This window comes from Streptomyces sp. S.PNR 29, from assembly GCF_030386795.1.
GTDB lineage: Bacteria > Actinomycetota > Actinomycetes > Streptomycetales > Streptomycetaceae > Streptomyces.
In genome coordinates this window covers 57,672-114,797 of sequence record NZ_JANUQM010000013.1, presented here as the reverse complement: position 1 = coordinate 114,797, position 57,126 = coordinate 57,672, and the positions used below count along the sequence as shown (strand labels likewise).

Annotated in this window: 51 protein-coding genes, 1 tRNA gene and 1 riboswitch (1 of these 53 cut by a window edge); of the genes, 24 read left to right on the top strand and 28 right to left on the bottom strand. The window is 69.3% G+C overall.

Going from position 1 to position 57,126, the window contains the following annotated elements; all coding sequences use genetic code 11:
* Positions 1-442: 442 nt before the first annotated feature.
* Together serS and NW895_RS30780 are read left to right on the top strand one after the other, a co-directional pair.
* Positions 443-1,720, top strand: a complete 1,278-nt coding sequence (gene serS, locus NW895_RS30785) for a serine--tRNA ligase (RefSeq protein ID WP_289939699.1) — start codon at positions 443-445, stop codon at positions 1,718-1,720.
* A complete protein-coding gene (locus NW895_RS30780) occupies positions 1,717-2,532 on the top strand; it encodes an HAD family hydrolase (RefSeq protein ID WP_289939698.1) in 816 nt (271 codons plus the stop codon). Before serS ends, NW895_RS30780 begins: the two co-directional genes overlap by 4 nt.
* 113 nt (positions 2,533-2,645) lie before the next feature.
* Here NW895_RS30780 and NW895_RS30775 read toward each other — a convergent pair.
* The 6 genes from NW895_RS30775 to NW895_RS30750 form a co-directional block, all read right to left on the bottom strand.
* Positions 2,646-2,733, bottom strand: a tRNA-Ser gene (locus NW895_RS30775).
* Between the two features lie 271 nt (positions 2,734-3,004).
* Positions 3,005-3,259 carry a hypothetical protein gene (locus NW895_RS30770; RefSeq protein ID WP_289939697.1) on the bottom strand — a complete coding sequence of 85 codons (255 nt, stop codon included), beginning with the start codon at positions 3,257-3,259 and terminating at the stop codon, positions 3,005-3,007.
* Positions 3,260-3,338: 79 nt separating this feature from the next.
* The gene (locus NW895_RS30765) at positions 3,339-4,058 is read right to left on the bottom strand and encodes an ABC transporter permease (RefSeq protein WP_289939696.1); all 720 of its coding nucleotides are present in this window, start codon (positions 4,056-4,058) and stop codon (positions 3,339-3,341) included.
* A 10-nt stretch (positions 4,059-4,068) separates the two neighbouring features.
* A complete protein-coding gene (locus NW895_RS30760; protein WP_289939693.1) occupies positions 4,069-4,980 on the bottom strand; it encodes an ABC transporter ATP-binding protein in 912 nt (303 codons plus the stop codon).
* Complete coding sequence (locus NW895_RS30755; RefSeq protein WP_289939691.1) at positions 4,977-5,885, bottom strand: ABC transporter permease; 909 nt, start codon at positions 5,883-5,885, stop codon at positions 4,977-4,979. Before NW895_RS30755 ends, NW895_RS30760 begins: the two co-directional genes overlap by 4 nt.
* On the bottom strand, positions 5,875-6,837 hold the full coding sequence (locus NW895_RS30750; protein ID WP_289939909.1) for an ABC transporter ATP-binding protein: 963 nt from the start codon (positions 6,835-6,837) through the stop codon (positions 5,875-5,877). Before NW895_RS30750 ends, NW895_RS30755 begins: the two co-directional genes overlap by 11 nt.
* Before the next feature lie 255 nt (positions 6,838-7,092).
* On the opposite strand from NW895_RS30750, the gene NW895_RS30745 reads away from it, so the two are divergent.
* From NW895_RS30745 to NW895_RS30735, 3 genes are all read left to right on the top strand, one after another.
* Positions 7,093-8,850: an SDR family oxidoreductase gene (locus NW895_RS30745; RefSeq protein ID WP_289939688.1), complete on the top strand. Its 1,758-nt coding sequence runs from the start codon at positions 7,093-7,095 to the stop codon at positions 8,848-8,850.
* Positions 8,851-9,139: 289 nt separating this feature from the next.
* Positions 9,140-10,042, top strand: coding sequence for an LLM class flavin-dependent oxidoreductase (locus tag NW895_RS30740; RefSeq protein ID WP_289939686.1), 903 nt, complete (start codon positions 9,140-9,142; stop codon positions 10,040-10,042).
* 78 nt (positions 10,043-10,120) lie between these two features.
* Positions 10,121-11,047 carry a Cof-type HAD-IIB family hydrolase gene (locus NW895_RS30735; protein ID WP_289939684.1) on the top strand — a complete coding sequence of 309 codons (927 nt, stop codon included), beginning with the start codon at positions 10,121-10,123 and terminating at the stop codon, positions 11,045-11,047.
* 34 nt (positions 11,048-11,081) lie between these two features.
* On the opposite strand, the gene NW895_RS30730 is transcribed toward NW895_RS30735, so the two are convergent.
* From NW895_RS30730 to hisC, 5 genes are all read right to left on the bottom strand, one after another.
* Positions 11,082-12,134, bottom strand: a complete 1,053-nt coding sequence (locus NW895_RS30730; RefSeq protein ID WP_289939682.1) for a M23 family metallopeptidase — start codon at positions 12,132-12,134, stop codon at positions 11,082-11,084.
* Positions 12,135-12,256: 122 nt separating this feature from the next.
* The gene (gene cydD / locus NW895_RS30725) at positions 12,257-15,751 is read right to left on the bottom strand and encodes a thiol reductant ABC exporter subunit CydD (RefSeq protein ID WP_289939681.1); all 3,495 of its coding nucleotides are present in this window, start codon (positions 15,749-15,751) and stop codon (positions 12,257-12,259) included.
* 12 nt (positions 15,752-15,763) lie between these two features.
* Positions 15,764-16,768, bottom strand: a complete 1,005-nt coding sequence (gene cydB, locus NW895_RS30720; RefSeq protein ID WP_289939680.1) for a cytochrome d ubiquinol oxidase subunit II — start codon at positions 16,766-16,768, stop codon at positions 15,764-15,766.
* Positions 16,769-16,788: 20 nt separating this feature from the next.
* Complete coding sequence (locus NW895_RS30715; RefSeq protein ID WP_289939679.1) at positions 16,789-18,297, bottom strand: cytochrome ubiquinol oxidase subunit I; 1,509 nt, start codon at positions 18,295-18,297, stop codon at positions 16,789-16,791.
* A gap of 160 nt (positions 18,298-18,457) precedes the next feature.
* Positions 18,458-19,537 carry a histidinol-phosphate transaminase gene (gene hisC / locus NW895_RS30710; protein WP_289939677.1) on the bottom strand — a complete coding sequence of 360 codons (1,080 nt, stop codon included), beginning with the start codon at positions 19,535-19,537 and terminating at the stop codon, positions 18,458-18,460.
* 411 nt (positions 19,538-19,948) lie between these two features.
* Here hisC and NW895_RS30705 point away from each other — a divergent pair, with 411 nt between their 5' ends.
* The 3 genes from NW895_RS30705 to NW895_RS30695 all read left to right on the top strand — a co-directional run bounded on the left by NW895_RS30705 (position 19,949) and on the right by NW895_RS30695 (position 23,438).
* Positions 19,949-21,061 carry a LacI family DNA-binding transcriptional regulator gene (locus NW895_RS30705; protein ID WP_289939675.1) on the top strand — a complete coding sequence of 371 codons (1,113 nt, stop codon included), beginning with the start codon at positions 19,949-19,951 and terminating at the stop codon, positions 21,059-21,061.
* Between the two features lie 225 nt (positions 21,062-21,286).
* Positions 21,287-22,378, top strand: a complete 1,092-nt coding sequence (locus NW895_RS30700) for a metallophosphoesterase (RefSeq protein WP_289939674.1) — start codon at positions 21,287-21,289, stop codon at positions 22,376-22,378.
* Positions 22,379-22,571: 193 nt separating this feature from the next.
* Entirely contained in the window at positions 22,572-23,438 is an 867-nt protein-coding gene (locus NW895_RS30695; protein WP_289939673.1) for a hypothetical protein, read from the top strand.
* Positions 23,439-23,528: 90 nt separating this feature from the next.
* On the opposite strand, the gene thiC is transcribed toward NW895_RS30695, so the two are convergent.
* Positions 23,529-25,331: a phosphomethylpyrimidine synthase ThiC gene (gene thiC / locus NW895_RS30690; RefSeq protein WP_289939672.1), complete on the bottom strand. Its 1,803-nt coding sequence runs from the start codon at positions 25,329-25,331 to the stop codon at positions 23,529-23,531.
* Positions 25,324-25,513, bottom strand: a riboswitch (TPP riboswitch). Its footprint overlaps the gene before it by 8 nt.
* 71 nt (positions 25,514-25,584) lie before the next feature.
* Between thiC and NW895_RS30685 the strand changes: the two genes are divergently transcribed.
* Positions 25,585-27,276, top strand: coding sequence for a YibE/F family protein (locus NW895_RS30685; protein WP_289939671.1), 1,692 nt, complete (start codon positions 25,585-25,587; stop codon positions 27,274-27,276).
* A gap of 232 nt (positions 27,277-27,508) precedes the next feature.
* On the opposite strand, the gene NW895_RS30680 is transcribed toward NW895_RS30685, so the two are convergent.
* From NW895_RS30680 to NW895_RS30665, 4 genes are all read right to left on the bottom strand, one after another.
* Positions 27,509-27,946: an SsgA family sporulation/cell division regulator gene (locus NW895_RS30680; RefSeq protein ID WP_289939670.1), complete on the bottom strand. Its 438-nt coding sequence runs from the start codon at positions 27,944-27,946 to the stop codon at positions 27,509-27,511.
* Positions 27,947-28,045: 99 nt separating this feature from the next.
* Positions 28,046-28,771 (bottom strand): IclR family transcriptional regulator C-terminal domain-containing protein, encoded by a 726-nt coding sequence (locus NW895_RS30675; RefSeq protein WP_354670132.1) that lies wholly within the window; start codon positions 28,769-28,771, stop codon positions 28,046-28,048.
* Positions 28,772-29,171: 400 nt separating this feature from the next.
* Positions 29,172-29,384, bottom strand: a complete 213-nt coding sequence (locus tag NW895_RS30670) for a DUF5326 family protein (protein WP_030048440.1) — start codon at positions 29,382-29,384, stop codon at positions 29,172-29,174.
* Between the two features lie 129 nt (positions 29,385-29,513).
* Positions 29,514-29,831, bottom strand: coding sequence for a cupin domain-containing protein (locus NW895_RS30665; protein ID WP_289939908.1), 318 nt, complete (start codon positions 29,829-29,831; stop codon positions 29,514-29,516).
* Between the two features lie 59 nt (positions 29,832-29,890).
* Here NW895_RS30665 and NW895_RS30660 point away from each other — a divergent pair, with 59 nt between their 5' ends.
* From NW895_RS30660 to NW895_RS30640, 5 genes are all read left to right on the top strand, one after another.
* The gene (locus NW895_RS30660) at positions 29,891-30,268 is read left to right on the top strand and encodes a phage holin family protein (protein ID WP_289939665.1); all 378 of its coding nucleotides are present in this window, start codon (positions 29,891-29,893) and stop codon (positions 30,266-30,268) included.
* Positions 30,269-30,274: 6 nt separating this feature from the next.
* Positions 30,275-30,766, top strand: coding sequence for a low molecular weight protein-tyrosine-phosphatase (locus NW895_RS30655; protein WP_289939664.1), 492 nt, complete (start codon positions 30,275-30,277; stop codon positions 30,764-30,766).
* On the top strand, positions 30,763-31,926 hold the full coding sequence (locus NW895_RS30650; RefSeq protein ID WP_289939663.1) for a cystathionine gamma-lyase: 1,164 nt from the start codon (positions 30,763-30,765) through the stop codon (positions 31,924-31,926). The genes NW895_RS30655 and NW895_RS30650 overlap by 4 nt, the downstream gene beginning before the upstream one ends.
* 232 nt (positions 31,927-32,158) lie before the next feature.
* On the top strand, positions 32,159-33,064 hold the full coding sequence (locus NW895_RS30645) for a LysR family transcriptional regulator (RefSeq protein WP_289939662.1): 906 nt from the start codon (positions 32,159-32,161) through the stop codon (positions 33,062-33,064).
* Positions 33,065-33,219: 155 nt separating this feature from the next.
* Positions 33,220-33,702: an NUDIX hydrolase gene (locus NW895_RS30640; RefSeq protein WP_289939661.1), complete on the top strand. Its 483-nt coding sequence runs from the start codon at positions 33,220-33,222 to the stop codon at positions 33,700-33,702.
* 14 nt (positions 33,703-33,716) lie between these two features.
* On the opposite strand, the gene NW895_RS30635 is transcribed toward NW895_RS30640, so the two are convergent.
* Both NW895_RS30635 and NW895_RS30630 read right to left on the bottom strand, forming a co-directional pair.
* Positions 33,717-35,240 carry a globin domain-containing protein gene (locus NW895_RS30635; RefSeq protein WP_289939659.1) on the bottom strand — a complete coding sequence of 508 codons (1,524 nt, stop codon included), beginning with the start codon at positions 35,238-35,240 and terminating at the stop codon, positions 33,717-33,719.
* A 414-nt stretch (positions 35,241-35,654) separates the two neighbouring features.
* The gene (locus NW895_RS30630) at positions 35,655-36,287 is read right to left on the bottom strand and encodes an HAD-IB family phosphatase (RefSeq protein ID WP_289939658.1); all 633 of its coding nucleotides are present in this window, start codon (positions 36,285-36,287) and stop codon (positions 35,655-35,657) included.
* A 220-nt stretch (positions 36,288-36,507) separates the two neighbouring features.
* On the opposite strand from NW895_RS30630, the gene NW895_RS30625 reads away from it, so the two are divergent.
* Complete coding sequence (locus NW895_RS30625) at positions 36,508-37,374, top strand: GNAT family N-acetyltransferase (protein ID WP_289939656.1); 867 nt, start codon at positions 36,508-36,510, stop codon at positions 37,372-37,374.
* Positions 37,375-37,465: 91 nt separating this feature from the next.
* On the opposite strand, the gene NW895_RS30620 is transcribed toward NW895_RS30625, so the two are convergent.
* Both NW895_RS30620 and NW895_RS30615 read right to left on the bottom strand, forming a co-directional pair.
* A complete protein-coding gene (locus tag NW895_RS30620) occupies positions 37,466-37,885 on the bottom strand; it encodes a heme-binding protein (RefSeq protein WP_289939654.1) in 420 nt (139 codons plus the stop codon).
* A 132-nt stretch (positions 37,886-38,017) separates the two neighbouring features.
* Complete coding sequence (locus NW895_RS30615) at positions 38,018-39,226, bottom strand: MFS transporter (RefSeq protein WP_289939653.1); 1,209 nt, start codon at positions 39,224-39,226, stop codon at positions 38,018-38,020.
* A 142-nt stretch (positions 39,227-39,368) separates the two neighbouring features.
* Here NW895_RS30615 and NW895_RS30610 point away from each other — a divergent pair, with 142 nt between their 5' ends.
* Together NW895_RS30610 and NW895_RS30605 are read left to right on the top strand one after the other, a co-directional pair.
* A complete protein-coding gene (locus NW895_RS30610; RefSeq protein ID WP_289939651.1) occupies positions 39,369-39,827 on the top strand; it encodes a MarR family transcriptional regulator in 459 nt (152 codons plus the stop codon).
* Positions 39,828-39,836: 9 nt separating this feature from the next.
* Entirely contained in the window at positions 39,837-40,289 is a 453-nt protein-coding gene (locus tag NW895_RS30605; protein ID WP_289939650.1) for a GNAT family N-acetyltransferase, read from the top strand.
* A 56-nt stretch (positions 40,290-40,345) separates the two neighbouring features.
* On the opposite strand, the gene NW895_RS30600 is transcribed toward NW895_RS30605, so the two are convergent.
* Positions 40,346-41,731: a serine hydrolase domain-containing protein gene (locus NW895_RS30600; RefSeq protein ID WP_289939648.1), complete on the bottom strand. Its 1,386-nt coding sequence runs from the start codon at positions 41,729-41,731 to the stop codon at positions 40,346-40,348.
* A gap of 69 nt (positions 41,732-41,800) precedes the next feature.
* Positions 41,801-43,279, bottom strand: coding sequence for a replicative DNA helicase (gene dnaB, locus NW895_RS30595; RefSeq protein ID WP_289939647.1), 1,479 nt, complete (start codon positions 43,277-43,279; stop codon positions 41,801-41,803).
* 459 nt (positions 43,280-43,738) lie between these two features.
* Here dnaB and NW895_RS30590 point away from each other — a divergent pair, with 459 nt between their 5' ends.
* Complete coding sequence (locus NW895_RS30590; RefSeq protein WP_289939646.1) at positions 43,739-45,076, top strand: MATE family efflux transporter; 1,338 nt, start codon at positions 43,739-43,741, stop codon at positions 45,074-45,076.
* 107 nt (positions 45,077-45,183) lie between these two features.
* On the opposite strand, the gene rplI is transcribed toward NW895_RS30590, so the two are convergent.
* The 4 genes from rplI to rpsF all read right to left on the bottom strand — a co-directional run bounded on the left by rplI (position 45,184) and on the right by rpsF (position 46,868).
* Entirely contained in the window at positions 45,184-45,630 is a 447-nt protein-coding gene (gene rplI, locus NW895_RS30585; protein WP_289939644.1) for a 50S ribosomal protein L9, read from the bottom strand.
* Between the two features lie 18 nt (positions 45,631-45,648).
* The gene (gene rpsR / locus NW895_RS30580) at positions 45,649-45,885 is read right to left on the bottom strand and encodes a 30S ribosomal protein S18 (RefSeq protein WP_003949403.1); all 237 of its coding nucleotides are present in this window, start codon (positions 45,883-45,885) and stop codon (positions 45,649-45,651) included.
* Between the two features lie 45 nt (positions 45,886-45,930).
* The gene (locus tag NW895_RS30575; RefSeq protein WP_289939643.1) at positions 45,931-46,500 is read right to left on the bottom strand and encodes a single-stranded DNA-binding protein; all 570 of its coding nucleotides are present in this window, start codon (positions 46,498-46,500) and stop codon (positions 45,931-45,933) included.
* Positions 46,501-46,577: 77 nt separating this feature from the next.
* Positions 46,578-46,868 (bottom strand): 30S ribosomal protein S6, encoded by a 291-nt coding sequence (gene rpsF, locus NW895_RS30570; RefSeq protein WP_289939642.1) that lies wholly within the window; start codon positions 46,866-46,868, stop codon positions 46,578-46,580.
* Positions 46,869-47,175: 307 nt separating this feature from the next.
* Between rpsF and NW895_RS30565 the strand changes: the two genes are divergently transcribed.
* The 3 genes from NW895_RS30565 (at position 47,176) to NW895_RS30555 (ending at position 49,891) form a co-directional block, all read left to right on the top strand.
* The gene (locus NW895_RS30565) at positions 47,176-47,493 is read left to right on the top strand and encodes a hypothetical protein (RefSeq protein ID WP_289939640.1); all 318 of its coding nucleotides are present in this window, start codon (positions 47,176-47,178) and stop codon (positions 47,491-47,493) included.
* 177 nt (positions 47,494-47,670) lie between these two features.
* Entirely contained in the window at positions 47,671-48,792 is a 1,122-nt protein-coding gene (gene femX / locus NW895_RS30560) for a peptidoglycan bridge formation glycyltransferase FemX (RefSeq protein ID WP_289939638.1), read from the top strand.
* Between the two features lie 67 nt (positions 48,793-48,859).
* Entirely contained in the window at positions 48,860-49,891 is a 1,032-nt protein-coding gene (locus NW895_RS30555) for an alanine racemase (RefSeq protein WP_289939636.1), read from the top strand.
* A gap of 70 nt (positions 49,892-49,961) precedes the next feature.
* Here the strand turns inward: NW895_RS30555 and NW895_RS30550 are convergent, their stop codons facing one another.
* Both NW895_RS30550 and NW895_RS30545 read right to left on the bottom strand, forming a co-directional pair.
* Complete coding sequence (locus tag NW895_RS30550) at positions 49,962-51,470, bottom strand: glycosyltransferase 87 family protein (RefSeq protein WP_289939634.1); 1,509 nt, start codon at positions 51,468-51,470, stop codon at positions 49,962-49,964.
* 120 nt (positions 51,471-51,590) lie between these two features.
* Positions 51,591-54,272: a transglycosylase domain-containing protein gene (locus NW895_RS30545; protein ID WP_289939633.1), complete on the bottom strand. Its 2,682-nt coding sequence runs from the start codon at positions 54,270-54,272 to the stop codon at positions 51,591-51,593.
* Between the two features lie 387 nt (positions 54,273-54,659).
* Here NW895_RS30545 and NW895_RS30540 point away from each other — a divergent pair, with 387 nt between their 5' ends.
* The 3 genes from NW895_RS30540 to NW895_RS30530 form a co-directional block, all read left to right on the top strand.
* A complete protein-coding gene (locus NW895_RS30540) occupies positions 54,660-55,334 on the top strand; it encodes a helix-turn-helix transcriptional regulator (RefSeq protein WP_289939632.1) in 675 nt (224 codons plus the stop codon).
* Positions 55,335-55,378: 44 nt separating this feature from the next.
* Positions 55,379-56,461, top strand: a complete 1,083-nt coding sequence (locus NW895_RS30535) for an inositol-3-phosphate synthase (RefSeq protein ID WP_289939630.1) — start codon at positions 55,379-55,381, stop codon at positions 56,459-56,461.
* A 79-nt stretch (positions 56,462-56,540) separates the two neighbouring features.
* Positions 56,541-57,126, top strand: the 5' portion of a protein-coding gene (locus NW895_RS30530) for an MFS transporter (RefSeq protein WP_289939629.1). The gene runs 677 nt beyond the window's last position; only the first 586 of its 1,263 coding nucleotides appear in the window; the start codon lies at positions 56,541-56,543; the stop codon falls past the right edge of the window.

Genomic DNA, 57,126 nt, shown 5'->3' with positions numbered 1-57,126 from the left:
ACTCAGTCGACAAATCGCCCTACGGGGCGCAAGGCCGTTCACCGCCGCGCACACCACCCTTCGTCCACTCTTTTCCTTTGGTCACCCCTTTGGAGCGAACACTTTCCACTCAAAAGTGCGGGTAAGAGTGGTTCGCACCGGGAATCCCCGAGTCCACCCGCGCCTTTCGGAGTGATCAATAGCGAAGTCCACAGATCTTCCACACACCCTGTGGATAACTCTCCGGGGGGTGTGGACACCTGTGGACAACGAAGCCCCAAGTCCCGCTCCCCACAAGGAAATCGAGTCAACAGGCCGCCTTCTCCCTTACCCGTTCCAGGGAATGAGACGCCTTTTATTGACACACGTGAGCACATGGGGCAATTAGCTCATAACGGAACGTAAGCCATGGCTCGGAATAGTGAGTCGTGGGGCGTCACCCCGCACCGGTAGCCTTGACCACGTGATTGACCTTCGCCTGCTCCGTGAGGACCCCGACCGTGTGCGTGCGTCGCAGCGCGCCCGTGGAGAGGACGTCGCGCTCGTCGACGCCCTCCTGTCTGCCGACGAGCGGCGCAGGTCGTCCGGCGTCCGCTTCGACGAGCTGCGCGCCGAGCAGAAGGCGCTCGGCAAGCTGATCCCGAAGGCCTCCGGGGAAGAGAAGGCCGAGCTGCTGAAGAAGGCCGGCCAGCTCGCCACCGACGTCAAGGCCGCCGACGCCGAGCGCGACGCGGCCGCCGCCGAGACCCATGAGCTGCTGCTCCAGCTCGGCAACCTCGTCCACCCGGACGTGCCCGTGGGCGGCGAGGAGGACTTCGTCACGCTGGAGACGCACGGCACGATCCGCGACTTCGCGGCCGAGGGCTTCGAGCCGAAGGACCACCTGGAGCTCGGCACCCTCCTCGGCGCGATCGACGTCGAGCGTGGCGCGAAGGTCTCCGGCTCGCGCTTCTACTTCCTCACCGGCGTGGGCGCCCTGCTGGAGCTGGCCCTGGTGAACGCGGCGATGGCCCAGGCCACGGCGGCCGGTTTCACGCCGATGCTGACCCCGGCACTGGTCCGCCCCCAGTCGATGGCCGGCACCGGCTTCCTCGGCCAGGCCGCCCAGGACGTCTACCACCTCGGCAACGACGACCTCTACCTGGTCGGCACGTCCGAGGTGCCGCTGGCGGCGTACCACATGGACGAGATCTTCGACGCCGACCGGCTCCCGCTGCGCTACGCGGGCTTCTCGCCCTGCTTCCGCCGCGAGGCCGGCTCGCACGGCAAGGACACGCGGGGCATCTTCCGCGTGCACCAGTTCGACAAGGTGGAGATGTTCTCGTACGTCGCCCCCGAGGACTCGCAGGCCGAGCACCAGCGCCTGCTGGAGTGGGAGAAGCAGTGGCTGACCTCGCTGGAGCTGCCGTTCCGGGTCATCGACGTCGCCTCGGCTGACCTCGGCGCCTCGGCCTCGCGCAAGTTCGACTGCGAGGCGTGGATCCCGACCCAGGGCAAGTACCGCGAGCTGACGTCGACCTCGGACTGCACCGAGTTCCAGTCCCGCCGCCTGTCGATCCGCGTCCGCGAGGGCAAGCAGGTGCGGCCGCTGGCCACGCTCAACGGCACGCTGTGCGCCGTGCCCCGCACGATCGTGGCCATCCTGGAGAACCACCAGCAGGCCGACGGCTCCGTGCGCGTTCCGGAGGTGCTGCGTCCGTACCTGGGCGGCCGGGAGATCCTGGAGCCGGTGGCCAAGTGAGTGAGGCCGCTGACCAGGGCTTCCCGTACAAACTGATCGCGACCGACCTCGACGGAACGCTGCTGCGCTCCGACGACTCGGTATCGCAGCGGACCCGTGAGGCACTCGCCGCGGCCACCGCGGCGGGCGCCGCGCACATCGTCGTCACCGGCCGTGCGGTCCCGTGGACCCGGCACGTCCTCGACGACCTGGGCTACGACGGTCTCGCCGTCTGCGGCCAGGGCGCGCAGGTGTACCACGCCGGCGAGCACCGCCTGCTCACCTCGGTGACGCTGGACCGTCAGCTGGCGGGCGTTGCCCTGGCCAAGATCGAGGCGGAGGTCGGCCCGCTGTTCCTGGCGGCGAGTCGTGACGGTCTGGACGGCGAGGTGCTGGTCGGCCCCGGCTACGAGGCGCACGGCTCGCTGCCCGCGACGCCGTTCGCGGACGCGTCGGATCTGTGGAGCGCGCCCCTCAACAAGATCTACATACAGCACCCGACCCTCTCGGACGACGAACTCGCCGAGGCGGCCACGCAGGCCGCGGGCGGCTTCGTCACGGTCACCATCGCCGGCGCGGGCATCGTCGAACTCCTCCCCCTCGGCCTCTCCAAGGCGACGGGCCTGTCACTGGCGGCACGCCGCCTGAAACTGAAGGCCACCGACACGATCGCCTTCGGCGACATGCCCAACGACATCCCCATGTTCGCCTGGGCATCCCGAGGCATCGCCATGGCCAACGCCCACCCGGAGCTGAGGGCGGTCGCGGACGAGGTGACGTCGTCGAACGACGAGGACGGGATCGCGGTGCTGTTGGAGCGGTTGCTGGGCTAGAACGCCGGCAGGTGCCTCCCCGTGACCTGAACGGCCTGGAGGGCCTGGACGGCCTGGGAGGCACTCGGCCTCCTGCACTCGGCCAGGTCCCAGGTCCCAGTGACAACGTCTCGCGGAGGATGCACGAATCGAACGTGCGCGGGCTGCTCAGGCCCGACCACGGTTCAGCAAACCGGTGCCTTACCACTCGGCCAATCCTCCGGGTGGGCGGCCCACGCGAGCGCAGGGCTCACGTGCTCGAAGCGGCCGCCCCGGGCAGTTCCCCGTGCGGGGCGGGCTCGACGGAGGGGTAGCGACTACTCCGGAACCCGCCTCGGGCTGCCCTGCAGGGAGCTCGGCGGACTGCCGTGCATGGACATCGCCGAACTCCTCCCCCGTACGTGGCGCCGGCTCGATCCGGCGTCGTGAGCACAACCACTGTGCCCCTACGACGGGTCGGACGCCACCGAATAACCGGGCACCGCATCCCCGGCTAACGCCGCCGCCACCTGCGCCGACGCCCCTTGCTGAAGAACCACCCCGCGGGCGGCTCGTCGGAGCGCCACGGCTGCGGCTCGGGCGCCTCGGTGCGCCAGCGTGCGGCGAGCGTCCGGGCCCGCGCGGACGGCTCGGAGGTCTCGGCGGCCCGGATGAAGTCCTCGTCCAGGACGAGGTCGTCCCAGACGTCGTCCCCCGCCCGGGACTCGGACTGTCCGCGACCGTCGTACTGCGGCGTCTCGCCTGCCATCCCCGTTCCTCCCAGCCGTCCGTCCGCTGTGCCCAGTGTGACCGGACACGGGTGAAGCCCCCGTCAAGATCCGTAACGCCTACTCCTCCCCGGCCAGCGTCAGCGACCGCAGCTTCTGCCCGGCGTACCAGGTCGCGAGCACGGTGACCGCGGCCAGCAGCACCGTCGCGGTGGTCAGCCCGACGTCCGAGGTGACCAGGCCCCCGTCCGCGACCTTCTGAGCCACCGCCAGCGACCACTGCTGGACGCTCAGCGTGCGCGCCCCGGGCACCAGGCTGCCGAACAGGGCCTCCCAGACCAGGGCGTAGACCAGCCCGAACACCACCGCGTGCCGGGACACCGTGCCCAGCAGCAGGAAGAGCGCGGCGTACGCGATGGAGGCGACCAGCGCGGCCACCGTGTAGGCGACGGCGATCTGCTGGCCGTTGCCGTTGAGTATCAGGCCCGCGATCAGCGTCGGCACGGCGGAGAAGACCATCGTCACGGCGATCGCGACGATCAGCTTGGTGTAGATGATCGTGGGTCGTTTGATCGGCTTGGACAGCAGATACACCACGGAGCCGTCGTCGATCTCCGGGCCGATCGCTCCGGTACCGGCGATGACGCCGATGATCGGCACCATGGTGGCGAGCGCGAACCCGCCCAGCACATTGGCCGCTGTCTGGTCGTCGGCTCCGGTGAGGGCGCGCACGATCACGGCGATCACGAGCAGCAGCATCGGGAGCGCGCCGAGGATGAGGGCCCGGCGGCGGCCGAGCAGGGCCCGGTAGGTGAGCCGGGCGACGGTGGGGTCGTACATCTTCGGCCTCCTACGCCGCGACCAGGTAAGAGAAGACGGACTCAAGGGACTCGTCGGACGGCGAGACCGTGAGCAGCCGGATGCCGTGGTCCCTGGCCACCCGGGGAAGCAGGGTCGTGAACCGGCCGAAGTCGACGGCCTGGATGCGCAGCGCACCCTCGGCGACATCGACTTCGATGCCGGACGTCGACGGGTCGGCGATCAGCGCGGCCGCGAGGGCGCGGTCGTCGCTGGAGCGCACCAGGTAGCGGTGCGGCCGGTCGGTCATCAGGCGGCGGATCCTGCGGAAGTCACCGCTGGCCGCGTGCCGTCCGGCGACGACGACCTCGATGTGCCAGGCGAGCTGCTCGACCTCTTCGAGGATGTGGGACGAGAACAGCACCGTGCGTCCCTCGTCGCCCATGCGCCTGAGCAGGTCCATCAACTGCATGCGCTGGCGCGGGTCCATGCCGTTGAAGGGCTCGTCCAGCAGGAGCAGGGACGGCTCGTGGACGAGCGCGGACGCCATCTTCACGCGCTGCCGCATGCCCTTGGAGTATGTGGCGATCTTCCGGTCCTGCGCGTACTCCATCTCGACGGTGGCGAGCGCCTTCTGCGCCGCTTTGGCGCCCAGGCCGTGCAACTCGGCGTTGGCCAGGACGAATTCGCGTCCGGTGAGGAAGTCGTACATCGCCTCCCGCTCGGGGACGATGCCGATGTGCCGGTAGATCTGCTCGTTGCGCCACACCGGCTGTCCGTCGAGGGTGACCGTGCCGGTGGAGGGGGCCAGGAAGCCGCCCATCATGTTGATGAGGGTGGACTTTCCGGCGCCGTTGGGGCCGAGGAGGCCGGTGACGCCGGGACCGATGGTCATGGTGATGTCATTGACGGCGACCACGTTGCCGAACCAGCGGGAGACGTGGTCGATGGAGAGCGTGGTCACAGTCCCACCTTCCGGTAGCGGCGCATCAGGAGGCCGTAGCAGGCGGCGATCAGGCCCAGGGTGACGAGGACGTAGACCGCGCCCTCCGCGGTCGTGGGGCCGACCCCTCCGGGGAACGCGGAGTTCGCGCCGAGGAAGGCGGACTGCACGCCGTCGATGAGGGTGATGGGTGAGAACAGGCCGATCCAGGCGATGGCTCCGGAGCTGTTCTGCACGTCCGCTATGGCCTGGAGCGTGGATACCGCGCCGTAGGAGATGGTCAGGACGGCGATGACGGCGGCGATGCCGAAGCCGCGGCGCGGGGTGACCGAGGCGATGACCAGGCCGATGCCGGCGAAGAGCAGTGAGAGCAGTGCCACGGAGAGGAGCCCTTGTGCGAATCCCTCGGTCTGGTCGGCGAAGTCGAGCTTGGCCAGCAGCGCGCCCGCGTAGAGCACCAGCAGCGGCGCGGCGGTGAGGATGAACACCGCCGAGGCCAGTGCCGCGTATTTCGCGCGCACGTAGTCGGCGGTCTCGATGGGCCGGGAGAAGTACAGCGGTACGGTCTTGAAGCGCAGGTCACGCGAGACGGACTGGGGTGCCTGGGAGGCGACGTACAGGCTGATGAGGGCCTGCATCATGATCGCGTAGCGTGTGTAGCCGACGGGCAGGTCGTTCGCCTTGGTGGCGACGGCGACCGCGACCATGATGGCGGCGGGCACGCACATCACCGCGAACAGCAGCATCGGCAGCACCTTGGACTTGGCCGAGCGGCCGAGGCCGTAGGCGCCGCGCAGGGACTGCGAGTACAGCGAGCGGCGGGCGTAGGCGCGGCCGAGGCGCGGGCCGTCGTAGGTGCGGTAGCCGATGTCGTGGATGCGGGTCTGGTCACCCGAGGGCGGTGCTGGGGAGTGCTCAACTGCCATGGCCGACCGTCTCCTTTCGCTCTGCGTCGCTGTTGGTGAAGACCTCCGAGATGTGGTGGCGGCGCTGTTCCATGCGCACCAGGCCGAGGCCGAGGTCCGCGATCACGTCCCGGACCAGGTCGTATGTCTCCTCGCCCTGAGCGGTGAGCAGCAGGACGTGGCCGGCGCCGGGCAGGCCGCTGCCGTCCTCGACGGTCACACCGCGCGCGTGCAGCGCGTCGCGCACCGCGCGGGTGCCGTCCGGGTGCTCGTCGGTGTCGGTGACCTCGATCGCGAGGGTCGTGGTGGTCTGTGTGAAGTCGGTGGTGGAGCTGGAGCGCAGCAGCTTGCCGCCGTCGATCACGACGACGTGGTCGCAGGTGCGTTCCAGTTCGCCCAGCAGGTGGGAGGTGACCAGGACCGAGATGCCGAAGTCGGTGTGGATGCGGCGGATCAGGGCGAGCATCTCGTCGCGTCCGACCGGGTCGAGGCCGTTGGTCGGCTCGTCCAGGAAGACCAGCTGCGGGTCGTGGACGAGGGCCTGGGCGAGCTTCACGCGCTGCTTCATGCCGGTCGAGTAGCCGCCGATGGGGCGGTAGCGCTCCTCGTACAGGCCGACGTGGCGCAGCGTGTCCGCGGTGCGCTCGCGCGCCGCGGCGGGCGGGAGGCCGGACATGCGTGCCATGTGGACGACGAACTCGGTGGCCGAGACGTCGGGCGGCAAGCAGTCGTGTTCCGGCATGTAGCCGACGCGTTCCCGGATGGCGGCGCCCTTGGTGGCGACGTCGAGTCCGAGCACCTCGGCGCGGCCCTCGGTGGCGGGGGACAGACCCAGCAGGATCTTGATCAGTGTGGACTTGCCGGCTCCGTTGGCTCCGACGAGTCCGGTCACACCGGGCCCGACGTCCACGGAGAGCCGGTCAAGCGCGGTCACCCGGGGGAACCGCTTGCTCAGGCTTTCGGTCGCGATCACAGTCACGCCTTCGACGGTAGTGACACGGACCACGCCGGTCGTCAGACCGCAGAGCCGTCTTGTTGTCAGCCTGCGGTATTACGGGGCCCTAAGGGTCACCCTGAGGTCGAACAGCGCAGCGCGTCTTTTCCGCGTCCGGGCGGTTGTCCACAGGCCCTCGGCGGCCTATTGACGCGACCTCTAACAACTGCCACATTCACCGGGGTCACCTTGCGAGCACGTACCGCAGTCGACGGGGAGCCGGGCGGAGGGGAAGTGACGGTGCTGGAGGGCGCGCGGGAGCGCTGGGTACGCACGGACGGGGTGGAGCTGTGCGTGGCCGAACTGGGGGATCCGGGCCGGCCGACGGTGGTTCTCCTGCACGGCTACCCGGACAGCAAGGAGGTGTGGTCGAAGGTGGCCGTCCGCCTCGCCGACCGCTTCCATGTCGTCCTGTACGACGTCCGCGGCCACGGCCGGTCCACCGCTCCTCAGTCGCTGCGCGGCGGGTTCACGCTGGAGAAGCTGACGGACGACTTCCTGGCGGTCGCCGACGCGGTCAGCCCCAACCGGCCCGTGCACCTGGTGGGGCACGACTGGGGGTCGGTGCAGGCCTGGGAGTTCGTGACGGTCAAGCGCACCGAGGGGCGGATCGCCTCCTTCACCTCCCTGTCCGGGCCTTCCCTGGACCACATGGGTCACTGGATCGAGAAGCGGGCGCGGCGGCCCACCCCGCGCCGGGTCGCCCAGCTCCTGGGCCAGGGCGCGAGGTCCTGGTACGTGTACGTACTGCACGCCCCCGTGCTGCCCGAACTGGCCTGGCGCGGCCCCTTGGGCAAGCACTGGCCGAGCATGCTGGAGCGCGGCGAGAAGGTCCCCGGTGAGGGCTACCCGACCTCATCGCTGCCGCGTGACGCGGTACACGGGGCCTGGCTGTACCGGGACAACGTACGGCCCCGGCTGCGCAGGCCGCGCACGGACGCGTACGCACACGTGCCCGTGCAGCTCATCACGCCCTTGGGGGACACGTTCCTGTCGGAGAGGCTCTACGACGACCTGGAGCGGTGGGTTCCGCAGTTGACCCGGCGGACGCTCTCCGCCCGGCACTGGGCACCCCGCTCCCGGCCCGACCAACTGGCCGCCTGGATCGCCGGGTTCGTGACGGCCGTGGACGACGGCCGACCGAACGTGTCGGCGAAGGGGAAGTACGCCGACCGCTTCGGCGGACAGCTCGTCCTGGTCACCGGTGCGGGCAGTGGTATCGGGCGGGCCACGGCGTTCGCGTTCGCCGAGGCCGGCGCGCGCGTGGTGGCCGTCGACCGGGACGCCGAGGCCGCGGCCCGCACCGCGGAGCGGTCCCGCCTGATCGGCGCCCCCGCGGCCTGGGCGGAGCCGGTCGACGTCTCCGACGAGCAGGCCATGGAGAAGCTCGCCGAGAAGGTCGCCGCCGAGTACGGCGTGGTGGACGTCCTGGTGAACAACGCCGGGATCGGCCTGTCGGGCCCCTTCTTCGACACCACCCCCGAGGACTGGAAGAAGGTCCTCGACGTCAACCTGTGGGGGGTCGTCCACGGCTGCCGGCTCTTCGGGAGGCAGATGGCCGAGCGGGGGCAGGGCGGCCACATCGTCAACATCGCGTCGGCGGCCGCGTACCTGCCGTCCAGGGCCCTGCCCGCCTACAGCACGTCCAAGGCGGCCGTGCTGATGCTCAGCGAGTGCCTGCGCGCGGAGCTGGCCGCCCAGGGCATCGGCGTGACGGCGATATGCCCGGGCCTGGTCAACACCGACATCACCTCCGCCGCGCACTTCGCCGGGGTGGACGCCGACGAGGAGGACCGGCGCCGGAAGCGCACCGCGCGGGTGTACGGGCTGCGGAACTATCCGCCGGAGAAGGTCGCCGACGCGATCCTGCGCGCCGTCGTACGCAATGACGCCGTCGTCCCGGTCACACCCGAGGCACGCGTCGCCCGCCTTCTGTCCCGCTTCGCGCCGGGGGCGCTGCGGGCCCTCGCGCGGGTGAAGCCGCCCCTGTGAGCAGGTTGACGAAACTCCAGAACGGGCGGCTCGTTGTCCACAGAACTGCCAATTCCCCTGTGGATAACCGCACTTGGTTGTGGATCAAACATCCGGAGTGGAATCAATCGCGTGATTCACGTCTCTCCCGGCCTGCTGCGGCATGAACGAAAGCACGAGAGACGAAAGCGAGATGGACGGCCGACGCACGGTCCGGCACCAGCCGACGGGGGCCCCGCCACGTCTACCGAACGGTGACACTGGGTGACTGTTTCACGTGGAACACCGTCGGCCCCATAGGGTCGCACCCATGAGTCTGCGTCTGAGCACTGTGATCCTTCCGTACCGTCGCTGGCACGAGGGCGGCCGTTCGGCATGGCAGCGCGCGGAACAGCTCGGCTTCCACACCGCCTACACCTACGACCACCTGTCCTGGCGCAGCTTCCGGGACGGCCCGTGGTTCGGTGCCGTGCCGACGCTGACCGCAGCCGCGTCCGTCACCGACCGACTGCGCCTGGGCACCCTGGTGACCTCGCCGAACTTCCGGCATCCGGTGACCCTCGCCAAGGAGCTGATCTCCCTCGACGACATCTCCGGCGGCCGGGTCACGCTCGGTATCGGCGCGGGCGGCACCGGCTTCGACGCCACGGCGCTCGGCCAGGACGCGTGGACCCCGCGCGAGCGTGCCGACCGGTTCGCCGAGTTCGTGCCGCTGCTCGACCGGCTGCTGACGCAGGACACGGTGTCGTACGACGGAGACTTCTACTCCGCGCACGAGGCGCGCAACATACCGGGCTGTGTACAGCGGCCCCGGCTGCCGTTCGCGGTGGCCGCCACCGGCCCGCGCGGGCTGAAGCTCGCCGCGCGGCACGGGCAGGCCTGGGTGACCACCGGTGACCCGAAGGTGAACGAGAACGGCACTCCCGAGCAGTCGGTCCAGGCCCTTCGCGGACAGGCCGAGAAGCTGGCCGACGCGTGCACCACCATCGGCCGGGACGTGACCACGCTCGACAAGATCCTGCTCACCGGCTTCACCCCCGACCGTGGCCGTCCGCTTGAGTCCCTGGACGCGTTCGTGGACTTCGCGGGGAAGCATCAGGAGCTCGGCTTCACGGAGATCGTGATCCACTGGCCGATCGCCGACTCGGACTTCGCGGCGGACGAGAAGATCTTCGAGCGGATCGCCATGGAGGCAGCGGCCCAGCTGCGCTGAGCCGACGGATCGAAGTTTGCCCTGGTGACGGGCCCTGTCCCCTCAAATGTGCGAGCTCTCGCACGGCCGTGCGGTCCGGTGCGGGACAATGGGCCGGTGACCTCAGCGACTCGACAGCCCGAGACCCCGGCATCCCCCAAGCTCTCGACTGCGTTCGAGCAGGGAGGTACCCCCATCGTCGCCCCGCGCCTGATCGCCACCGACCTCGACGGCACGCTGCTGCGTGACGACAAGTCGGTGTCACCGCGGACCGTCGCAGCGCTGGCCGCCGCCGAGGAGGCGGGCATCGAGGTCTTCTTCGTCACCGGCCGCCCGGCCCGCTGGATGGACGTCGTCAGTGACCACGTCCACGGTCACGGCCTGGCCATCTGCGGCAACGGCGCCGCCGTCGTCGACCTGCACGGCGGCCCCGGCGCCCACCGGTTCGTGAAGGTGCGGGAACTGGCACGGGACAACGCGCTGGACGCCGTACGGCTGCTGCGGGAGGCGGCGCCCGGCACGGTGTACGCGGTCGAGCAGACCTACGGCTTCCACCAGGAGCCGGCGTACCCGAAGCTGCACATGGAGATCCCCGACACCCTCGCGCCCGCCGAGGAGCTCCTGGCGCCGGACGGTCCCGGCTCCGACGAGCCCGTGCTCAAGATCCTGGCCTTCCACCCCGACCTCGACCCCGACGCCTTCCTCACGCTGGCCCGCCTCGCCATCGACGACCGCGCCAACGTCACCCGCTCCAGCCCCAGCGCCCTGCTGGAGATCAGCGGCCCCGGCGTCTCCAAGGCCAGCACGCTCGCCCTGTGCTGTGCCGAGCGCGGCATCTCGCACGAGGAGGTCGTCGCGTTCGGGGACATGCCCAACGACGTCGAGATGCTGACCTGGGCCGGCCAGTCGTACGCGATGGGCAACGCGCATCCGGACGTCATCGCCGCCGCCTCGGGGTGCACGGTCGCCAACAACGATGACGGGGTGGCGGTCGTGATCGAGCGGATGCTGGCCGAGCGGAGGTAGCCCGCCCCGGCCGTCCGGAGCCAGGCACCCACGGCTATCCGAGGTGTGCTCCGCGCGCCGCCAGCCAGGGCACCGGATCGATCGCCGATCCCATCTGCGGGGTGACCCGTACCTCGAAGTGCAGGTGCGGGCCCGTGGAGTTGCCGGTGGTGCCGGACTGCCCGATCCACTGCCCGGGACGCACGCGGTCCCCCTCGTCGACCGCGATGGCGGCGAGATGCGCGTACTGCGTGTAGTAGCCGCCCGGGTGCCCGATCACGACCTGCATACCGAAGGCTCCCCCGCACGACACCGCCGCCACCCTGCCCTCGCCGACCGCCCGCACCGGCGTGCCGATCGGCACCGCGAAGTCCTGCCCGGTGTGCCGGTTCGCCCACCGCGCACCGCCACTGCCGAAGCCCGCGGACAGCTCGTACGTCTCCACCGGCGCGACCCACCCACTGGCGAAGCTCACCTCCGGCTGGTCGAGCCGGACGGCATCGGGACAGCTTCCGGCCGCGACCGAGGCCTCCGCCCGTCCCTGCAACTGCCACCGCGCCTGCTCAAGCTTCTGCTCGATATCTCTCTTCAATACGGCGAGTGCGGCGTTCCGCTGCTCCAGCTCCTGCCACTTGGCCGCGGCCCTCGCCTCGTCGGCCGCGAGCCGCGCCTCGGCGCGGCGGCTCTTCTCGATGGCGTTGTTGACGGCGATATTCGTCTGCGCCAGCGCATGCTGACCGCGCATCAGCTCGTCCGGGCTGTCCGCGAGCATCATCCGGGCGGTCAGCGGCAGCCCGCCACCGTGGCGGTACTGGGCACGTGCCATCCGGCCCAGGTCCTCTTGCATGACGTCGATGCGCCGCCGTTGCCGGTCGAGAAGCTTCTCCAGCCGCTGGGCCTGAGCCCGGTGCGCCTCGGCCTCGCGCCGACCGGCCTCGTACCGCTGCGTCGCCACGGCCGCGTCCTCGTACAGCCGCGCCACCTGCGCGCTGATGCCGGAACCGGTACCGCCGGCCCCGTCCGGGACGTCGTCGGGCCGGGCCGCGAGCACGGCGAGCGCGCACAGCAGCGTCGTGAGCAGCAGCGGACGTCGGCGAAATGAGCGCATGTCAGCGATCGTGGCGCGCGCTGCGGGTCGCGGTCCTGTTCAACTCGTACGCACGGGGTACCAGTCGCACGGATGGCTCAGTGCGACGACCGCCCGGTCCGGTTCGGTCGCGCGGTCAGTCGCTACCGGGTACCCGCCAGCACGTCCGCCTCCGCCTCCCGCTCGGCCATCGCCCGGAGCGGCCCCTGCACAGCGGCCAGTTCCGCGAACGTCCCCCGCTGCACCACACGCCCCTCGTCCAGTACGACCACCTCGTCCACGGCCCCCAGGCCGGCCAGCCGGTGAGTGATGAGCAAGGTCGTACGGCCCTCGGTGGCGGCCAGCAGGTCGGCGGTGAGCGCGTCGGCGGTCGGCAGGTCCAGATGCTCGGCCGGCTCGTCGAGCACGAGGACGGGGAAGTCGGCGAGCAGCGCGCGGGCGAGCGCCAGCCGCTGCCGCTGGCCGCCGGACAGCCACGCACCGTGCTCCCCGACCAGCGTGTCGAGCCCGTCGGGCAGCCCGTCCGCCCAGTCGAGCAGCCGGGCCCGCGCGAGCGCCTCACGCAGCTCGGCTTCGGTGGCGTCCCGCTTGGCCAGGAGCAGGTTCTCGCGCACCGAGCTGTCGAAGAGGTGCGCGTCCTGGGCGCACAGCCCGACGAGCCGCCGTACGTCGTCGCTGTCGAGCGCGTACGCGTCGACGCCGGCCAGCGTGTACGAGCCGGCGTCCGCGTCCAGGAAGCGGAGCAGCACCTGGGCCAGCGTCGTCTTGCCGGACCCGGACGGCCCGACCACGGCGATCCGGCGGCCCTTCTCCAAGGTCAGGTCGAGCCCGGCGAGCGCGTCCCGGCCCTGCCCGGCATGCCGGGCGGCCAGGCCCCTGACCACGACCGGGAACGGTGTCGCGGGCGCCTGCCTGGGCCGCACCGGCTCCCGTACGGGCTCAGGCGCGTCGAGCACCTCGTACACGCGCTCGCCACTCCTGCGGACCCGCTGCCGGTACTGCACGGCGAGCGGCAGCCCGAGAACGGCCTCGAAGGCGGCCAGCGGGGTGAGGACGACGACGGCCATCGCGACGCCACTGAGCCGCCCGGCGGCGACGGCCTGCGCTCCGACGAGGGCGGAGCCCGCCACGGTCAGCCCGGAGACCAGGGCGGTGAGCCCGTCGCCGAGGGCGGTGGCGGTGGCGGCGCGCGAGGCGATCCGGGTCAGCACGGCATCGGCGCGCCGCGCCTCGGCGGCACGGGCCGGCAGGGCGCCGGCGACCGCCAGCTCGGCGGTGCCGGTGAGCAGGTCGGTCACCCGCGTCGCGAGCACGCCTCGGGCGGGGGCCAGCCTGCGCTCGGCCCGTCGCGCCACGGCACCGGTGATCAGCGGGACACCCGCCCCGGCCACCAGCAGCCCGACCGCCAGGACCGCACCGGCCTCGGGCAGCAGCCACGCCGTGAAGCCGACGGACCCGGCGCACACGGCCACGGCGGCGCCGGCCGGCAGCAGCCAGCGCAGCCAGTAGTCCTGCAGCGCGTCCACGTCGGCGACCAGACGGGTGAGCAGGTCACCGCGGCGGCTGCGGCGCAGCCCGGCGGGCGCCAGCCGCTCCAGCCGCCGGTAGACGGCGACCCGGGTGTCGGCCAGCATCCGCAGTACGGCGTCGTGCGACACGAGCCGCTCGGCGTACCGGAACACGGCCCGCCCGATCCCGAAGGCCCGCGTCGCCGTCACGGCCACCATCAGATACAGCACGGGTGGCTGCTGCGAGGCCCGCGAGATGAGCCATCCAGAAGTGGCCATGAGCCCGACGGCACTGCCGAGGGCAAGGCTGCCGAGCAACAGCGCGAGACCGAGCCGCCCGCGCCGGGCGCCGGACAGCCCACGGACCCGGGCCAGGACGCCACCCGGGCGGCTGGTGAGCTCCGTCTCCTGTGCCACGGGAACGGACCTGTCGCCGGGCACCGCGGCCACCGGACGCGCCTGCGCGCTCGTGGCCCCCGCTTGCCCGCCCACGGGACCCTCGGCCTCCGCCAGCCGCACCACCCGGTCCGCCACCGCCAGCAACGCGGGCCGGTGCACCACGAGCAGCACCGTCCGCCCCGCAGCCAGCCGCCGCACCGCCTCCACGACCTCGGCCTCGGTGGCACCGTCGAGAGCGGCCGTCGGCTCGTCCAGCAGCAGCACGGGCCGGTCCGCGAGAAACGCCCGGGCCAGCGCGAGCCGCTGCCGCTGCCCGGCGGACAGCCCGGCGCCGTCCTCACCGAGCACGGTGGCGGCACCCTCGGGCAGCGCGTCCACGAACTCCAGCGCCCCGGCGTCCCGCAGCGCCCGCCGGACGGCGTCGTCGTCCGCGTCGGGCCGGGCCAGCCGCACATTCTCGGCGATCGTCCCGGCGTACAGGTGCGGCCGCTGCGGCACCCAGGCCACACGCGCGTGCCACTGCTCCCGGTCGACGTCGGCGAGATCGGCTCCCCCGACGCGCACCCGCCCCTCGGTCGGCCGCACGAATCCCAGCAGTACGTTGAGCAGCGTCGACTTGCCCGCACCGCTGGGCCCCACGAGCGCGACCGTCTCCCCGGGCTCCACGGCAAGGGTCACATCGGACACGGCGTCCACGGACCGCCCGGGGTAGCGGACCGTCACGCCCTCGAAGGAGAGGGCGCCCGCCGGCACCGTGCCGGCCCCCCGTGCCGGCACGGGCGTCTCCAGGACCGCGAAGATCTCCTCGGCCGCGGCGAGCCCCTCGGCCGCCGCGTGGTACTGCGCCCCGACCTGCCGCAGCGGCAGATACGCCTCCGGTGCGAGCACGAGGATGACCAGCCCGACGTACAGGTCCATCTCGCCGTGGACGAGCCGCATGCCGATCGTCACGGCCACCAGTGCCACCGAGATCGTGGCGAGCAGTTCCAGCGCGAACGACGAGAGGAAAGCGATCCGCAGCGTCCGCATGGTGGCCTGCCGGTACGCGCCGGTGATCCGCCGGATGGACTCGGCCTGCGCCTTGGCCCGCCCGAACACCTTCAGCGTCGGCAGCCCCGCGACCACGTCCAGAAAGTGCCCGGACAGCCGGGACAGCAGCCGCCACTGACGGTCCATCCGGGACTGCGTGGCCCAGCCGATCAGCATCATGAAGACCGGGATGAGCGGAAGGGTACCGACGATGATGGCGGCCGACACCCAGTCCTCGGTGACGATCCGCGCCAGCACTGCCACCGGCACGACCACCGCGAGCCCCAACTGCGGCAGATAGCGCGAGAAGTAGTCGTCGAGTGCGTCGACTCCCCGCGTGGCCAGGGCGACCAGGGATCCGGTCCGCTGTGCGCTCAGCCAGCCTGGACCGAGCGCCGTCGCCCGCTCCAGCAACCGGCCCCGCAGCTCCGACTTCACCGCCGCGCTCGCCCGGTGGGCCGCCAGCTCGGTGAGCCAGCCGACCAGGGCACGGCCGCAGGCGACGGTCACCAGCAGCAGCAGGGGGGTACGGAGTCCGGAGACCGACAGTCCCTGCTGGAACGCCCCGACCACCACCTCGGCGAGGAGCATCGCCTGGGCGATGACCAGCCCGGCTCCGACGGCCCCCAGGCCGACGACCGCCATCAGGAAGAGCCGGGTGGCGCGGGCGTGTCGCAGCAGACGCGGATCGATTGGTTTCACGTGAAACACACCTCAGTGCACGGGCTCGGCGATGTGCTGGGTACCGATCCGCTTGCGGAACACCCAGTAGGTCCAGCCCTGGTAGAGCAGCACCACCGGCGTGGCGATCGCCGCGAGCCAGGTCATGATCTTCAGGGTGTACGCGCCGGACGAGGCGTTGGTGACGGTCAGGCTCCACTCCGGGTTGAGCGTGGACGGCATGACGTTCGGGAAGAGCGTCAGGAAGAGCATCGCCACGACGGCCACGATGGTGACGCCGGACAGCGCGAAGGACCACCCCTCACGTCCCGCCTGGTTCGCCCCCAGCGCGGCTACCAGCGCGCCGACGGCCACGACCAGGGCGACCAGGCTCTTGCCGTCACCGCTGTCGACCTGGGTCCACAGCAGGAAGACCACCGCCAGCGCGGCCGTGACCAGTCCCACGCGCAGCGCCAGCTTCCGCGCCCGCTCCCGGATGTCCCCGACGGTCTTGAGTGCCGTGAAGACCGCCCCGTGGAAGGTGAACAGGGTGAGCGTCACCAGGCCGCCGAGGAGCGCGTACGGGTTGAGCAGGTCGCCGACGCTGCCGACGTACTCCAGGTGCTGGTCGATCTTCACGCCCCGCACGATGTTGCCGAAGGCCACGCCCCACAGGAACGCCGGAATCAGCGAGGTCCAGAAGATCGCGGTCTCCCAGTTGCGCTGCCAGCTCTCCTCCGGCCTCTTGGCCCGGTACTCGAAGGCGACGCCCCGGACGATCAGGCAGATCAGGATGGCCAGCAGGGGCAGGTAGAAGCCGGAGAAGAGCGTGGCGTACCACTCCGGGAAGGCGGCGAAGGTCGCACCGCCGGCCGAGAGCAGCCACACCTCGTTACCGTCCCAGACGGGGCCGATGGTGTTGATCAGCACCCGCTTCTCGGGCCGGTTCCGGGCGAGCAGCCGGGTGAGGACACCGACCCCGAAGTCGAAGCCCTCCAGGAAGAAGTAGCCGGTCCACAGGACGGCGATGAGGACGAACCAGACGTCGTGCAGTTCCATGACTGTGCAGCTCCCTCGGCCTAGTACGAGAAGGCCATCGGCTTGTCGGCGTCACGGGAGTCGCCGCCGATCTTCGTGGGCGGGTTGAGGTCGGCCTCGGTGAGCTCGGGCGGGCCCGCCTTGACGTACTTGACGAGCAGCTTGACCTCGATCACGGCAAGCGCGGCATAGAGCGCCGTGAAGACGACCATCGAGGTGAGGACCTCGGCCTGGGAGACACCGGGGGAGACCGCGTCGCGGGTCTGGAAGAGGCCGTAGACGACCCACGGCTGGCGGCCCATCTCGGTGAAGATCCAGCCCCAGGAGTTGGCGATGAGCGGGAAGCCGAGCGTGAGGACGGCGATCCGCCAGTACCACTTCGTCAGCGTCGGGCCGAGCGCCTTCGTGGGGAGCAGCACGAGGTGCGGCACCTCGTCGTCGCCCACCCTCAGGTGCCGCGGCAGGAGGAACTTCTTCCGGGTCAGCCACAGTCCGGCCAGCCCGAGGGCGAAGGACGTCATGCCGAACCCGATCATCCAGCGGAAGCCCCAGTAGGCGACCGGGATGTTGGGCCGGTAGTCGCCGGGCCCGTACTTCTCCTGCTCCGCCTTGTTGACGTCGTTGATGCCGGGGACGTACGAGCTGAAGTCGTCCTTGGCGAGGAAGGACAGCAGACCCGGGATCTCGATGGCGACCTTGTTGTGGCCCTTGTCGACGTCACCGACGGCGAAGACCGAGAAGGGCGCGGGCGCCTCGCCGTCCCACAGCGCCTCGGCCGCGGCCATCTTCATCGGCTGCTGCTCGTACATGACCTTGCCGAGAGTGTCGCCGCTGATCGCGGTGAGCAGGCCCCCGATGACCACGGTGACCAGCCCGAGTCGCAGCGAGGTCTTCATCTCACGGATGTGCTTCTTGCGGGAGAGGTGGTAGGCGGCGATACCCACCATGAACGCGCCGCCGGTGAGGAAGGCCGCGGAGAGGGTGTGGAAGGCCTGGCTGAGCGCGGTGTTCTGGGTCAGAACCAGCCAGAAGTCGGTGAGCTCCGCCCGGCCCTTCGCCTCGTTGATCTTGTAACCGACCGGGTGCTGCATCCACGAGTTGGCCGCGAGGATGAAGTACGCCGAGAGGATCGTGCCGATCGAGACCATCCATATGCAGGCCAGGTGGAGCTTCTTCGGCAGCTTGTCCCAGCCGAAGATCCACAGGCCGATGAAGGTCGACTCGAAGAAGAAGGCGATCAGGGCCTCGAAGGCGAGCGGCGCACCGAAGACGTCACCGACGAACCGGGAGTAGTCGGACCAGTTCATGCCGAACTGGAACTCCTGCACGATGCCGGTGACCACACCCATCGCGATGTTGATCAGAAAAAGCTTGCCCCAGAACTTGGTCGCCCTGAGGTACTTCTCCTTCTCCGTCCGCACCCAGGCGGTCTGCAGTCCGGCCGTGAGGGCGGCCAGCGAGATCGTCAGGGGCACGAACAGGAAGTGGTAGACGGTGGTGATGCCGAACTGCCATCGCGCCAGGGTCTCTGGCGCCAGAGCCAGGTCCACGTCGCCGCTCCTTACCTACGCTTGTGAAAGCGTTCACATTCACAAGCAATTATGACCCACCGAGTTTTCAGGCAGGAAGGGGGGTCCCTGTTACGCAGGTGTGCCCCGTTTCACGTGAAACGGGGCACACGGCAGGTCGTACGCGAGCTGGTTCGGGGGACTAGAGCTCCTTGCGGAACGCCTCCGTCACCTTCAGGAAGATGTCGTTGGCCTCGTCCTCCCCGACCGTCACCCGCACACCCTCACCCGGGAAGGGACGGATCACCACGCCGGCCTGCTCGCACGCCTCCGCGAACGCGACCGTGCGCTCCCCCAGCCGCAGCCACACGAAGTTGGCCTGGGTCTCCGGCACCGTCCAGCCCTGGGCGCGCAGTGCGCCGACCACGCGATTGCGCTCGCACACCAGTGAGCCGACCCGGCCGAGCAGCTCGTCCTCGGCGCGCAACGAGGCGATCGCCGCCTCCTGCGCGATATGGCTCACTCCGAAGGGCACCGCCGTCTTGCGCAGCGCCGCCGCCACCGGCTCGTGGGCGATCGCGAAGCCGACCCGCAGCCCGGCGAGGCCGTACGCCTTGGAGAACGTACGCAGCACGCAGACATTGGGCCGTTCCCGGTAGATCTCGACACCGTCCGGCACCTCGGGATCACGGATGAACTCGCGGTAGGCCTCGTCCAGTACCACCAGCACATCGTCAGGCACCCGGTCGAGGAACCGTTCCAGCTCGGCCCGCTTCACCACCGTGCCGGTCGGGTTGTTGGGGTTGCACACGAAGATCAGCCGGGTCCGGTCGGTGACGGCGTCCGCCATCGCGTCCAGGTCGTGCACGTCACCCGGTGTGAGCGGCACCTGCACCGACGTCGCGCCGCTGATCTGCGTGATGATCGGGTACGCCTCGAAGGATCGCCATGCGTAGATCACCTCGTCGCCGGGGCCGGAGGTCGCCTGGAGCAGTTGCTGGGCGACGCCGACCGAGCCGGTGCCGGTGGACAGGTGGGAGACGGGAACGCCGAACCGGTCGGACAGCTCGTTCATCAGGGCCGTGCAGGCCATGTCCGGGTACCGGTTGAAGGACGAGGCCGCGGCCGTGACCGTCTCCATCACGCCGGGCAGCGGCGGATACGGGTTCTCGTTGGAGGACAGCTTGTAGGCCACGGGACCGCCGGCCGCGGCAGGCTTGCCCGGCTTGTAGGTGGGGATACCCTCCAGCTCGGCACGCAGCTTGGGGCTCGTCTCGCTCACCACAGTCCTCCTCGTGACCACCACCGCCATGAATACTCCTCACCCTATGAGGATTCCGCGCCGCTGCGTATAGGCGAGGAGTGACCTCCTCCTGCCGCTGTACACCGCTCCGGCATCACGGGCATCACCACTCGAAGGCGCACGAACAGAGGGGCGCGCTGCACATATATCTATGCGCCGGTAGCTCACGCCGTGGCGCGCATCCCCCGTGAAGGTGAGTTGAGACCTCATCGCAACATCGACCAGTTGGCAGGCCTATGCGCGCCGACAAGTCGCCTACTGGCATGGGATCCCACAACGTCCTTTGTTTCCAAGGGTGTTGCCTGCTAATGATCATGCAGAAACGTGCCTGTCAACGAGTGCATATGCGTCCGCCCTACCCCATCCGATGAGCCCTACTATCGGCTCGCCATGACAGCAGCAGGGAAGCACCAGGTGAGCCGCGCGGAAACCTCACGCCGAGGCAGCCGACCGGGCAGAGCGGGCATCAGGGACGTGGCCGCCGCGGCCGGAGTCTCCATCACGACCGTCTCCGACGCTCTCAACGGCAAGGGCCGGCTCCCGGACGCCACCCGACGCCATGTCCGTGAAGTGGCCGACCGGCTGGGCTACCGCCCCTCGGCCGCCGCCCGTACGCTCCGCACCGGCAAGTCGGGACTCATCGGCCTGACCGTGACGACGTACGGGGATGAACCTTTCACCTTCACCGAGTTCGCGTACTTCGCCGAGATGGCCCGCGCCGCCACCTCCGCCGCGCTCGCCCGCGGCTACGCCCTCGTCATCCTGCCCGCGACCTCCCGCCACGACGTGTGGTCGAACGTCGCCCTGGACGGCACGGTCGTCATCGACCCCTCCGACCAGGACCCGGTCGTCAGCGAGCTGGTGCGGCAGGGATTACCGGTGGTGTCCGACGGCCGCCCGGCCGGCTCGCTGCCGGTGACCGCCTGGGTCGACAACGATCACGAGGCAGCCGTCCTCGGCATCCTCGACCATCTGGCCGACGCCGGTGCCCGCCGCATCGGCCTGCTCACCGGCACGACCACGGACACGTACACCCACCTGTCGACGACGGCATACCTGCGCTGGTGCGAGCGTGTCGGCCAGGATCCGGTGTACGAGGCCTACCCGGCGCACGATCCGTGCGCGGGCGCCGTCGCCGCCGACCGGTTGCTGGCCCGCCCCGACCGGCCCGACGCGGTCTACGGCCTGTTCGACCCGAACGGCACCGACCTGCTCGCCGCCGCCCGCCGCTACGGACTGCGCGTCCCGGACGACCTGCTGCTGGTCTGCTGCAGCGAGTCCACCGTGTACGCCAACACCGAGCCGCCCCTCACCACGCTCTCCCTCAAACCGCGCCGCATCGGCACGGCGGTCGTGCAACTCCTCATCGACGCCATCGAGGGCGTCGAGTCGGAGCAGCCGGTCGAGCGGGTGATACCGACCGAGCTGATCGTGCGCACGTCCTCCCAGCGCCGTTCGCCGCGCACGACCGTCAGCCCGCCCCGGTCGCCCGAGGAGGAGTGAGGCGAGGGCGCGAGGGAAGAGCGGGGGAAGAAACGGGGCGGCCGTATGCGGTCGCGGGATGGTCAAAGCCCTGCCCAATCGGGGCGAAAGCCACGGTGAACTGGACTCTTGCTCCGATTCACCACCCCTGGGTCATCACATGGCGCGATCCGCATTCCTATGATGGGCCCACGACACCGCGGGCCGCTGCGACCAGGCAGTCCGAAGCGGTGCAGATGCGGCGCGATGGTGGAGGGGTCGATGACTCAGGGGGCCGGTCAGGGACCCGAGGTGGAGCGGACGGCGACGTTGCGCGACTTCCGGGTGCCCGCGTACGTCCACGAGACCGGTCCGTACGTCCACAGCACGCACCCCGGCGAGGTCGTCCCGCCCCACGAGGAGACGTATCCGGAGGGGTACACGCCGACACAGCGGGACCTCCCCGTCATCAATCGGGGTGACACTGTTCAGGTGACCGTCGACCCCGCGTCCGTCCCCGCCCCGCAGCCCGCCACCGGCCCGGGCCCGCTGTACGTCGTCGGCGACGTCCACGGCTACCTCGACCAGCTCGTGGCCGCTCTCCAGGAGAAGGGCCTGATCGACGCCGCGGGCCACTGGTGCGCCGGCACCACCCGGCTGTGGTTCCTCGGCGACTTCACCGACCGCGGCCCCGACGGCATCGGCGTCATCGACCTGGTGATGCGGCTGTCCGCCGAAGCCGCCGCGGCCGGCGGCTACTGCAAGGCGCTGATGGGCAACCACGAGTTGCTGCTGCTCGGCGCCAAACGCTTCGGCGACACCCCCGTCAACTCCGGCGCGGGCACCGCCACCTTCCAGGCGGCCTGGCTGCTCAACGGCGGCCAGAAGACCGACATGGACCGCCTCCAGGACCACCACCTTCAGTGGATGGCCCGTCTCGACGCCCTCGAAGAGGTCGACGGGCATCTGCTCGTCCACTCCGACACCACCGCCTACCTCGACTACGGCCGCTCCATCGAAGAGGTCAACGACACCGTCCGCGAGACGCTCACACGCAACGACGCGGACGAAGTGTGGGATCTCTTCCGCAAGTTCACCAAGCGGTTCTCCTTCCGCGACGAGGGCGGTGCCGACGCCGTGCGCTCGCTGCTGGATACGTACGGCGGCACCCGCATCGTTCACGGCCACAGCCCGATCCCGTACCTGCTGGGCGAAGTCGGCTCCGAGGACGGCGAGGACGACACCGGCCCCGTGGTCGCCGGACCGCACGTGTACGCCGACGGACTCGCCATCGCGATGGACGGCGGCGTGACCATGGCCGGAAAGCTGCTGGTCCAGCAACTTCCCCTGGATGTCTGAGCGTTCAGCGGGCAGGCGCTTCCCCATGGCGGACGGAGAAGTGACGGCACTGGCCAGAGGGCATTTTCGGTAAACCCCCTGTCACCGCGAGCCGTCATCGCTCTACCATCGGCTTATCCGTAGCAGGCTCCCCTCCGTTTCTGCCCGACGGCTCGTTGGCATGCGAGCCCCAAGCCCTACGGAGCATCGGGGGATGCACATGAACAGCGTTCCGCAGCACCTGCTGAGCGAGGACCGCCAGGAATACGAGCGGGTCCTCGATGAGGCGCTGCGCTCCGCACCACACCGCCTGGAACTGGCCGCTGTGGGACAGCGGCTCAACTCCGAACAACTGCGCACCATGGCACTCAACGCCTCCGCACTCATCACGGCGGCCGCGGCGACCGAGTACCAGCACTACGTGAAGGTCCGCGAGGAACTGCGCCAGCCGGCGCCGTCCACCCCGTCGTCCGTTCGCGAACCCGCCTCCGCGGAGTCGGACGCGAGCGCGATGGGGCTCGCCGCCACCATGGGCGAGGTCACCGAGACCGCCGGCGCGGGCGTGATCGCCGTCGTCGCGGTCCTGGCACCCGTCCTCGCCGGCACCGCCGCGGCGATCTTCCTGCTCGTCGGTTACATCCTCAAGATGCTCAACCCCGCGCCGGCGTTCGCCCAGACGATGCTCACCACCGGATGGGTCTTCGGCGCGCTGACCGCGGTCGCGATCCTCGTCGCCGCCGTAGGGCTGCTGCTCACCGCACTGCGCAACCGCCCCTCCGCCGAGTCCGGTGCGTACGCCGAACTCAGCGAGGAGGTGACCCTGGCCAGGGAGGCCTGGCGCGAGGCCCTGCTGGAGCGCGGCATCCTGCCGTTTCTGCGGGAGGCGCTCTCCGACCCGGGCACGGCGGCCTCGCCGCACCGTACGCCGCCGCCCACGCCGACCAGCCGCATCCCGCACCTCGGCTACAACCGACCGGGGTTCACGAGCCCCGGCGACGGCGCCTCGGGGCCGCGCCCGAGCTTCTCGAGCCCCGACTACACGAGCCCGGACTTCGGAGGGCCGGAGCACCAGCCGGAGTAGCGGCCGGCTTGCCCTCCCCACTGCGGGGAGGGCGCCTCCACGGGGCCCCGCCGTGGGAGGCCCCGTGTCCAGGAGGCCGGGCTCGCCGCCTCAGTCCGCGATCGGCAGGTACACGCGGTTGCCCGCGGCCGCGAACTCCTTCGACTTCTGAGCCATGCCCTCCTCGATCTCGGCCTGGTTGCTCCCGTGTTCGCGGCGGATGTCCTGCGAGATCTTCATCGAGCAGAACTTCGGGCCGCACATCGAGCAGAAGTGGGCCGTCTTGGCGGGCTCGGCAGGCAGGGTCTCGTCGTGGAACTCCCGTGCCGTGTCCGGGTCCAGGGCGAGGTTGAACTGGTCCTCCCACCGGAACTCGAAGCGGGCGTCGGAGAGCGCGTCGTCCCACTCCTGCGCACCCGGGTGCCCCTTGGCGAGGTCGGCTGCGTGGGCGGCGATCTTGTAGGTGATGACGCCGGTCTTGACGTCGTCACGGTTGGGCAGGCCCAAGTGCTCCTTGGGCGTGACATAGCAGAGCATCGCCGTGCCCCACCAGGCGATCATCGCGGCACCGATGCCGGAGGTGATGTGGTCGTACGCCGGCGCGACGTCCGTCGTCAGCGGGCCGAGCGTATAGAACGGAGCTTCATCACAGATCTCCTGCTGAAGGTCGATGTTCTCCTTGATCTTGTGCATCGGGACGTGGCCCGGACCCTCGATCATGGTCTGTACGTCGAAACGCTTCGCGATCCGGTTGAGTTCCCCGAGCGTACGGAGTTCCGCGAACTGCGCCTCGTCGTTGGCGTCCGCGATCGAGCCCGGCCTGAGGCCGTCGCCGAGGGAGTACGTGACGTCGTAGGCGGCGAGGATCTCGCAGAGCTCCTCGAAGTTCTCGTACAGGAACGATTCCTTGTGGTGGGCCAGGCACCACGCGGCCATGATCGAGCCGCCGCGCGAGACGATGCCGGTCTTGCGGTTCGCCGTGAGCGGCACGTACGCCAGGCGCACGCCCGCGTGGACCGTCATGTAGTCCACGCCCTGCTCGGCCTGTTCGATGACTGTGTCCTTGTAGATCTCCCAGGTCAGCTCCTCCGCCTTGCCGTCGACCTTCTCCAGGGCCTGGTAGAGGGGCACGGTGCCGATGGGGACGGGGGAGTTGCGCAGCACCCACTCGCGGGTGGTGTGGATGTTGCGGCCGGTGGACAGATCCATGACCGTGTCGGCGCCCCAGCGGGTCGCCCAGGTCATCTTCTCGACCTCCTCCTCGATGGAGGACGTCACGGCCGAGTTGCCGATGTTGGCGTTGACCTTCACCAGGAACCGCTTGCCGATGATCATCGGCTCGATCTCCGGGTGGTTGACGTTCGCGGGCAGAACCGCCCGGCCCGCCGCGATCTCCTCTCGCACGACCTCCGGCGAAACGTTCTCCCGGAGGGCCACGAACTCCATTTCCGGGGTGATCTCGCCGCGGCGCGCGTACGCGAGCTGCGTCACCGCCTTGCCGTCACGGCCCCGGCGCGGCTGGCGCGGCCGTCCGGGGAAGACCGCGTCGAGATTGCGCAGACCACCGCGCGGTGAGGTGTGCTTGATCCCGTCGTCCTCGGGGCGGACGGGACGGCCCGCGTACTCCTCGGTGTCGCCGCGGGCGACGATCCAGTTCTCCCGCAGCGGCGGCAGGCCCCTGCGGACATCGGTGTCGACATGGGGATCGGTGTACGGGCCCGAGGTGTCGTACAGCGTGACCGACCGCCCGTTGGTGAGGTGCACCTGACGGACCGGCACCCGCAGGTCGGGGCGTGAGCCCTCGACGTATGCCTTGTGCCAGCCGATGGACTTCCCGGCCTCCCCGTGGGTCTCGGCGGAGACCTCTGCGGAGTTCTGCGTGGAGGCAGGCGTGCGTGTGTCCTTGTTGGTCATGAGACCTACTCCCTACGCCGGCATTACCCGGTAACAGGTTCGGCGGTCGACGCAGCCGTTTCCGTCTGCCGACGTTTCGTGTGAAACATCACTCGCATCGAGTCATGTTTCATGTGAAACGTCGCTGGGACGGAGGTCAGCGCCCTCTCAGCCCGGTGCTCCGAGCTCCCGCGTGTGCAAAGGTGCCTCCACGCTAGCGGCAATTCCGGCGCTGTGAACAGAGGGCCCCCCTCCTTCTTGCGATGATCGGTCGGTGACCACGATGCAGCCTCCCTCCTACCCACCGTCCGAGCCACCCCGCGGATTCGGCGCCGGAAACGGCAACGGGCGGGGAGACCGCCAGGGTCCTGGAAACGGGCACGACCACGGGCGCGGCCCGGGTGGCGGGCACGACCATGCGTTCGACACTGGCGGGCGCGATCACAGCTTCGCCGCTGACGGCCGGGACCGCGGGCCCGGATTCGGCGGTGGACTCGGCCCGGGCTCCGGTGGCAGGCCCGGACCGGGGCAGCGCCCGGACGCCGGTGACGAGCACGGTCACGGCCCCGACGGGCATGGACAGGGCCATGGCCCTGGTTCGGGGGGTGGACATGGCCCCGGTTCCGGTGGCGGGCACGGCCCGGGTTCCGGTGGCGGGCACGGGCACTCGCACGGTCACAGCCACAGCCACGGGCCGGCGGCGCCCGTGTCCCAGCACCTGCGCAAGGTCATCGCGGCGATCCTCATCCCGTTCGCCGTGGCGGTGGTGGTCGGGCTCGCGGTGCTGTGGCCCGGCGGTGCGCCGCCGCACGAGCGCACCGGGGTCGGCTTCGACCGGCAGACGCAGGAGGCCACGGTCACCCAAGTGATCGAGGTGAGCTGCAAGGACGTCAACGCCTCGGGTGGGACCCCGAACGGCGACACCTCCACCGCGGAGGGCTCCTCCGCGGTGGCGCAGGCGACCGGCACCTGCAAGAAGGCGACGGTCCGCGTCGACACCGGCAAGGACAAGGGCCGTACCTTCACCGAGATCGTGCAGCCGGACCAGTCACGGCAACTGCACGAGGGCCAGAAGGTCGTGGTCGCCTACGAGCCCTCCGCGCCGAAGGACCTGCAGTACTCGGTCACCGACGTCAACCGCCGGCTGCCGATGGCGCTGCTCGCCGGCATCTTCGCGCTCGCCGTCGTGGTCGTCGGGCGACTGCGGGGCGTCATGGCGCTGGTCGCGCTGGCCATCAGCTTCCTGGTGCTCAACTTCTTCATCCTGCCCGCGATTCTGCAGGGCTCGAACCCGCTGCTCGTGGCGGTGATCGGGTCGAGCGCCATCATGCTGATCGCGCTGTATCTGTGTCACGGTCTGTCGGCCCGTACGTCCGTGGCGGTGCTCGGCACTCTGATCTCGCTGCTGCTGATCGGCATTCTGGGTTCGGTCTTCATCGACTGGGCCGCGCTGACGGGCAACACGGACGACAACACCGGCCTGATCCACGGTCTGTATCCCGAGATCGACATGAGCGGTCTGCTGCTCGCCGGCGTCATCATCGGTTCGCTCGGTGTGCTCGACGATGTGACGGTCACGCAGACGTCGGCGGTGTGGGAGCTGCACGAGGCCAACCCGTCGATGGGCTGGCGCGGGCTGTACCGGGCGGGCATCCGCATCGGCCGTGACCACATCGCGTCCGTCGTCAACACGCTCGTCCTCGCGTATGCGGGTGCCGCGCTGCCGTTGCTGCTGCTGTTCTCGATCGCGCAGAGCAGTGTGGGCACGGTCGCCAACAGCGAGCTGGTCGCGGAGGAGATCGTGCGTACGCTGGTCGGCTCGATCGGCCTGGTGGCGTCCGTGCCGGTCACCACGGCCCTGGCGGCCCTGGTGGTCTCGGCCGACCGGCCGGGGCCGGAGGAGGCGACGACAGGGGCCGCGACGGCCCCGGCACGCGCCGGGAGAGGGCGGCGCCGTAAGCGCTGACGCCTGCGGAGGCGCATGAGCGGCACGTGGGGAGCACTCACGCAGGCTGTCGGACCGTCCGTGGCTCACCGGGGAGTGCCCGGGGCAGCGGCCGCCCGCAGACCTCCACAGGACCGGAGAAGCGTTCCCGCAATACCCCGTGTGCCTCTCGGTGATGTTCCCCGCGCCCCCGGATCCCTTGCCAACACCTGACGAAGCGTTACTCCACTGCGACAGCGACTGCCGTAACGCTTCAGCCGGCGCTCTGTTCCTCCGCCAGGATGCGGTCCAGGGCCTCGTCGAGGTGGGCGTCGAAGTCGGCGAGCGCACCCTCCTGGCCCAGCGGCACCAACTTGTCGGTGCGGTCGAGGAAGGCCACGAGCGGTGCCGCCGACGAGCGGAACAGAGCCTGGTCGCTGCCGACCTGGAGCCGGATCAGCACCTCGCTCAGCGGCTCGGGCTCCACGGGCGCGATGCGGACATCGCCGTCCCCGCACGGTCGGCCCACCCCGTCGATCAACAGCTCCCGGCCGAAGGCCCAGGTCACCGGTGCGTCACCCGGCAGGTGGAAGGTAAGCCGCACGGCATAGGGATCACAGGTCTCGTAGCGCAGCTCCACCGGGATGCGGAAGGAGAGCTCCTCGGAGACGAGAAAGCTCATCATGACCTCTGCCTGAACGGACTCGCGCATCGAATACCCCGTCATTCGCCGTCGACTGGCCGGGAATCAAACCTCTGACACTGGTGGCATCTTGCTGAACGTACACAACAGATCACAAGGAGTGAGTTTTCAGATACTGATAGAGAGAGCGAGCGACCCCAGGAGTCGCCCCATCTTGTCCTGCAGCTGCTGCGCTGCGGGCACCAGCCGGTCGGCCTGATGAGCGGGCAGCGAAATGGCCATGGTCGCGGCCGTGGTGCCGATCGTGATCGGGATCGCCGCGCACACCGTACCGAGTGCGTACTCCTGACGCTCGAACACCGTCTCCATGCGCCGCAGCCGTTCCAGACGTTTGAGCAGACTGCGGTCGTCACGCACCGTGAACGGTGTGAGGGGCTGCACGGGATAACGGTCGAGGTGGTCGCGGCGCGCGTCCTCGTCGAGCTGTGACAGCAGGCACTGCCCGATGGCGTGCGCGTGCCCGGTCTCGCGGAAGTCGGCCCACTCCTCGACCGCCGGGGCGCCCGGGGTGTCGGAGACGCACACGACCTCGATCTCGCCGTCCCGGTACATGGCGTAGTACACGGGTACGCCGATCGCGTCACGGCACTGTGCGAGCGCGTGGACGACCGTGCTGCGACGTTTCTGCCGGGCGCCGCTGCTGCCCAGCCGTTCGGCCGCCTCACCGAGGAAGAACAGTCCCTTCTCACGGCGCAGATAGCCCTCGTGCACAAGGGTGCGCAGCAGGTGGTACGCCGTCGGGAGAGCCAGCCCCGTCTCACGCGCCAGTTGTTTGGCGGGGGCTCCGTGCGCGTGCCCGGCGGCGCATTCCAGGAGACGCATCGCGCGCTGCACCGAACCGATGAGCGTCCCGGACGAGGGTGGCGGCGCGGGAGCGGCCGCGGCGTGGGGCTGCACGGGCACCGCGGGCTGCTGCGGGTGCCGGACGCGGCTTCCCTGGGCGGGTACGACCGTCCGGGCGGGTGGGGGGACAGCGGGGAGAGCGGGGGGTCGGTGGAGTTCTGCTGGTGCGGGCTCAGCCGTGGCCAAGGGGTACTCCCGTAGCGCGAGGGGGCAGCCCGTACGGAGTGCACGGGCGGGGGCGTACGCCGCTCGCGGGGCCGTCCCCGCGTCGGGCTTCCGGACTCTAACGCTCCGCAACCGCTCACTGACGACCCGTGCACAGAACTTCCCCCGGCCGAGGGAACGCGAGGGAACCGGTGATTCCTTTTACCTCACCGGTTTCCCACCATGCTCACCAGTCGCTGCGCGACGAGGAGCTCGACGTGAACTTGCGCACGACATAGATCAGTCCGCCGACCAGGGCGACGAACACCAGCACCTTGAACAGCAGTCCGATCACGAAGCCCACCACGCTGGCTATCAGCCCGCCGAACACGACCAGGGCGATGACCGGCACCGCGATCCACTTCACCCACCACGGCAGTCCCGCGAAGATCTCTCGCATCGCCCTGTCCCTACCTCTCGATCACTTGATGTCCTGCACTCGATGCTAGGACCGGGAGACGGCCGGACGGGGCTCTCGCACCCCTTGTCCTCCCCTGACTGATCCCCTAGGGAACCCTGAGGAGGCGCCTCACTTCTCAGGCGGAGAGAAGACCACCAGCACCCGCAGATCCTCACTGATGTGGTGGAACTTGTGGGCGACTCCGGCCGGCACGTAGACCACGCTGCCGCGCGCCACCTGGGTGGTCTCCAAGCCGACGGTGAGCGAGGCACGGCCGCTCACGACGAAGTAGACCTCGTCCTGGTGGTGAGGATTCTGTGGGTCGTGCTGGCCCGCGTCGAGGGCGTACAGGCCGACCGACATGTTCCGCTCCCGCAGGAACTGGATGTACGCACCCTCGTTGGCGGCGCGTTCCGCCTCCAGTTCGTCCAGCCGGAATGCCTTCATCGCCTCTTCCGCCCCTGCCTGCCTGCTCATGTCCGATCGCGTCTGCCACGATCAGACACATGAAGAATTTCGTAGTCAAGACGATCGCCAACGCGGGCGCCCTGGCGGTCGCCGTGTGGCTGCTCGACAAAATCACCCTTACCGGGGACAGCACCGGCAAGAAGGCCGGCACGCTGATCCTCGTGGCGCTGATCTTCGGCCTCGTGAACTTCCTGGTCAAGCCGATAGTCAAGCTGCTGAGCCTCCCGCTGCTCATCCTGACGCTCGGCCTGTTCACCCTGGTCGTCAACGCGCTGATGCTGCTGCTCACCTCGTGGCTGGCCGACCAGCTCGATCTGAGCTTCCATGTCGAGGGCTTCTGGACCGCCGTCCTGGGCGGCCTGATCATCTCGGTGGTCTCCTGGGCCCTCCACGTCGTCCTGCCCGACGAGGACTGAGCGGCGATGACCTATCGCGTGTGTTTCGTGTGCACCGGCAACATCTGCCGCTCCCCGATGGCCGAGGCCGTCTTCCGCGCGCGCGTGGCGGAGGCCGGGCTCGACGACCTGGTGGAGGTCGACAGCGCCGGCACCGGCGGCTGGCACGAGGGCGAAGGCGCGGACCCGCGCACGGTGGCCGTCCTGGAGGAGAACGGCTACGCCATCGACCACACGGCCCGGCAGTTCCAGGCGTCCTGGTTCTCCCGGCTGGACCTCGTCATCGCCCTCGACGTCGGCCACCTCAAGGCCCTGCGCCGCCTCGCGCCCACGGCGCAGGACGCGGAGAAGGTGCGGCTGCTGCGGTCGTACGACCTCACCGCGGCCGGCGACCCCGACGTACCGGACCCCTACTACGGGGGCATGGACGGCTTCGAGGAGTGCCTTGAGATGGTGGAGGCGGCGAGTACCGGGCTGCTCGCCGCGGTCCGCGAGCAACTGGAGGGACGGGCGGCATGAGCGGTTCCGCCACGGGCGACGGAGGCCGCGGGTTCACGGATGCCGGTGACGGCACGCGCGCGGTACGGGCCGGGCTGCCCGAGCCCGTCAGGCACGAGCCGGCCCTGCCCGGTCCCGTCTTCGCCGCGCACTACCATCTGCCGGGCGATCCCACCGGTCCGTACACGTACGGACGCGATGAGAACCCGACGTGGACGCTGCTGGAGCGTGCCATCGGCGAGCTGGAGGCTCCCGGGCAGGACGACGTCGAGACGCTCGTGTTCGCGTCCGGCATGGCGGCGATCTCGTCGGTGCTGTTCTCCCAGCTGCGCACGGGGGACATGGTCGTACTGCCCGGCGACGGCTACCAGGTGCTGCCGCTGGTGCGCGCCCAGCTGGAGGCGTACGGAATCGAGGTGCGCACGGCGCCGACCGGCGGCGACGCCCAGCTGGACGTCCTCGACGGCGCGAGGCTGCTGTGGATCGAGACCCCGTCGAACCCCGGGCTCGACGTGTGCGACGTGCGGCGGCTCGCGGAGGCGGCACACGCGCGTGGCGCCTTGGTAGCCGTCGACAACACGCTCGCGACGCCGCTGGGGCAGCGCCCGCTGGAGCTCGGCGCGGACTTCTCCGTGGCCAGCGGCACCAAGCAGCTCACCGGGCACGGCGACATCCTGCTGGGGTACGTCACCGGCCGTAACGCCGAGGCCATGGCCGCCGTACGGCGCTGGCGAAAGATCGTCGGGGCGATTCCGGGGCCCATGGAGGCCTGGCTCGCGCACCGCTCGCTCGCCACCCTCCAGCTGCGCGCCGACCGCCAGCACGCGAACGCCCTGGCCGTCGCCGAGGCTCTGCGGGAGCGGCCCGAGGTGGCCGGGCTGCGCTATCCGGGACTGCCCGGCGATCCCTCGCACAAGGTCGCCTCGCAGCAGATGCGGCGCTATGGGTGCGTGGTTTCCTTCACGCTGCCCACGCGCGCGCGTGCCGACCGTTTTCTCGGCGCGTTGCGGCTCGTGGACGACGCGACGAGCTTCGGCGGCGTGCGGTCGACGGCGGAGCGGCGCGGGCGCTGGGGCGGCGACGCGGTGCCCGAGGGCTTCATCCGCCTCTCGGTCGGCGCGGAGGATGCCGAGGACCTGGTGGCGGACGTGCTGCGTGCGCTGGACGCGGCAGCGCAGTGACGGCTTCACACACGACCCGTCGGTGTTCGATCACGTACAACGGACGGTCCGAGCCTCCCCCCTCGTGGCTCGGACCGTCCCCGGTTCCGCGCGCGAAGAACCGCGCGACCAAGGCTAGTTGACTCTGTGTCAGTGTCCAATCACGGTAGCGACAGAGACCTATCGACATATTTATAGTTGGGCGCGAGTCGCGGGGGCCGGGGAAAAGGGCACAAGAAGGGAAGGTTGTTCCGTGGATCTGGCCTTGCTGCGCACCTTTGTGACCGTGCACCGGGCCGGTTCCTTCACGCGCGCCGCCGCTCTGCTCGGCCTCTCCCAGCCGGCCGTGACCTCGCAGATCCGCACGCTGGAACGGCAGCTGGGCCGGCCCCTTTTCCTGCGGCAGGCCCGCGGCGTGACGCCGACGACCGTCGGCGACGAACTCGCCCACAAGGCGGCGCCGCATCTCGACGCCCTTGTGGAGATCGCGGAGACCGGCCTCGACGACGACTCCTCCTTACGGACCCTGCATCTCGCCGGGCCTCCCGAGTTCACCGCCGAGCGTGCGCTGCCCGCGCTCACCGAGCTGACCGGCGAGGACGGACAGGGGTTCGCCCTGCGTGCCTCCTTCGGGAACGCCGAGGAGACCCTGGAGGGGCTGGCAGCCGGGCATCACGACCTGGCCATCAGCACGGCACGCCCGCGCGGCGCCCTGCTCTCGGCGACCCCGCTCTGCGACGAGGAACACGTCCTGGTCGCCGCCCCGCGCTGGACCGACCAGAGGGTCATCGGAAAGCCCCGCTGCCTGGGAGCGCACGCCCTTGAGCACATCCCGGTGATCGAGGTCCACGAGTCGCTGCCCTTCGTCTCCCGGTACTGGGCTTCCGTCTTCGATGCCCGGCCGGCCACCCACGGCACCGTGATCGTCCCCGACCTGCGCGCGGTCCTCGCCTGCGCGGCCGCGGGCGCCGGGCTCGCGGTACTGCCCCGGTATCTGTGCGCGGCCGCCCTGGAGCGCGGTGACGTCGTCGCCCTGCACGACCCGGCGGTACCGCCCCTGCGGACGTACTTCCTGGTCGTCCGCACCGGCACGCTGGCGATGCCGCAGATCGCACGGGCTTACGAGTGGCTGCAGCGCGCGGCGGCCGACTGGTGCTGAGCGAGGGCCAGGGGCGGGACGGAACCGTGCGCCAAGGGGCTTCACGCATCGGGCCGCCGGACGTCAAGGGCCTGGTCTCGGCGCATCACGCGCTGGGCTCGACCAGTGACATTTCGCGATGTTTCACGTGGAACCAGCCGGGCCACATTTCTCCCATGACCGTCCGACCCGTGGTCAAGCGCACCGCCCGTGCCGTTCTTCTGGACGGTGACGACCTGATCCTGATCAAGCGCACCAAGCCCGGTGTTGATCCCTACTGGGTCACCCCCGGTGGCGGGGTCGAGCCGGGGGACGCGACCGTCGTCCATGCCCTGCACCGTGAGGTGTACGAGGAACTCGGCGCCAAGATCACCGACGTCGTGCCCTGCTTCGTGGACACCGTGGAGCACATCGGCGAGGACGGTGGCGCGACCGGTGTGAAGGTGCAGCACTTCTTCGTCTGCCGCCTGGAGTCCATCGACCCGTCCCTGCGGCACGGCCCGGAGGTCGACGAGCCATCCGGTGAGTACGAGATCGTACGGGTGCCGTTCACCCGTGTCGGGATCGCCTCCGTCCATCTCGTACCGCTGTCGCTGCGGCACTACCTGGACGGCAACATCGAGGGTGTGCGGGCCATGCACGCCCCTGACCTGGGCTGACCACCGACCGCTGGTCAGCCCCCGATGGCCACGAGCTCTTCCACCGAGTCGTGCCGTATGCGCTCCGACGGGATGCCGACGCCCCTCAGGGCGTTCACGCCGCTGCGGATCATTCCGGGCGGGCCCGACAGATAGGCGTCGTATTCGTTCCAGGGACCGTACTCGCGTATGGCGTCGGGAAGCTGCAGGTGGGCCTGTGCGTCGATGATCGCGCGGACCGAGAGCCATGGGTGGCTCTGCTGGAGGCGGAGCATCGTGTCGATGTCGTACAGGTCATGGTCGGTGCGGGCGCCGTAGAAGACCTCTACCGGTCGCCGTTCGCCGTGCTCGGCGACGTCTTCGACCAGCGCCTTGATGGGCGCGATGCCGGTACCGCCCCCCAGACAGAGCAGCCCGTTGTCGGTGGTGTGGTCCACGGTCATCGAACCGGTCGGCGGCCCCAGTCGGATGATGTCGCCGGGCCGGGCGCGGTGCACCAGCGCGTTGGAGACCCAGCCTGCCGGGACGGCCTTCACGTGGAAGGACAGCAGGCCGTCGGATCGGGGCGCCGAGGCGAAGGAGTAGTGCCGCCATATCCGCGGCCACCAGGGCGTCTCCACACTCGTGTACTGCCCGGCGAGGAAGGGGTAGGGCTGGTCGGGGCGGACGGTGACGACCGCGACGTCCGGGGTTCTCAGGTCGTGCGTGACGACCTCGGCGTACCACCAGGCCGGGGCGCGCAGCTCGTCCGCGGCCGCCGCGTCGATCATGACCTGCGAGATCGTCGTGTAGGTCCGGACCCAGGCTGCTTCCATCTCCGCGTCCCATATGTCGGCCGCGTATTTGCTCAGCGCACCGATGAGGCATTCGCCGACGGCCGGGTAGTGCTCGGCCCGGGTGCCGTACTTGCGGTGGCCGCGGCCGAGGTTCTGCAGGTACTCGACGAGGACTTCGGTGTTGTCGATGTGCTCGGCGGCCGTCAGCAGCGCCTTGAGCAGTCGGTCCCGCTGGGTGTCCATCGCGGCGGGGAAGAGCGGGCGCAGATCGGGGTGCCGTACGAAGAGCAGGGCGTAGAAGTAGGAGGTGACCTTGTCGGCGACGGGCGTGACCTCCGCCATGGTCCGGCGGATGAGGAGGGCGTCCGGGGAGGCATCCCTGGTGGGAGCTGCCGGCTGGGGGGTGGGGGGTGCTTCGGCGGGGGCGGATGTCTGTGTCGCGGCCGCTGTCCGCGCGGGGTCGGACAGCGCGGTCGGGGAGGCGGGAGACCGGAACGGGGGCCGCGTTGCGGCCGGGGGTGTGTCGCTCGGCGCTTGGTCCGAGGCCGCTGTGCCGCTCGGCGTCGCGTCGCCGTGGTCCGGTGCGTCGGAGTTCGCGGCGCGGCGTGCGGGCTCGTGCGTCGACGGGTCCGCGGAGGGCTCGGCCCCGCTCGCCGCAGGGCCACCGTCGGATGCGCCACGCTCACCGCCCGATGCCGTGGCCGGATTCTTGCGGGGCGTGAACCAGCCGTCCCCGCCGCCGGAAGTGCCGTTGTCGGCCGACGTGGTGGTCGGAGCGTCCATGGTGAGCCTCGCCTCGAGCATCTCTCGGTCGGTCTGCGCACTCCCTCAGTGGGAAGGTGCCTGCTTTCCCCCCGCGGACGGGTAGCCACTCCCGTCCGGTGTCTCGGCCAATGCGGCCACATTCAACCCGCATTCCCGCTCCGTACGGACAAGTAAGGCGAGAGTGTGACATTGGCCGCAGTACTCTCGCAGAGCATCGCACTCCGCATGGAGGCCCTGACCGCATAACCGGAAACGTGGGTCTTCGATCTCTCCGTCCCGCTAGGCTGCATTGTCCTGTTCTCGGCCCGCGCAGGATGCACGCCTCATCCGGGGCGCGAACCGGAGTCGACCATACCGGCCACCGCCGAGCACACAAGTCCCCCCTTCCTCGGTCACGAATGCGAACACGGGGCGAACCAGCGATTTCGTCAATTACCGGACGGACCGCACCAATTCATAAACTTCCCGCAGATCCAGCCCCGTGTAGGAGTGGGTCGCGAGACCGGACAGATGGCGGTCCCCGTTGACCGCGACGGAGGTCGCGACCGCACCGAACAGGTCCTTGTCCGACATCGAGTCGCCATAGGCGATGCAGTCCGCCCGCGTCACTCCGTATTCCGCGCACAGGCGGTCGGCGATCAGCACCTTCGCCGCTGCACTGAGAGCTCCGGCGGGATCCACCGGCTCGGTGAACGGTACAGCGGGAAAGCGGGATCCATACGCCGCGTGCGCGCCCCATCCGATGAGCCGTTCCACGAAGAAGGAAGGGGACAGGGAGATGACGACGCAGTAGTCGCCCTCCTGCCTGATATCCGCCCAGACCTCGCGGATACCGGCGAGCCAAGGGGCCCCCTCGAAGGCGGCCTTCACATGCGCCTCGGTCAACTCGGCCCAGAGCGTGCAGACCCGCGTCGCATACTCCGGCGGTTCTATCAACCCCGACGAGATCGCCTGATCGAGGGCGACCGTTTCGGCTTCCAATCCGAGCTGCCGGGAGATCTCCACAGGCGCGGAAGTACCGTGCAACAAGGTGCCGTCGAGGTCGAAGAGATGAAGTCTCGGCATGGGCCCCGAGGCTAGTGGGTGGTGCTGTGCGCTCACGGGCGAGACCCCGGGCTCACCTCGCCCATCGCCCCCGGGACACTCGCTGTTTCCCGATGTTTCACGTGAAACACCCAGCGACTGCCCCCCACACTGTGCGCTTGGCTACGACATGGCCAAAAGCTCGTACGTCTCCCTGGAAATAGGTGGACGCCAAGGGCTCCCTTCGGACAGCCTGACCCGCGTGCCGACTCCTTCCCTCGCCGAACTGCCCATCCGCCGTCTGACGCTTCGCGACCTCACCGCCTGCGCCGACTTGTCAGAGAACCGGGGGTGGCCACGCGAGGAGCACAAATGGAGCTTCCTCCTCACAGCCGGAAGGGGTTATGGCATCGACGACCCTCAAGGCGGCCTCGTGGCCGCCTGTGTCGTCACCGAGTACGGCCCACAAGGGCGTCCCGCCCTCGCAGCCATCGGCATGGTGCTGGTAGCCGAACAGCATGCCCGGCAGGGCATCGGACGCCGACTGATGCGCCACGTCATCTCGTCGATGGGCATCACACCCCTCACCCTGCACGCGACGCCGTACGGACGGCCGCTGTACGAAGAGCTCGGCTTCAAGGTCACCGGCCAGGCGGAGATGCTGCTTGGGCACTTCACGGCCGGTGGGCCGGAGTCCCGGGTCGCCACGCGTGCGGCCACCGCCGAGGACCTCCCCACGATCCTCCGGCTCGACGAGGAGGTGTTCGGCGCGGATCGCACGCACATCATCACGCGTCTGCCCGCCTTCGCCGACCAGTTGTGCGTCGCCGAGGAGGACGGACGGCTCATCGGGTACGCGGCCGCCTGGCCCAACATGCACACCCATGTCGTGGGCCCGCTGATCGCCCGAGACACGGAGACGGCGCAGGCCCTCATCACCACCCTCGCCGCCCACACCGACCGGCCGCTGCGCACCGACATCGACGTACGGCACACAGAGCTACTGGCGTGGGCGAAGGAGCGCGGGCTGGCATCCGTCGTCTTCAACTCGGTCATGACGTACGGGATCACGGAGTTGCCCGGGGACGGGAGCCGGCGGTTCGCCCCGGTGACGGTCGCGGCCGGCTGACACGCTGGCGGGACGGGTGACCCGCGGCGCTACGAAGACGCCGGTTGCCGGAGACTGCGGGGAACCGGCGTCGGTGCGGAGGAGGGCACCGTCAAGCGAGGGCCTCCACGGCGGCCGTGGCGAAGGCATGGTCCTGCTCCGGAGCGCCGCCACCGACCCCGATCGCGCCGATCAGCCGGCCGTCGCGGTGGACCGGCACGCCGCCCGCGATGAACAGCAGCGGCCGGTCGAGCGCCGTGGGCAGGGTGTGGAAGAGGCCTCCGGGCTGCACGGCCTCGACGAGATCGGCGGTGGGCGCGTTGAGCTGGAGCGCGGTGTAGGCCTTGCGGGTGCTGGTCTCTCCGGAGATCAGCACAGCCCGGTCGTCCCGCCGGAAGGCGAGCAGATGACCGCCCGCGTCCAGGACGGTCACGCTGACCGTGACCCCGGCGGCCTCGGCGGCACGGCAAGCCACGGTGACGAGGTCTTCGGCGTCCTGGATGGTCAGCGGGGCGACGACGGTGGTGCTCATGAGGGTTCTCCTTGTGCTGGAGCGAGGGGACGCTGCGCCTCCGCTGATGCTGAGGCGTAGCTGGATCGACGGACGCGCGAGGCCATCCCTGGAAACCGCGCTCATGCGTCCCGGTGGTTCGGCAGTGGACGCTCAGTGGTGGACGGCGGTCCGCTGCTCGGTGGGTACGGAGCCCGCGACGACGGCGCTGGATGCGTTCTCCCGGCGTTCAAGGGCGGCCGAGAGGACAGCGAGGGCCAGAGCGGCTGCGGCGAGGACGGCGCCGACCCAGTTCGGGGCGGTGTAGCCGAAGCCGGCGGCGATGACGAGGCCGCCGAGCCAGGCGGACAACGCGTTGCCGAGGTTGAAGGCGCCGATGTTCACCGCCGAGGCCAGTGTCGGGGCTCCGTGTGCCTGGTCCAGGACGCGCTTCTGCAGCGGCGGGACGCTGGCGAAGCCCAGGGCGCCGATCAGCGCGATGGTCACGGCTGCCGCGGTCTTGTCGTGCGCGGTGAGGGTGAACAGCGCGAGCACGACGGCGAGGGCGCCCAGGGAGACGTACAGCATGGGCATCAGGGCGCGGTCGGCGAACTTCCCGCCGACCAGGTTGCCGCCGACCATGCCGAGGCCGAACAGGACCAGTAGCCAGGTGACGGAGCCGTCGGCGAAGCCGGCGACATGGGTCATCATCGGCGCGATGTAGGTGATGGCCGCGAAGACGCCGCCGAAGCCGAGCACGGTCATCGCCATGGCGAGCAGGACCTGGACGTTCTTGAAGGCGGCCACCTCGTGCCGCAGGTGCACGCCTTCCGGCTTGGGCATGTCGGGTACCAGCCTGGAGATGCCGGCCAGTCCGACGACGCCGAGGGCGGTGACGATGCCGAAGGTGACGCGCCAGCCGACGGACTGGCCGATGAGCGTGCCCAGCGGGACGCCGACGACGTTGGCGACGGTCAGGCCGGTGAACATCATGGCGATCGCGCCGGCCTTCCTGTCCGGGGCGACCAGGTCGGCCGCGACGACCGAGCCGATGCCGAAGAAGGCGCCGTGCGCGAGTGAGGCGACCACGCGGCCGATCAGCATGACCGCGAACACGGGGGCGACGGCGGAGAGCAGGTTGCCGACGATGAACAGACCCATCAGCAGCATCAGCATCCGCTTGCGGGAGACCTTGGTGCCGAGCACGGTCATCAGCGGGGCGCCGAACATGACGCCGAGCGCGTAGCCGGTCACCAGGAAGCCGGCGGTGGGGATGGAGACCCCGAAGTCGCTCGCGACCTCGGGCAGCAAGCCCATGATCACGAACTCGGTCGTTCCGATTCCGAAGGCCCCGATCGCGAGGGCCAGGAGCGCGAGAGGCATGAAGGGGGTTCACCTTCCAGACGATTGCAGAAGCGCGTTTCAGGCTTGGACAATAGTTGCAGACGCGGGCTTTATGCAAACGCCGTCTATCGCGGAGCTGCTCTATCCTGATGTCAGCCGCTCCGGGACGGAGGAAACGCCAATGACAGCGACGGACCCCGCGCTCACCGCCCTCGCCCAGGGCTGGTGCGCCCTGTCCCTGCTCCACGGGAGGATCGAGGCTCACATCGAGCGCGCCCTGCAGGCCCGGCACGACCTGAGCGTGCGCGAGTACTCGCTGCTCGATGTGCTCAGCCGGCAGCACGACGGCGACGGGGGCCATCTGCAGATGAAGCAGGTCGCTGACGCGGTCGTCCTCAGCCAGAGCGCCACCACCCGCCTGGTCACACGCCTGGAAGACCGTGGCCTGTTGGAGCGCTATCTGTGCCCCACCGACCGCCGCGGCATCTACACCAACGTCACCGAGGCGGGCCTCGAACTCCTGCGGGAGGCGCGGCCCACGAACGACGCCGCCCTGCGCGAGGCACTCGACGAAGCGGCCAAGAACCCCGAACTGGCCCCGCTGGTCCGTGTCGTGGAGTCACTGCGCGTGCCCGCATAGGGTGCGGGCATGGGAGATCTTGATATTCGCGCCGCGGTCCCGGACGACCTCTCGGCGATCGTCGGCATGCTCGCGGACGACCCTCTCGGCGCTCAGCGCGAGTCACCAGACGACCTGACCCCGTACCTGTCCGCCTTCGAGCGACTCAGCGCCGATCCGAACCAGCGGCTGGTCGTCGCCGCTCGCGAGGGCCGAGTGGTCGGCACACTCCAGCTGACGATCATTCCCGGGCTGTCCAGACGCGGTGCCACCAGGTCGATCATCGAAGGGGTGCGCATTCACGCCGACGAGCGGGGCAGTGGCCTGGGCACGCGGCTCATCGAGTGGGCGATCGAGGAGTCCCGTCACCAGGGCTGTCAGCTGGTACAGCTGACCTCCGACAACACTCGTACCGACGCCCACCGCTTCTATGAGCGGCTCGGCTTTTCGGCGTCCCACGTGGGCTTCAAGCTCCAGCTCTGAAGACGACGTGCTCTGTTTCACGTGAAACAGAGCACGTGCGTATCGGTGGGCGGCGCCTAACCAATCCCCCGCCATCCCTCCGGGTCCACTCCACCCGGCACAGGAGCCCCTTCGTCGTACGGCTGACGCGTGAACACGAACGAGCCGAGGTCGAGATGGCTCACCGTCCCGTCCGGGCGCCTTACGGCCCGCGGAACCTCTCCGGCGTAGTAGCCCTCCAGGCCGGTCCAGGTGCCGTCGCTGTTCGCCCGGAACCGCGAGCGGCGGCCGTTGCCGGACAGCGGCCCCAGCGAGACACCCCCGTCGGCCGTCAGGCGCAACGCGAACGCATGTGTCCCCCAGTACCACTGACCGGCCAACTCCAGCACGGACGGGTCCACTTCGGGCAGCGGTCGCCAGGGCTCGGGAATGCGCGGTTCGGCCTCGGCGACGATGCGGACCAGATCGGCGGCCACCGCGGACGTCAGCAGGCCGGAGGTGCAGTTGGTCAGCACCACCGCCGCCACGTCGTCCGCCACGCTGATCGTGAGGTTCGCCAGGAAGCCCGGCAGCGAACCGGAATGGCCCACGAGCAGCCGTCCGTCCCGGTGCTGAATCTGCAGTCCGAGTCCGTACGTCGCCCCGTCCACGACATCCGCGGCCTCGGCCGGCGCCGCGGGCACCCGCATCTCCCGCACGGTCTCCGCGCTCAGTACCCGGTCGTCCCCCTGCATCAGGAAGACGGCGAACTTCGCCAGGTCACCGCTGGTGGACCAGAGTTGACCGGCCGGAGCCATCAGCCCGAGGTCCTCGGAGGGTTCGGGCAGCATCACATCGGCCCACGGATGCACCGCCCAGCCGCCCGCATGGGGCGCCCGCGGCCGCGCACTCGTACGATCCAGGCTCAGAGGTTCGAGCACTTCACGCCGCAGTACCTCCTCCCACGGAGCACCCCGCAGCTTCTCTACCAGCGCGCCCAGGAGGGTGTAGCCGGGATTCGAGTAGTGGTGCCGGCGGCCGACCGGGTGGAGCAGAGGCTGTTCGCCCAGTACGTCGGCGAGTTCGGGACGCAGGGACCCCGGAGTCCGCTCCCACCACGGCGCGGGTGACTCGGCCGCCAGACCACCGGTGTGCGCGAGGAGACCGGCGATGGTGGCCTCCCCCGCGCCCGTGCCCGGCAGGTGCTTCTCCAACGGGTCGCCGAGGTCGAGCAGACCCTCGTCCCGCAACCGCAGGACGAGAACCGCGGTGAAGGTCTTGGTGATCGAACCGATCCGGTACTGCACGTTCTCGTCCGGGGCATGTCCGTCCACCGAGGTCCGCCCTCCATGCCACACGGTCCGACCGTCCCGAACGACCGCCGCGACCAGCGACGGTGTGCGGCCTTCGGCTTGGGCCACGGCGATCCGGTGCAGTAGCGCACGGCGGGTGCTGGGAAGCAGCTCTTCCTGAGGTGTCGTCATGACCCCAGTCCACCCGGCCGGACATCCCGCGTCGAGCCGATTTCCCCTGCAGACGGCGGATCAGGCGGCTCAGGTCTGCGCCATGTCCACGAAGCGCGAGTAGTGGCCCTGGAAGGCGACCGTGATCGTCGCCGTCGGACCGTTTCGGTGCTTGGCCACGATGAGGTCGGCCTCGCCCGCGCGCGGCGACTCCTTCTCGTAGGCGTCCTCGCGGTGCAGCAGGATGACCATGTCGGCGTCCTGCTCGATGGAGCCGGACTCACGCAGATCGGAGACCATCGGCTTCTTGTCGGTGCGCTGCTCGGGGCCACGGTTCAGCTGCGAGAGCGCGATGACCGGGATCTCCAGCTCCTTGGCCAGCAGCTTGAGGTTACGCGACATGTCCGAGACCTCCTGCTGACGGCTCTCGGCGCGCTTGGAGCCGCCGGACTGCATCAGCTGGAGGTAGTCGATGACCACCAGCTTGAGGTCGTTGCGCTGCTTCAGACGGCGGCACTTGGCGCGGATCTCCATCATCGACAGGTTCGGGGAGTCGTCGATGTAGAGCGGAGCGGCGGAGACGTCCGGCATCCGGCGGGCCAGACGCGTCCAGTCCTCGTCGGTCATCGTGCCGGATCTCATGTGGTGCAGCGCGACACGGGCCTCCGCGGACAGCAGACGCATCGCGATCTCGTTGCGCCCCATCTCGAGCGAGAAGATGACGCTCGGCAGATTGTTCTTGATCGACGCGGCCCGCGCGAAGTCCAGCGCGAGTGTGGACTTACCCATGGCGGGACGCGCGGCGATGACGATCATCTGGCCCGGATGCAGGCCGTTGGTGAGGGAGTCGAAGTCCGTGAACCCCGTGGGCACGCCGGTCATCTCGCCGCTGCGCGAGCCGATCGCCTCGATCTCGTCGAGCGCGCCCTCCATGATGTCGCCGAGCGGCAGGTAGTCCTCGCTGGTGCGCTGCTCGGTGACCGCGTAGATCTCGGCCTGGGCACGGTTGACGATCTCGTCGACGTCGTCGTCGGCCGCGTACCCCATCTGCGTGATGCGTGTGCCGGCCTCGACCAGGCGGCGCAGGACGGCGCGCTCATGGACGATCTCCGCGTAGTACGCGGCGTTCGCTGCCGTCGGCACCGTCTGGACGAGGGTGTGCAGATACGAGGCGCCGCCGACCTTGTTGATCTCGCCGCGCTTGGTGAGTTCGGCGGCGATGGTGATGGGGTCGGCCGGCTCGCCCTTCGCGTAGACGTCGAGGATCGCCTGGTAGATCGTCTCGTGGGCCGGCTTGTAGAAGTCGTGGCCCTTGAGGATCTCGACGACGTCGGCGATCGCGTCCTTGGACAGCAGCATGCCGCCGAGGACGGACTGCTCGGCCTCCAGGTCCTGCGGCGGTACACGCTCGAACGACGGACCTGAGCCGTCCCACGCACCGCTGTCCTGGCCCCGGTCGTGCTGCTCGTCGCGGCCCCGGGCTCGGTCGCCGTGCCGACGGGAGGCGGGCAGACGATCACTGGGACCGCTGTCGGCCCACGGGTCGTCCAAGGGCTCGGAAATGCTCACCGAGCCACCTCCTCCCGTCCGCGGAGCGGACCTCTCCGTGCCCCTCTTTTCTACGGCACGGCACTGACAATCAAGAGGCCCAACTCCGGTTCTGGCGCGTCGGTTTTGTGATGGTTTGAAAGCCGACGGACGGAGCGGGCGCCGGACTACCGTAGGCCCGCGGGCACCGTCAGCCAATCTGGTTATCCACAGGCCATGTGGACGACGGCCCAGATGCTGTGGAGAACCCCGCGAAACCTGTGCACGACCCGGTGGACAGCCCTGTGAACAAGCCCTCGATTCCTGCAAGGAAGCCTCCCTGACCTGCACCTTTACCGTCCACTGGCTGTGCAGAAGAAAAACTTCCCCAGCCGGGCCAAGATTGCCGCGAGTCGTACACAAGAGTGCACACCACCAGGCGACACGTAAGGGGCGCACAGGCATTGCATCGCTTACCTGTGGACGATTAGATTGGTGCTCATGACACAGGCCCCCGCGCGCTCCCGGACCGTTCGCCGACAGCACGACCGAGAGATCGTCGCGCTGGCCGTCCCGGCCTTCGGCGCTCTCGTCGCCGAGCCCCTCTTCGTCATGGCGGACAGCGCGATCGTCGGCCATCTCGGCACGGCACAACTCGCCGGACTCGGTGTCGCCTCGGCCCTTCTGACGACAGCCGTCAGCATCTTCGTCTTCCTCGCCTACGCCACCACCGCGGCCGTCGCCCGACGCGTTGGCGCGGGGGATCTGCAAGCCGCCATCCGCCAGGGCATGGACGGCATATGGCTGGCGCTGCTGCTCGGCGCCGCAGTCATAGCCGTGGTCCTGCCCACAGCACCGGCCCTCGTGGAGCTCTTCGGCGCCTCGAACACGGCCGCGCCCTATGCGACCACCTATCTGCGCATCTCCGCACTCGGCATACCGGCCATGCTGGTGGTCCTCGCCGCGACCGGCGTCCTGCGCGGCCTGCAGGACACGAAGACGCCGCTCTACGTCGCCATCGCGGGGTTCGTCGCCAACGGCGCCCTCAACGCGGGACTTGTGTACGGCGCCGATCTCGGTATCGCGGGTTCCGCCTGGGGGACTGTCATCGCTCAGTGCGGCATGGCCGCCGTCTATCTCGTGGTGGTCGTCCGCGGCGCGCGCAGGCACGGGGCGTCACTGCGTCCTGACGTCGCCGGGATCCGGGCCTCCGCCCAGGCAGGGGTGCCGCTGCTGGTTCGAACCCTGTCCCTGCGGGCGATCCTGATGATCGCCACAGCCGTCGCGGCCCGCCTCGGAGACGCCGACATCGCTGCGCACCAGATCATCCTGTCCCTGTGGACGCTGCTTGCCTTCGTCCTCGACGCCATCGCCATCGCCGGGCAGGCCATCATCGGCCGTTACCTGGGTGCCGGTGACACTCAGGGCGCACGTCAGGCATGCCGTCGCATGGTGGAGTGGGGTGTCGCCGTCGGCCTCGCGCTCGGCATTCTGGTGGTGATCAGCCGACCGGTGTTCCTGCCCCTGTTCACCAGTGACTCCATGGTCAAGGACACCGCCCTGCCCGCTCTCGTGATCGTCGCTCTCTCACAGCCGATCTGCGGGATCGTCTTCGTCCTGGACGGCGTACTCATGGGCGCCGGCGACGGCCCGTATCTGGCCTGGGCGATGCTGCTCACTCTGGCGGTCTTCACCCCGGCAGCCCTGCTCGTTCCCGTGCTGAGCGGTGGGCTCACGGCCCTGTGGGCCACCATGACGCTCATGATGGCGGTACGCATGCTGACCTTGTGGCTGCGCACTCGCTCGGGCCGCTGGCTGGTGACGGGTGCGACCCGCTGAGCGTTTCACGTGAAACATGCCCGCCATGGCCGACCCTCCGGCATGCGAAAGGGGCCGCACCCTCGCAGGTGCGGCCCCTTCTCAGCTCTGCAAGCCGAGCGCAGCCATCAGGCCGCGACAACCTCGATGTTGACCTGGGCGGCAACCTCGGGGTGCAGACGCACGGACGTCTCGTGAGCGCCCAGCGTCTTGATCGGCGCGGCAACCTCGATGCGGCGCTTGTCGACCTCGGGACCACCGGCGGCCTTGATCGCCGAAGCGATGTCGGCCGGGGTGACGGAACCGAAGAGGCGACCGGCGTCGCCGGCGCGGACGGCCAGGCGGACCTTGACGCCTTCGAGCTGGGCCTTCACCTGGTTGGCCTGCTCGATGGTCTGGATCTCGTGGATCTTGCGAGCACGACGGATCTGCTCGACGTCCTTCTCGCCACCCTTGGTCCAGCGGATCGCGAACTTCCGCGGGATCAGGTAGTTGCGGGCGTAACCGTCCTTGACGTCGACAACGTCGCCGGCGGCGCCGAGGCCGGAGACCTCGTGGGTGAGGATGATCTTCATGAGTAGGTCACCCTTCCCTTAGCGCGCGGTGGAGGTGTAGGGCAGCAGCGCCATCTCACGGCTGTTCTTGACGGCCGTGGCGACGTCACGCTGGTGCTGCGTGCAGTTGCCGGTCACGCGGCGGGCACGGATCTTGCCGCGGTCGGAAATGAACTTCCGCAGCATGTTCGTGTCCTTGTAGTCCACGTACGTGACCTTGTCCTTGCAGAAAGCGCAGACCTTCTTCTTCGGCTTGCGCACAGGCGGCTTCGCCATGGTGTTTCTCCTGTGTGATCAAGAAGTTGGGGTGCGAACCCGCCCTTAGAAGGGGGGCTCGTCCGAGTAGCCGCCACCGCCGCCGGAGCCACCGCCCCAGCCGCCGCCCTGGCCGCCACCGGCGGGAGCGCCGGTCGCCCACGGGTCGTCGGCAGGGGCACCGCCGCCCTGCTGGCCGCCACCGGGGCCGCCGCCCCAGCCGCCGCCACCCTGGCCGCCACCGCCGCCGTAACCGCCCTGGCCACCGCGGCCGGAGGTCTTGGTGACCTTGGCCGTGGCGTTGCGCAGGCTGGCGCCGACCTCGTCGACGTCCAGCTCGTAGACCGTGCGCTTGACGCCCTCACGGTCCTCGTAGGACCGCTGCTTCAGCCGGCCCTGCACGATGACGCGCATGCCTCGCTGGAGCGACTCGGCGACGTTCTCCGCCGCCTGGCGCCAGACCGAGCAGGTCAGGAAGAGGCTCTCGCCGTCCTTCCACTCGTTCGTCTGGCGGTCGAAGGTGCGGGGAGTGGACGCGACACGGAACTTCGCGACGGCCGCACCGGACGGGGTGAAGCGCAGCTCGGGGTCGTCGACAAGATTGCCGATGACCGTGATGACGGTCTCGCCTGCCATGGGTGAACCTCTCGGCGGGTTTGCTGCTGGCTGCTTGTGCTGCTACTCGATTCCCGAGATCAGCTGAGCGGGAGAGCTCAGTGGGTCTCGGGGCGGAGGACCTTGGTCCGGAGGACCGACTCGTTCAGGTTCATCTGGCGGTCGAGCTCCTTGACGACCGCAGGCTCGGCCTGCAGGTCGATGACCGAGTAGATGCCCTCGGGCTTCTTCTTGATCTCGTACGCGAGACGACGACGGCCCCAGGTGTCGACCTTCTCGACCTTTCCGCCACCGTCACGGACGACAGAAAGGAAGTTCTCGATCAGCGGGGAGACAGAGCGCTCCTCGACATCGGGGTCGAGGATGACCATCACCTCGTAGTGACGCATGTGGAACCCACCTCCTTTGGACTCAGCGGCCACGGTCGTTCCGTGGCAGGAGGGTTGTGATGCGTACGCAACGGTATCGGCCGCCACTGACAATCGGGGTCGGTCGACGGTTTCCCAGGGCTGCCTCGCCAGGACCGGCCGGACGGATCCGACCCCTTTCTGGCTGTGCCCGGGCAGACACCGGTGCAGACGGTACAGAGTACCCGCACACCGTCGTCCGGTTGAAATCCGGCCGCCAGGGCGGCCAATCTGTACGCATCGGGTGTGTATGGCGCTACGATCCGCCGCCTTTCGCAGGAGGTGCCCTATGGCACAGGCAATGCGACCCAACACCGCCGGAGGCCTCTTCGCCACGGACGGAAAACCCCACCCCCTCCAGGACACCCTGCTCGCGGTGACTCTGGTGCTGGGCATCACGTCGTTCGTCACCGCGCTCGTCGACGACGACCTGCACCTGCTCAGCTCCTGGACCGGCCTGGTGGGCATCCTCACCGGCGCGTACGGCCAGTGGGTCTCGGAGACGACCCGCGAGCGGTTCGGGCTGATCCTGGGCCTGGGTGCCGCAGGGGTCGGCTTCTTCCTGGGCATGGCCCACGGCGGCCTCTTCGGCGGTCTCTTCGACTGACGCCAGGGACACCGTCCTTCGAACACGAATAGAGCAACGCGACACACTCCGGCGCCCGCAGGCCGGGGGGAAGCTGCCGTATGCCCAGTCGGGGCGCTGCCGAGGCGCAGTAGGCTTCGGCGCGAGAGCCGGAGCCCCTGTACCCATGGGGACACACCAGCCCGAGGAGCGCCCCGAATGAGCCTGACCCTGAGGACCATCAGTCGCGAGCAGCATCTGGCCTACATCCAGAGCCTGCCGGCGGCGAGCCACATGCAGGTCCCGGCCTGGGCGGACGTGAAGGCGGAATGGCGCTCGGAGAACCTCGGCTGGTTCGACGACCGGACGGGCGAACTGGTCGGTGCGGGCCTCGTCCTCTACCGGCAGCTGCCGAAGATCAAGCGCTACCTCGCTTATCTGCCCGAGGGCCCGGTCATCAACTGGTTCGCTCCGAACCTCCAGGAATGGCTGGAGCCGATGCTGGCGCACCTCAAGCAGCAGGGTGCCTTTTCGGTCAAGATGGGCCCTCCGGTGGTCATCCGGCGCTGGGAGGCCGCCTCCATCAAGCAGGGCATCCAGAACCCGGATGTGAAGCGGCTGCGCGACATCGAGGCCGACCACATCGAGCCCCGGGCCTTCGAGGTCGCCGACAAGCTGCGCCGCATGGGCTGGCAGCAGGGCGAGGACGGGGGCGCCGGATTCGGCGACGTACAGCCCCGCTACGTCTTCCAGGTGCCGCTCGCCAACCGCTCCCTGGAAGAGGTCCACAAGAACTTCAACCAGCTGTGGCGCCGCAACATCAAGAAGGCGGAGAAGGCCGGCGTCGAGGTCGTCCAGGGCGGCTACCAGGACCTTGAGGAATGGCAGCGCCTGTACGAGATCACGGCTGTGCGCGACCACTTCCGGCCCCGCCCGCTGTCCTACTTCCAGCGCATGTGGACGGCCCTCAACAGCGAGGACCCCAACCGCATGCGGCTGTACTTCGCCCGCCATGAGGGTGTGAACCTCTCGGCGGCGACCATGCTGATCGTCGGTGGGCACGTCTGGTACTCCTACGGCGCCTCCGACAACATCGGCCGCGAGGTCCGGCCCTCGAACGCGATGCAGTGGCGGATGCTGCGCGACGCCTACGCCCTCGGCGCCACCGTGTACGACCTGCGCGGCATCTCCGACTCGCTGGACGAGACCGACCACCTCTTCGGTCTGATCCAGTTCAAGGTGGGCACGGGCGGCCAGGCCGCCGAGTACCTCGGCGAGTGGGACTTCCCGCTGAACAAGCTGCTCCACAAGGCGCTCGACATCTACATGTCGCGCCGCTGACCACGCGTTCCGCAAGCTTCCCCACCTCTGATTCACCGCAGCAACGAGAAAGGTTCCAGGTCCGGCCATGGCGCTCACGCTCTACGTCGACACCGCGCGCTGGCGGGCGCACCACAAGCACGTGCAGGAGCAGTTCCCGGGGCTCGTACCGGTCTGCAAGGGCAACGGCTACGGCTTCGGGCACGAGCGGCTGGCGGAGGAGGCCACGCGGCTGGGCTCCGACATCCTCGCCGTGGGCACGACGTACGAGGCCGCCCGGACGAAGGACTTCTTCAGCGGTGACCTGCTGGTGCTGACGCCGTACCGGCGCGGCGAGGAGCCCGTTCCGCTGCCCGACCGGGTCGTGCGCTCGGTGTCGTCGATCGACGGGGTGTACGGCCTCGTGGGCGCCCGCGTGGTCATCGAGGTGATGTCCTCGATGAAGCGGCACGGCATCAGCGAGCAGGACCTGCCTCAGCTGCACGCCGCCATTGAGAACGTCCGGCTGGAGGGCTTCGCCATCCACCTGCCCCTGGACCGCACCGACGGCTCGGACGCCGTCGAGGAGGTCATCGGCTGGATGGACCGCCTGCGCGCCGCCCGGCTGCCGCTGCACACGATGTTCGTCAGCCACCTCAAGGCCGAGGAACTGGCCCGGCTGCAGCAGCAGTTCCCGCAGACCCGCTTCCGCGCACGCATCGGCACGCGGCTGTGGCTGGGGGACCACGAGGCCACCGAGTACCGCGGCGCCGTCCTGGACGTCACGCGGGTCTCCAAGGGCGAGCGCTTCGGCTACCGGCAGCAGAAGGCGGCCTCGGACGGCTTCCTGGTGGTCGTGGCGGGCGGTACGTCGCACGGGGTGGGTCTGGAGGCCCCCAAGGCCCTGCACGGCGTCATGCCGCGCGCCAAGGGCGTCGCCCGGGCCGGCCTGGCCACGGTGAACCGGAACCTTTCTCCGTTCGTCTGGGGTGGCAAGCAGCGGTGGTTCGCGGAGCCTCCGCACATGCAGGTCTCGATCCTCTTCGTACCCGCGGACGCCCCGGAGCCGAAGGTCGGCGAGGAGCTCGTGGCCCATCTGCGGCACACCACCACGCAGTTCGACCGGCTCGTCGACCACTGAGCGCAAGCGGCAGCAGGAAGGCCGTACACGGTCCATCCGTGTACGGCCTTTCCCATGGTGTCGCGTTCGCTCAGGGCGAACCGTCGGTCGCCCTCCGCGCACCCCATTCCACCGTCGGTCCGTCGAAGTGGGCCGCATGCCGTGGGGGATGGGCCGCCGGGCCGAGGACGAAGACGTCCTCCGCGCCGTCGAGAACGCCGCCCGAGGGATCGTCGTCGCCCGACCGGCGCACCGGGTCCCGGTCCGGCATGAGGATGTCGCGCACGATCACGGCGCACAGGTAGAGCGTCCCCAGCAGGTGCAGGCCGATGGCCCAGTGGTAGCCGTCGGTCGGCAGGCCCTTGTGGGCGTCACCGCTGGTCGTATACGCGAGGTACATCCAGATGCCCAGGAAGTACGCCACCTCGCACGCCTGCCAGATCAGGAAGTCCCGCCACTTCGGCCGGGCCAGCGCGGCCAGGGGCACCAGCCACAGGACGTACTGCGGCGAGTAGACCTTGTTGGTGAGGATGAACGCCGCCACGATCAAGAAGGCGAGCTGGGCGAGGCGCGGACGACGTGGCGCGGTCAGCGTGAGCGCCGCGACACCCGCGCAGCACAGCAGCATCAGCAGCGTGGCGAGCGTGTTGACGGTGTCGGTGCTCAGCGGATCGGTCGAGTTCTGGGCCAGGATCAGCCAGAAGGAACCGAAGTCGACGCCCCGCTCCTGGCTGAAGGTGTAGAACTTCGACCAGCCCTCGAAGGCGAAGAGCATCACCGGCCCGTTCACCACGATCCAGGCGACGACCGCACCGAGCAGTGCCTTCCCGAAGTCCCGCCACTTCCCCGCACGCCAGCACAGCACGAGAAGCGGACCGAGCAGCAGGAACGGATAGAGCTTCGCGGCCGTGGCGAGCCCCAGCAGGACACCGAAGGCGAGGGAGCGGCCCCGCGCCCACATCAGCATCGCGGCGGCCGTCAGAGCGACCGCCAGCAGGTCCCAGTTGATCGTCGCCGTCAGCGCGAAGGCGGGCGCCAGGGCGACGAGCAGGCCGTCCCAGGGGCGCCGGGCGTGCGTACGGGCCACGCAGACGGCGATGACGGCCGCGCACGCCATCAGCATCCCGGCGTTGACCATCCAGTACCACTGTTCCTGGTGCTGGATGGTGCCGCTGCCGGGCGTGAGCCAGGAGGCCACCTCCATGAAGACACCGGTCAGCACCGGGTACTCGAGGTACTGCATGTCGCCGGGGAGCTTGTCGAAGTACGGCACGAGCCCGTCGGCGAAGCCGCGCCCCTGGTAGAGGTGCGGGATGTCCGAGTAGCACGCGTGCGTGTACTGCGAGCTGGCGCCGAAGAACCAGGCGCCGTTGTAGCAGGGCGCCTTCTGGACCAGACCGAGGGCGAACATGCCGATCGCCACGAGCGCGACCACCCGGACGGGGGTCCACCAGGACGTGCCGAGCAGGGCACGCCGACCGAGGGGGCCGCCGATCAGCTCGCTGCCGCTCGCGGCGATCTCGTCCTCCTGGGTCGGCCGCACCGGCTCCGACTCGCGCACGCTCGCTTGCGTGGATTCTGCACTGGCCATGCCGCACATCCTGCCGTACACACCTAGCAATACGCCGAGGGCCGCCGCACCTGAAGAGTGCGGCGGCCCTCGTTCCATGTGAAACATGCGCGTGTTTCACGTGAAACAGCCATGCTGGGCGTTGTGCGGCTACCCGGTCGGTCCTCCGAAGAGGCCTCCGCCGTTGCCGTTGCCCCTGCTGTTCCCGGTTTCTTCCGTTCCTGAAGGCGACGGCGACGAGGTCACACCCCCGTCCGTGCCACCGTTGCCCACTCCGCCGTTGTCGCTGCACCCGAAGCCGAAGCAGGAGTCGCTCGGCGAGGGCGACGGGCTGGTCTGCGACTCACTGGGCGTCGGACTCGGCGACGGACTGCTCTCCTCCTCGGTCTGCGAGGGGGTGGGAGTGGGCGTCGGGACCGGGACGTCGTTCACGACCTCACCGATGGGCTCCGGCGTCGGGAACGGCTCGGGCGCCTCACCCTTCAGCGCCTGCTCCATGTAGTCGTGCCAGATCTCGGCCGGGAATGAGGCACCGTGAATGGACTTCTGGCCACCCGTTCCGTACATCTCCAGGAAGGTGCGGTTCTTCACGTTCTCGTCGTCCGGATACCGGAACATGCTGATCGCGGTCGACAACTGCGGCGTGTAGCCGACGAACCAGGCCGACTTGTTGCCGTCGGTGGTACCGGTCTTTCCGGCGACATCACGGCCGGGCAGCTGGGCGTTGGTACCCGTTCCCTTGTCGACCACGGTCTTCAGCACGTCCGTGACGTTGTCGGCCACCTGCTCGGTGAACGCGTCCTTGGTCTTGGTCTCGTGCTGGTAGACCGTGCCGTCCTTGCTCGTCACCTTCGTGACGGAGAACGGATCACGCTGCTTGCCGCTGGCCGCGAAGGTGGAGTAGGCACCGGCCATGCGGATCGCGCTGGGGTCGGAGATGCCGATGGAGAAGGACGGGTAGTCGGTGCCGGCCAGGCTGTCCGGCTTCAGGCCCGCGTCGACGGCGGCCTCCTTGACCTTGTCCAGCCCGACGTCCATGCCGAGCTGCACGAAGGCGGAGTTGACCGACTCCCTCATCGCCTCACGAAGGTCGATCCGGTAGTTCGGCGGAGTGCCGTACGACTGGTCGCCGTCGTTGACCTGCAGCCACTCCTGACCCTTCTCGTTCTTCCAGATGTCCCCGTCGTACTCCTTGATCTTGAGCTTGTTCTTGCCGCTGTAGAAGCTCTTCGGGGAGACCTTGGTCCGCTCGTCCTGCGCCTGCTCCGGGCCGAGTTCCGGGTTCCGCACCCCCCACTTCATGGCGGCCGCGAGCACGAACGGCTTGAACGTCGAACCGACCTGGGCGCCGGTGACGTCGGCGTTGTTGGTGAAGTGCTTGGTCGCGTCCTCACCGCCGTAGATGGCCTTGATGGCACCCGTCTTCGGATCCACCGACGCGCCGCCGAACTGGACGTGCGTGTCCGTCTTCGGACGTTCCTTGGGCTTGATGTTGGCCTTCTGGACCTTCTTGACCGAGTCCTCGAGCTCCTTGACCTTCTTCTTGTCGAAGGTCGTGTAGATCGAGTACCCGCCCCGGTCCAGGTCGTCCTTGGTGATGTTCGAGTTGTTGACCACGTAGCCCTTGGCGAGATCGACGAGATAGCCGATCTGGCCGCTCAGCTGGGTGTTCGACCGCGGGTTCTGGACCTTGGGGAGCTTGGTGTACTTGGCCCGTTCACCGGCGTCCAGGTGGCCGTACTCGACCATCTTGTTGAGAGTGTCCTGCATCTGCCTCAAGGCCCGCTTGCGGTTGGCCTCGGGGGTGGCGTTGACCGGGTCGATGGCGGCGTTGCCGGCCGGGTCGTAGTACGTCGCGCCCTTGAGCATCGCCGCCAGGAAGGCGCACTCGCCCGGGTTGAGGTCGATGGCCTTCTTGTTGAAGTAGGTGCGCGCGGCCGCCTGGATGCCATAGGCCCCGCGTCCGTAGTACGCGGAGTTCAGGTAGCCCTCCATGATCTGGTCCTTCGGGACCTCGGCGCCCACCTTGATCGAGACCAGGATCTCCTTGAACTTCCGCGAGATCGTCTGCGACTGGTCGTTGAGCATCGCGTTCTTGACGTACTGCTGGGTGATCGTGGAACCACCCTGCGTCTCGCCGCCCCGCGCCATGTTGAACACGGCGCGGGCGATGCCCTTCGGATCGATGCCGCTGTCGGTGTAGAAGGTCTTGTTCTCCTGCGAGATCACCGCGTACTGCATCTCTTTGGGGATCTGCGCCAGGCTGACGATCTGCCGGTTCGTCTCACCACCCGTGGCCACCATCTCGGAGCCGTCGGACCAGTAGTAGACGTTGTTCTGCGCCGTCGCCGTCTTGTCGACGACCGGCTTGCCGACCATGGCGTAACCGATGCCCGCGACGGCCACCAGGCTGCCCAGGAAAGCGATGAACAGGCCCGTGACGAGCTTCCAGGACGGCATCCAGCGCTGCCAGCCGTACTTGCCCGCGCGCGGATAGTCGATGATCCGCTTCTTGTCGTAAGCCGGTCCTCTGCCCCGCCCCGGACCGTTCGGGCCACCGGGAGCGGCGCGCCGGCCTCCGCGGCCCGCTTCGGGGGCTCTGCGGCGACCACCCCCGCTTCTCTGGGCCGCACGCCGGGCCTCGGCGCGGCCACCGTACGGACGCTCCTCACCTCCCGGGTCGTACGAGCCCGACCCATAGGAGTCGGACAGAGACCCGGTGGCGCCTCGCGGTGCCGCGCGGCGGCCGGAGGACGAGCCGGACAGGCCGCGTCGGGCCGCGGCACGTCCGCCTCCCTGCGGCTGCGGCGGTTTGCGACGGTGCTCGCTCATCGAACGACTACTCCTCGGGCAGGCGCACCCTTGCGCGCCTGGAAACGGCGGCTGGCTTCCGGTCCCCCCGAAGTACGGACGCGGTCGGTCCCGCATTCACCCGTACTGCACCAAGGACAACGACGCCCTCCAGGGGTCACTCGGTTCCCGGTGCTATGCATGGCGCACAGACTACGCACCGCCAAAACCGGCCGTGTCCTGTAGTTCACCCCAAATCAGGCAACTTGCTTCAGATGAATCGGGGATGTGATCCCGTTCACCACCCTCCCTCTTGTCGCACCCGGAAGGTCGTTCTATCGTCGTGATGTATCGAGTCGATACATCAGCACGGCATAAAGCCTCGCCAAGAGCCCGTCACGGCCCGTTCGCGGCAGAGAGGAGGCGACGATGAGCCGGCGTTCCGGGATCCTCGAGTTCGCCGTACTCGGTCTGCTCCGCGAGTCCCCGATGCACGGCTATGAGCTGCGTAAACGACTCAATACGTCACTGGGAGTGTTCCGCGCGTTCAGCTACGGGACGCTGTATCCCTGCCTCAAGACACTGGTCGCCAACGGCTGGTTGATCGAGGAGCCGGGGAACACCACCGAGGCCGCCGCTCCACTCACCGGACGCAGGGCCAAGATCGTCTACCGGTTGACGGCGGAAGGTAAGGAGCACTTCGAGGAGCTGCTCTCGCAGACCGGGCCCGACGCGTACGAGGACGAGCACTTCGCCGCCCGTTTCGCTTTCTTCGGGCAGACGTCACGCGACGTACGCATGCGCGTACTGGAGGGACGCCGCAGCCGGCTGGAGGAGCGCCTGGAGAAGATGCGCCTCTCGCTGGCCCGCACCCGGGAGCGCCTCGACGACTACACGCTTGAGCTCCAGCGCCACGGGATGGAGTCCGTGGAGCGCGAAGTGCGCTGGCTGAACGAGCTCATCGAGAGCGAGCGGGCGGGACGGGACCTGAAGGGTTCCGCCCACGGAGAACCCGCTCGCGACACCACAGAGGGAGCGCCGGGCGTCCTGCCCCGGCCCGGGGACGACCCCGGTCCGGATACGCCCGGCGACACCGCCACGTGAGGCCACTGCCAAGGCCTCACTCGTACACACAGGGAGCAACCGGAATGGGTTCGGTTCGCGTAGCCATCGTCGGCGTGGGCAACTGCGCCGCATCGCTGGTGCAGGGAGTCGAGTACTACAAGGACGCCGACCCGGCGTCCAAGGTCCCTGGCCTGATGCACGTCCAGTTCGGCGACTACCACATCCGTGACATCGAGTTCGTCGCGGCCTTCGACGTGGACGCCAAGAAGGTCGGACTCGACCTCGCGGACGCCATCGGCGCCTCGGAGAACAACACCATCAAGATCTGCGACGTCCCCCGCACCGGCGTGGCGGTGCAGCGCGGCCACACCCTCGACGGTCTCGGCAAGTACTACCGCGCCACCATCGAGGAGTCCGCCGAGGAGCCGGTCGACGTCGTCCAGGTCCTCAAGGACAAGCAGGTCGACGTCCTCGTCTGCTACCTGCCCGTCGGCTCCGAGGACGCGGCGAAGTTCTACGCCCAGTGCGCCATCGACGCCAAGGTCGCCTTCGTCAACGCCCTGCCCGTCTTCATCGCCGGTACCAAGGAGTGGGCGGACAAGTTCACCGAGGCGGGCGTCCCGATCGTCGGTGACGACATCAAGTCCCAGGTCGGCGCCACCATCACGCACCGGGTCATGGCGAAGCTGTTCGAGGACCGGGGCGTCATCCTGGACCGCACGATGCAGCTGAACGTCGGCGGCAACATGGACTTCAAGAACATGCTCGAACGCGACCGTCTGGAGTCCAAGAAGATCTCCAAGACGCAGGCCGTCACCTCCCAGATCCCCGACCGGGACCTCGGCGAGAAGAACGTCCACATCGGCCCGTCCGACTACGTCGCCTGGCTCGACGACCGCAAGTGGGCCTACGTCCGCCTGGAGGGCCGTGCCTTCGGTGACGTCCCGCTGAACCTGGAGTACAAGCTCGAGGTCTGGGACTCGCCGAACTCCGCCGGCGTCATCATCGACGCCCTGCGCGCCGCGAAGATCGCCAAGGACCGTGGCATCGGCGGCCCGGTGCTGTCGGCGTCGAGCTACTTCATGAAGTCCCCGCCGGTCCAGTACTTCGACGACGTGGCCCGCGAGAACGTCGAGAAGTTCATCCGGGGCGAGGTCGAGCGCTAACCACGCTCCGTTCGTGGGCTGTTGAGGGTCCCCGGGTCGCACGGCCCGGGGACCCTCCCCGTATGTGAGGCTGTGCCCCATGTCCGTCGTGCGTGACCTGCGCGTCCTGCTCCACTTCCGGAACTTCCGACGCCTGCTCGTCGTACGCCTGCTCTCCCAGGGCGCCGACGGCGTCTACCAGGTCGCACTCGCCGCCTACGTCGTCTTCTCGCCGGAGAAACAGACCTCGGCCGCCGCGATCGCCTCCGCGATGGCCGTGCTGCTGCTCCCGTACTCCCTGGTGGGCCCCTTCGCCGGTGCCCTGCTGGACCGCTGGCGCCGGCGTCAGGTCTTCCTCTACGGCAACCTGCTGCGCGCCCTGATGGCGTCGGCGACGGCCGTCCTGATCGTCGCCCACGTCCCGGACTGGCTCTTCTACGTCTCCGCCCTGTGCGTCACCGCCGTCAACCGCTTCGTCCTCTCGGGCCTGTCCGCCGCCCTGCCCCGCGTGGTCGACACCGAGCGCCTGGTCATCGCCAACTCCCTGTCCCCGACCGCCGGGACGCTCGCCGCCACCGCGGGCGGCGGGCTGGCCTTCGTGGTGCGGCTGGTGGTCGCGGACTCCGACGCCGCCGTGGTGCTGCTGGGAGCGTTTCTGTACCTGTGCGGGGCATTGGCGTCGCTGC

What these genes read in the sequence shown, in the direction of transcription:
- NW895_RS30770 (WP_289939697.1), bottom strand. Translation starts at nt 3,259, where the DNA reads ATGGCAGGCGAGACGCCGCAGTACGACGGTCGCGGACAGTCCGAGTCC.
- NW895_RS30765 (WP_289939696.1), bottom strand. Translation starts at nt 4,058, where the DNA reads ATGTACGACCCCACCGTCGCCCGGCTCACCTACCGGGCCCTGCTCGGC.
- NW895_RS30755 (WP_289939691.1), bottom strand. Translation starts at nt 5,885, where the DNA reads ATGGCAGTTGAGCACTCCCCAGCACCGCCCTCGGGTGACCAGACCCGC.
- NW895_RS30740 (WP_289939686.1), top strand. Translation starts at nt 9,140, where the DNA reads ATGAGTCTGCGTCTGAGCACTGTGATCCTTCCGTACCGTCGCTGGCAC.
- NW895_RS30730 (WP_289939682.1), bottom strand. Translation starts at nt 12,134, where the DNA reads ATGCGCTCATTTCGCCGACGTCCGCTGCTGCTCACGACGCTGCTGTGC.
- cydB (WP_289939680.1), bottom strand. Translation starts at nt 16,768, where the DNA reads ATGGAACTGCACGACGTCTGGTTCGTCCTCATCGCCGTCCTGTGGACC.
- NW895_RS30705 (WP_289939675.1), top strand. Translation starts at nt 19,949, where the DNA reads ATGACAGCAGCAGGGAAGCACCAGGTGAGCCGCGCGGAAACCTCACGC.
- NW895_RS30700 (WP_289939674.1), top strand. Translation starts at nt 21,287, where the DNA reads ATGGTGGAGGGGTCGATGACTCAGGGGGCCGGTCAGGGACCCGAGGTG.
- NW895_RS30695 (WP_289939673.1), top strand. Translation starts at nt 22,572, where the DNA reads ATGCACATGAACAGCGTTCCGCAGCACCTGCTGAGCGAGGACCGCCAG.
- thiC (WP_289939672.1), bottom strand. Translation starts at nt 25,331, where the DNA reads ATGACCAACAAGGACACACGCACGCCTGCCTCCACGCAGAACTCCGCA.
- NW895_RS30680 (WP_289939670.1), bottom strand. Translation starts at nt 27,946, where the DNA reads ATGCGCGAGTCCGTTCAGGCAGAGGTCATGATGAGCTTTCTCGTCTCC.
- NW895_RS30670 (WP_030048440.1), bottom strand. Translation starts at nt 29,384, where the DNA reads ATGCGAGAGATCTTCGCGGGACTGCCGTGGTGGGTGAAGTGGATCGCG.
- NW895_RS30665 (WP_289939908.1), bottom strand. Translation starts at nt 29,831, where the DNA reads ATGAAGGCATTCCGGCTGGACGAACTGGAGGCGGAACGCGCCGCCAAC.
- NW895_RS30660 (WP_289939665.1), top strand. Translation starts at nt 29,891, where the DNA reads ATGAAGAATTTCGTAGTCAAGACGATCGCCAACGCGGGCGCCCTGGCG.
- NW895_RS30655 (WP_289939664.1), top strand. Translation starts at nt 30,275, where the DNA reads ATGACCTATCGCGTGTGTTTCGTGTGCACCGGCAACATCTGCCGCTCC.
- NW895_RS30650 (WP_289939663.1), top strand. Translation starts at nt 30,763, where the DNA reads ATGAGCGGTTCCGCCACGGGCGACGGAGGCCGCGGGTTCACGGATGCC.
- NW895_RS30640 (WP_289939661.1), top strand. Translation starts at nt 33,220, where the DNA reads ATGACCGTCCGACCCGTGGTCAAGCGCACCGCCCGTGCCGTTCTTCTG.
- NW895_RS30635 (WP_289939659.1), bottom strand. Translation starts at nt 35,240, where the DNA reads ATGGACGCTCCGACCACCACGTCGGCCGACAACGGCACTTCCGGCGGC.
- NW895_RS30630 (WP_289939658.1), bottom strand. Translation starts at nt 36,287, where the DNA reads ATGCCGAGACTTCATCTCTTCGACCTCGACGGCACCTTGTTGCACGGT.
- NW895_RS30620 (WP_289939654.1), bottom strand. Translation starts at nt 37,885, where the DNA reads ATGAGCACCACCGTCGTCGCCCCGCTGACCATCCAGGACGCCGAAGAC.
- NW895_RS30615 (WP_289939653.1), bottom strand. Translation starts at nt 39,226, where the DNA reads ATGCCTCTCGCGCTCCTGGCCCTCGCGATCGGGGCCTTCGGAATCGGA.
- NW895_RS30610 (WP_289939651.1), top strand. Translation starts at nt 39,369, where the DNA reads ATGACAGCGACGGACCCCGCGCTCACCGCCCTCGCCCAGGGCTGGTGC.
- NW895_RS30605 (WP_289939650.1), top strand. Translation starts at nt 39,837, where the DNA reads ATGGGAGATCTTGATATTCGCGCCGCGGTCCCGGACGACCTCTCGGCG.
- NW895_RS30600 (WP_289939648.1), bottom strand. Translation starts at nt 41,731, where the DNA reads ATGACGACACCTCAGGAAGAGCTGCTTCCCAGCACCCGCCGTGCGCTA.
- NW895_RS30590 (WP_289939646.1), top strand. Translation starts at nt 43,739, where the DNA reads ATGACACAGGCCCCCGCGCGCTCCCGGACCGTTCGCCGACAGCACGAC.
- rplI (WP_289939644.1), bottom strand. Translation starts at nt 45,630, where the DNA reads ATGAAGATCATCCTCACCCACGAGGTCTCCGGCCTCGGCGCCGCCGGC.
- rpsR (WP_003949403.1), bottom strand. Translation starts at nt 45,885, where the DNA reads ATGGCGAAGCCGCCTGTGCGCAAGCCGAAGAAGAAGGTCTGCGCTTTC.
- NW895_RS30575 (WP_289939643.1), bottom strand. Translation starts at nt 46,500, where the DNA reads ATGGCAGGCGAGACCGTCATCACGGTCATCGGCAATCTTGTCGACGAC.
- rpsF (WP_289939642.1), bottom strand. Translation starts at nt 46,868, where the DNA reads ATGCGTCACTACGAGGTGATGGTCATCCTCGACCCCGATGTCGAGGAG.
- NW895_RS30565 (WP_289939640.1), top strand. Translation starts at nt 47,176, where the DNA reads ATGGCACAGGCAATGCGACCCAACACCGCCGGAGGCCTCTTCGCCACG.
- femX (WP_289939638.1), top strand. Translation starts at nt 47,671, where the DNA reads ATGAGCCTGACCCTGAGGACCATCAGTCGCGAGCAGCATCTGGCCTAC.
- NW895_RS30555 (WP_289939636.1), top strand. Translation starts at nt 48,860, where the DNA reads ATGGCGCTCACGCTCTACGTCGACACCGCGCGCTGGCGGGCGCACCAC.
- NW895_RS30550 (WP_289939634.1), bottom strand. Translation starts at nt 51,470, where the DNA reads ATGTGCGGCATGGCCAGTGCAGAATCCACGCAAGCGAGCGTGCGCGAG.
- NW895_RS30545 (WP_289939633.1), bottom strand. Translation starts at nt 54,272, where the DNA reads ATGAGCGAGCACCGTCGCAAACCGCCGCAGCCGCAGGGAGGCGGACGT.
- NW895_RS30540 (WP_289939632.1), top strand. Translation starts at nt 54,660, where the DNA reads ATGAGCCGGCGTTCCGGGATCCTCGAGTTCGCCGTACTCGGTCTGCTC.
- NW895_RS30535 (WP_289939630.1), top strand. Translation starts at nt 55,379, where the DNA reads ATGGGTTCGGTTCGCGTAGCCATCGTCGGCGTGGGCAACTGCGCCGCA.